Source organism: Kitasatospora sp. NPDC056138 (assembly GCF_042264695.1).
Classification (GTDB): domain Bacteria; phylum Actinomycetota; class Actinomycetes; order Streptomycetales; family Streptomycetaceae; genus Kitasatospora.
Window position 1 is genome coordinate 1 of record NZ_JBHJVK010000013.1, and the last position, 57,336, is coordinate 57,336.

Sequence of the window (57,336 nt, forward strand, 5' to 3'; positions counted from 1 at the left end):
GCCACCCGGGAAGGGGTGGCGGCCACCGGCCGTTCGAGGCGATCAGGCCTTGCGGAGCTGGAAGGCGAGGCCGAGGCTCTCGTCGGAGAAGGTCTCGGACTCCCAGTCGGCGGCGCCGGCGGCGAAGTCGGTCGCGAGGACCTCCTCGGCGACCAGGTGGCCGTGTTCGGCGATGGCCTCGGCGGTCTCCTCGTTGGCGGCGTGCCAGCGCAGGACGATGCGGTCGGCGACGTCCAGTCCGGAGTTCTTCCGGGCCTCCTGGATCTGGCGGATGGCGTCGCGGGCGACGCCGAGCCGCTTGAGCTCCGGGGTGATGGCCAGGTCGAGGGCGACGGTGGCGCCGGACTCGTTGGCGACCGCCCAGCCCTCGCGCGGGGTCTCGGTGATGACGACCTCGTCGGGGGAGAGGGCGATCTGCTCGCCGTTCAGTTCGACGCTCGCACTGCCGGTGGCGCGCAGCGAGGCGGCGAGCTCCGCCGCGTCGGCGGCCGCCACGACCTTGGCCACGTCCTGGACGCCCTTGCCGAAGCGCTTGCCCAGGGCCCGGAAGTTGGCCTTGGCGGTGGTGTCCACCAGCGAGCCCCCGACCGTTGCGAGCGACTCCAGGGTGGAGACGTTGAGCTCCTCGGCGATCTGCGCGCGCAGGTCCTCGGGCAGCTCCTCCCAGCCCTGGGCGGCGATCAGGGCCCGGGAGAGCGGCTGACGGGTCTTCACACCGGACTCGGCGCGGGTGGCGCGGCCCAGCTCGACCAGGCGGCGGACCAGTGCCATGTGCCGGGAGAGGTCGGTGTCGATCAGCGACTCGTCCGCGACCGGCCACTCGGCCAGGTGCACCGAGGCCGGGGCCTCGGAGTCGACCGGGACGACCAGGTCCTGCCAGACCCGCTCGGTGATGAACGGGGTGAGCGGGGCCATCAGGCGGGTGACGGTCTCCAGGGCCTCGTGCAGGGTGGCGAGCGCCGCGGCGTCGCCCTGCCAGAAGCGGCGACGCCCGCGCCGGACGTACCAGTTGGAGAGGTCGTCGACGAAGCCGGAGAGCAGCTTGCCGGCCCGCTGGGTGTCGTACGACTCCAGTGCGGCGTCCACCTCGCGGACCAGGGTGTTCAGCTCGGAGAGCACCCAGCGGTCCAGCTGCGGCCGGTCGGCGGGCGCCGGGTCGGCGGCGGAGGGGGCCCAGCCGGCGGTGCGGGCGTACAGGGCCTGGAAGGCGACGGTGTTCCAGTAGGTGAGCAGCGTCTTGCGCACCACCTCCTGGATCGTGCCGTGGCCGACCCGGCGGGCCGACCAGGGCGAGCCGCCGGCCGCCATGAACCAGCGGACCGCGTCGGCGCCGTGCTGGTCCATCAGCGGGATCGGCTGGAGGATGTTGCCCAGGTGCTTGGACATCTTGCGGCCGTCCTCGGCGAGGATGTGGCCCAGGCAGACCACGTTCTCGTAGGACGACTTGTCGAAGACCAGGGTGCCGACGGCCATCAGCGTGTAGAACCAGCCGCGGGTCTGGTCGATCGCCTCGGAGATGAACTGGGCCGGGTAGCGGCTCTCGAACAGCTCCTTGTTCTGGTACGGGTAGCCGTACTGGGCGAACGGCATCGAACCCGAGTCGTACCAGGCGTCGATCACCTCGGGCACCCGGACCGCGGTGCCGGGGCACTGCGGGCAGCCGAAGGTCACGTCGTCGATGTACGGGCGGTGCGGGTCGAGGTCGCTCTGGTCGGTGCCGGTCAGCTCGGAGAGTTCGGCCAGCGAGCCGACGCAGGTGAGGTGGTTCTCCTCGCAGCGCCAGATCGGCAGCGGGGTGCCCCAGTAGCGGTTGCGGCTCAGCGCCCAGTCGATGTTGTTGTTCAGCCAGTCGCCGAAGCGGCCGTGCTTGACGTTCTCGGGGAACCAGTTGGTCTTCTCGTTCTCCCGGATCAGCGCGTCCTTGACCGCGGTGGTGCGGATGTACCAGGACGGCTGCGCGTAGTACAGCAGCGCGGTGTGGCAGCGCCAGCAGTGCGGGTAGCTGTGCTCGTACGGGAGGTGGCGGAAGAGCAGGCCGCGCGCGGCGAGGTCGGCGACCAGGGTTTCGTCGGCCTTCTTGAAGAAGACGCCGCCGACCAGCGGGACGTCGGCCGCGAAGGTGCCGTCCGCCTCGACCGGGTTGACCACCGGCAGGCCGTACTTGCGGCAGGTCGCGAGGTCGTCCGCGCCGAAGGCCGGGGCCTGGTGGACGATACCGGTGCCGTCCTCGGTGGTGACGTAGTCGGCGTTGAGGACGAAGTGCGCGCCCTCCAGCTCGACCAGCTCGAACGGGCGCTGGTAGGCCCAGTGCTCCATCTCGGCGCCGGTGAACGACTGGCCGGTGGTCTCCCAGCCCTCGCCGAGCGCCTTGCCGACCAGCTGCTCGGCGACGACCAGCTGCTCGTTGCCGTCGGTGGCCACCACGTAGGTGACCTCGGGGTGCACGGCGGCGGCGGTGTTGGAGACCAGGGTCCACGGGGTGGTCGTCCAGACCAGCAGTGCGGCCCGGCCGGCCAGCGGGCCGCTGGTCAGCGGGAAGCGGACGAAGACCGAGGGGTCGACGACGGTCTCGTAGCCCTGGGCCAGCTCGTGGTCGGAGAGGCCGGTGCCGCAGCGCGGGCACCAGGGGGCGACCCGGTGGTCCTGGACCAGCAGGCCCTTGTCGAAGATCTGCTTGAGCGACCACCAGACCGACTGGACGTAGGACGGGTCCATGGTGCGGTAGGCCTGGTCGAGGTCGACCCAGTAGCCCATCCGCTCGGTGAGCTTGGTGAACTCGTCGGTGTGCCGGGTGACCGACTCGCGGCACTTGGCGTTGAACTCGGCGATGCCGTAGCGCTCGATGTCCTGCTTGCCGGAGAAGCCGAGTTCCTTCTCGACGGCCAGCTCGACCGGGAGGCCGTGGCAGTCCCAGCCGGCCTTGCGGGCGACGTGGTAGCCCTTCATCGTCCGGAAGCGGGGGAACACGTCCTTGAAGACGCGGGCCTCGATGTGGTGCGCACCGGGCATGCCGTTGGCGGTCGGCGGGCCCTCGTAGAAGACCCACTCGGGGCGGCCCTCGGACTGCTCCAGGCTGCGCTGGAAGACCTTGTTGTCGCGCCAGAAGCTCAGGATCTGGTGCTCGAGGGCGGGCAGGTCCACCTGCGCGGGGACGGCGTTGTAGGTGGTCATCGCGGGTGTCTACCTCCGGCGGATGCTTGGACTGGATCCTCCGGAGGGACGAGACGGCCAGCCGTCCCGCGGTACCACCCTCCTTGACCGCGGTACTGCTGCTCGCGGCCCTCTTGTTTGGGTTGTGCTGCCGGGTCTACTGGGCCGTCGGGCCGTTCTTCCGGCGGCTCAGGGGTGATCTTCCCGTCGTGCACGCCTCCGGGCTCGCACCGTCCCCGGATCGCTCGTGGCTGCGTACGTCGGTACTCGTCCCATCAGCGCCTTGCAGGCCCAGTGTATCCGGCCGCACAAGCCGGTTAAGCCGTAACTCGCCCGTCGTCCGGGGTGCGGCGCGCGGTGAGGTTAGCGGATGACGATCTGGGCACAACTTGGTCAGCAACTCGGGTGGGGCGGCAGCGGCGGCTGCTCGGGTGGGTTGAAATCGGGGCATCGGTATGTCCCGTTGTGACCGGATTCGATGGGGATTATCGTTCCGGCACTGGAAGCCGCCGGGAACCGGCGGTTCGTTTCGTTCGTAGATGAGGTCGAAGCCATGGCTGACAAGGCAATCGGCGGTACCGCCACCGAGCGGGCACGCAAGGCCGTGGCGGGCGACTCAGGGGAGGGCACCGTGACCAACGCACGGCACAAGACCAGCACCACGACCGGCCGCGCTGCCGCTACCAGCCGCAACCACACCCCGGTGGGCACGGGGGCCCGCGGCGGCGCCGAGTCGGTGGACCCGGCCGAGCTGCCGATCCGTCCCGGCGAGGAGCCCTGGACCTCGGCCGAGGTCGCCGAGCTGCACGCCGAGCTGAACGACGAGCTGGGGCGGCTGCGGGCCGAGATCGAGTCGGCCGAGGCCGCGATCACCGGCCTGATGCGTGACTCCAACGACGGCGCGGGGGACGACCAGGTCGACGCCGGCACCAAGAACATCAACCGGGAGAGTGAGCTCGCGCTGGCCAACAACGCCCGCGACAGCCTCGCCCAGGCCGAGCGCGCGCTGGCCCGGCTCGAAGGGGTCGGCTTCGGCGTCTGCGAGTCCTGCGGCCAGGCGGTGGGCAAGGCCAGACTGCAGGCCTTCCCGCGGGCGACCCTCTGCGTGAGCTGCAAGGCGAAGCAGGAACGCCGGTAGCACCGGGCCGAGCTCTTTCGGCGGATCGAAGTGTCGCTCGGGTCGGAATGGACCTGGGGGTCGGGCGTTGCCGTACGCTCGACCCCGTAACGTCGGCCCTCATGTCACGGCAGCGGAGCGGATCATCAGTACGCCAGGTTCCCCCCAAACCCAGGACGACTCCGTCCCGACCGCGCCCGTGGAGGCTGCCGTGGACGAGCCCGTCGGCGCCACTGCCGCCGGTGCGGCGCCGGGCGTCGTCCGCCGCCGCCGGATCGGTGTGCTGCTGACCGTCGCGCTGCTCGCCTACCTGGTCGACCTGGGCAGCAAGCTGCTCGTGGTGGCCCGGCTCGAGAGCCACCAGCCGATCCAGGTGCTCGGTGACGTGGTCACCCTCCAGGTGATCCGCAACGGGGGGGCCGCCTTCGGCATGGGCCAGGCGATGACGATCGTCTTCACCATGATCGCCTCCGCCGTGATCGTGGTGATCTGGCGGATCGCCCGGAAGCTCTACAGCCTGCCCTGGGCGATCGCGCTCGGCCTGCTGCTCGGCGGCGCTTTCGGCAACCTCACCGACCGGCTGTTCCGCACCCCCGAGGCGTTCCGGGGCCATGTGGTGGACTTCATCTCCGTCCAGCACTTCGCGGTCTTCAACCTGGCCGACTCGGCCATCGTCTGCGGCGGCGTCCTGGTGGTCCTGCTCTCTTTCCGGGGCAGCAACCCGGACGGGACCGTCCACCAGACGGCCAAGGAGGAGTAGCGGCCGACGGGCACGGGGGCCGGACTGCAGAGGCGGGCTCCGCGTTCCGGCATACTCGTACGGGTGAGTACCGCAGCGCAGACCCGCAGCCTCCCCGTACCCGACGGCCTTGAGGGTGAGCGACTCGACGCCGCCCTCGCCCGGATGTTCGGCTTCTCCCGGACGAAGGCCGCCGAGCTGGCCGCCGACGGCAAGGTCACGATCGACGGGACGACGGCAGGCAAGTCGGACCGGGTCGTGGCCGGCAGCTGGCTGGAGGTCGAGATCCCGGCGCCCGCCGCCCCCGTGCAGATCGTCGCCGAGCCCGTCGAGGGCATGCCGATCGTGCACGACGACGACGACATCGTGCTGATCGACAAGCCGGTCGGCGTGGCCGCCCACCCCAGCCCCGGCTGGACCGGTCCGACCGTGATCGGCGGCCTGGCCGCCGCCGGGTACCGGATCTCCACCTCCGGCGCGGCCGAGCGGCAGGGCATCGTGCACCGGCTGGACGTCGGCACCTCCGGCCTGATGGTGGTCGCCAAGTCGGAGCGCGCGTACACCGACCTCAAGCGGCAGTTCCACGACCGGGTCACCGAGAAGAAGTACAACGCGCTGGTCCAGGGCCACCCCGATCCGCTGAGCGGCACCGTGGACGCGCCGATCGGACGCCACCCCAGCTCGGACTGGAAGTGGGCGGTGACCCGGGACGGCAAGCCCTCGGTCACCCACTACGACCTGATCGAGGCGTACCGGGCGGCCTCGCTGCTGGACATCAAGCTGGAGACCGGCCGGACCCACCAGATCCGGGTGCACATGTCCGCGCTGCGCCACCCCTGCGTCGGCGACCTCACCTACGGCGCCGACCCGACCCTGGCCAAGCGCCTGGGTCTGACCCGGCAGTGGCTGCATGCCGTCGCGCTCGGCTTCGAGCACCCGGCGGACGGGCAGTGGGTCGAGTTCAGCAGCCCCTACCCGGCCGATCTGCAGAAGGCCCTCGACATCATCGCCTCGGAGAGCTGAGATGGCGCGGATCGGGGTGGCGGGGACGGAAGCCGAGCTGGCACTGGCGTACGGCATCCGGCGCGAGGTCTTCGTCGAGGAGCAGAACGTGCCCGCCGAGCTGGAGTACGACGAGCTCGACGCCACCTCGGTCCACCTGCTCGCACGCGCCGAGGACGGCTCGCCGCTCGGCACCGGCCGGCTGATCCACGGTGAGCAGGCGCTCGCGCTCACCGGCCGCCCGGGGCGGGTGCTGCTCGGGCGGCTCGCCGTGGCCAAGGCCGCCCGGGGCACCGGACTGGGGGCCGAGCTGGTCCGCGCGATCGAGCAGGCGGGCCGCGAGCGCGGCGGCCTGGAGCTCGAACTGCACGCCCAGGTACAGGCGTTGGGCTTCTACGAGCGGCTCGGCTATGTCGCCGAGGGGCCGGTCTACGACGATGCCGGGATACCGCACCGGACGATGACCCGCGTGCTCTGAGGGGTTCTCCTCGGGGCCCTGTTCACGGGGCCTCGCCGGTGCGGATCCGGGGGAGGGCGTACGGGTGCTCGTCGCGGAGGTAGGCGAAGAGCTGCTCGCGCACCTCGAAGCGGAGGACGGCCGCGTCGTCCGGGGTCCGGGCGGTCATGGCGGCCCGGACCACCAGGGTGCTCGGAGTGCTGTCGGTGATCTGGAGGGACCACTCCATGCCGTCCCAGAGCGGTGAGTCCACCAGGAGCCGGTGCAGGGCGGCGCGCAGCTGGTCGACTGGTGTGCGGTGGTCGAGGTGGAGCAGGACCCAGGCGAGCAGACCGGGATCCCGACGGGTCCAGTTCTCGAACGGGCGGCTGACGAAGTACGAGACCGGGACGATCAGCCGGCGGTAGTCCCAGAGCCGTACCACCAGGTAGGAGAGGGTGATCTCCTCCACCGTGCCCTGCTGGCCGTCCACCACGACGGTGTCGCCGATCCGTACGGTGTCGCCGAAGGCGATCTGCAGGCCGGCGAAGAAGTTGCCCAGGGTGCTCTGGGCGGCGATACCGGCCACGATGCCCAGGATTCCGGCCGAGGCCAGCAGGCTGGCGCCGACGGTGCGCATCGCGTGGAAGGTCAGCAGCATCGCGGCGGCCGTGACCACGGCGATCACCGCGCTGACCACCCGGCGCAGCATGCCGATCTGGGTCCTGACCCGCTGCACCCGGGCCGCGTCGTCGGTGACGCTCTCGTACCGGCCGAGCACCGCCTCCAGCGCCGCCGCCACGATCCTGACGGTCAGCCAGCCGAGGCAGGCGAGCAGGAGCAGCAGGACGACGTGGTGCAGCTCGCCGTCGCGTACGTCGAACAGCCGCTCCAGTGGCTGCCCGGCCAGCAGCAACCCGGTGGCGACCACCAGTTGGAGGGGGATCCGGCAGCGTCGCAGCAGGGGCCAGACCGGCGCCTGCGGGTGGCGGGCGGCGACCCGTTGCAACGCCTGGTCGGCGAGCCAGCCGACGGCCAGGGTGACGGCGACGACGGCGAGCAGGGTGGCGAGCGGCCAGAGCACGGGATACCTCGACGAGGTCGGCACCGGGTGTTCCTAGGGTGGTCTTCCGGGGGTGGTACTCCGGGGTGTTTTGCACCATACCGCGGCTGTTTGACGGCCCGGGTGATTGGCGTGACGGCCCGTGAGCGGCCTGCCTATCATCAGAGCGAGCGATGGTTCGAACGAGCGGAGGATGGGGCCCATGAGCGCCGAACGGGAGATCGCCGACGAGGAGCTGATGGAGGTCGGCTACGACGCGGAGCAGGCGCACCGGCTGCACAAGGCACTGCGGACCATCGCGGACAACCCGTCGGTGGGCGACGGGTTGCAGCGGATGGCCAAGGACGTGCTCAGCGGCCGGGTCTCGATGAACGAGGTGGTGCGCTCCGACGGGTACCTCGGTCTGATCGGCGATCGGCTCTCCCAGATGCACAAGGCCGCCGAGGAGTTGACGCCCGAGGAGCAGGCGGAGTCCGAGCGGCGGGCGGAGAAGATGCGCCAGGAGTACGAGCAGGAGGAGCGCGAGGAGCGCGAGCGGCGGGAAGCGGTGGAACGCGGCAGCCGGTAGCAGGGCCGCCCGCGGCGCGGGGTACTCGCACGCTGTGGCGGCGGGTGCCCCGGCCCCGGGGCTGGAGGTCCAGGTGGACCGGGTTCTTGACGGTCTTCCGGTCCGGGACGGCGATGAGGAGCGGGGAGGCGCCCGGACCCTCCGGCAGGGCCGTCGGACTGCCGGGTCGGTCGCCTTGGCGCAGTGCGGAGTCCGGCACCCGGATCGGAAGGTGCCGAGCCGGTGGGCGTCGGCGCAGTCGATCGTGACGTGTCGTACCAGGGAGGCCGTGCGCGCGAGCAGGGCGGCTCCGGGATGGTGGGCCCTGCCCTTTCGGGTGGGTGGGCTTACGACGTCCCTACCGCGGAAACGGATAGGATCGGTACCCATGAGCTTCGGTGGGGCATGGCGTCGCTGGCGCAGAGGTCTGACGACCCGCAGGGTGCTGGCCGGCTCGGTGGCGCTGGTGCTGTTGGCCGGGGCCGGTACGGCCGCGGTGGCGGTCGGGTCCGACCAGGCAGCGGTGCACGAGGAGGATCGTTTCCTCGATATGCCCGAGACGCCGGGCAGCAAGCAGACCGTCCGGCTGGACACCTCCTTCTTCACCACCGGCGACAGCCCCCGCCCGGCCGTCCTGCTGGCACACGGCTTCGGCGGCAGCAAGAACGGGGAGCGCGACCGCGCCCGGCAGCTGGCCCGCTCCGGGTACGCCGTGCTGACCTGGTCGGCGCGCGGTTTCGGCGCCTCCGGCGGGAAGATCGGCCTGGATGCGCCCGATCGGGAGATCGAGGACGTCAAGCACCTGGTCGACTGGCTGGCCAAGCGCCCCGAGGTGCAGCTGGACGCCCCCGGTGACCCCCGGGTCGGCATCACCGGTGCCTCGTACGGCGGCGGCGCCGCGCTGCTGGCAGCCGCGTACGACCCCCGGATCGATGCGGTGGCCAGCCAGATCACCTGGTGGAACCTGGCCGATGCGCTCTTCCCGCAGGGCGTCCGGGGGAGCGGCGCGGCCGACGGGGTCTTCAAGAAGCTCTGGGCCGGGATCTTCTTCACCACCGGTTCGGCCGGGGACCCGACCTCCGCCTCGGCCCGGCGGCCGGGGGGCGCTGCCGGGCCGGTCGGCTGCGGGCGCTTCCTGGACTCGCTCTGCGCGATGTACGACCGGGTCGCGACCAGCGGCCGGGCGGATGCCGACGCGATCGCCACCCTGGAGCGGTCCAGCCCGTCCTCGGTGGCCTCCCGGATCAAGGTGCCGACGCTGGTGGTGCAGGGCCAGCAGGACTCGCTGTTCCCGCTGGACCAGGGCGACGCCATCGCCAGGGCGGTCGCCGCGAACGGCGCGCCGGTCGGCGTGGACTGGTTCGCCGGCGGCCACGACGGCGGTACCGAGGGCAGCACCCGGGTGGACTCACGGGTCACCGGGTGGTTCGACCACTACCTGAGGGGCGCGAAGAACGACACCGGCCCGGCCTTCCGGGTGACCCGTACCGGCGGGGTCGACTCCACCGGCTTCCAGACCGTGCTGCGCGGCGCCGACGCCGACAGCTACCCCGGGCTGTCGGGCACGGGCTCGCACAGCTTCGAGCTCGACGGCCGCACCCAGGAGGTCGCCAACCCGCCGGGTGGCGCGCCGCCGAACATCTCCACGCTGCCGGGGATCGGTGCGCTCTCCCAGCTCGCGTCGGTCGGCACGGGGCTCTCGCTGGACTTCCCCGGCCAGTCCGCAGCCTTCGAGTCCGCGCCGCTGGACCAGAGCCTGCACCTGACCGGCGCACCCGGGGTCTCTGTCCACGTCCGGGCCGACCGGCCGGACGCGGTGCTCTTCGCGAAGCTGTACGACGTCGGACCGGACGGCAGCAGGACGCTGCCGCAGCAACTGGTCGCCCCGCTGCGGGTGACCGGTGCGGACGCGCCCGGCGGACGCACCGTCGAGGTCGCCCTGCCCGCCGTGGACCACACCTTCGAGTCGGGGCACCGGCTCAGCCTGGTGCTGGCCACCACCGACCTCGCGTACGCCTCGCCCGCCGAACCCGCCACCTACCAGGTCTCGGTGGCCGGACCGCTGACCGTGCCCACCGTGGCCGGGCTGCGCACCGAGGCGGCTCCGCTGCCCGTCCGGACCTGGCTGCTGCCGCTGGGTGCCGTCGTGCTGGCCGCGCTGCTGCTGTTCGGCCGCCGGCTGCGTCCGGGCCGGGCCCGCAGGCCGGCCGCCGACCCGACGCTGGCCGAAGTCCCGCTGCAGATCAGCGGGTTGAGCAAGCGCTACCACGGTGCGGCGGACCGGTACGCGGTCAAGGACCTGACCTTCCGGGTGGAGCAGGGCCAGGTGCTCGGCCTGCTCGGCCCGAACGGCGCCGGGAAGACCACCACCCTGCGGATGCTGATGGGCCTGATCCGACCGGACGCGGGGGAGATCCGGCTCTTCGGGCACGCGGTGCGCCCCGGCGCAGCCGTCCTCTCCCGGGTGGGCTCCTTCGTGGAGGGCTCGGGCTTCCTGCCGCACCTCACCGGCCGGGCCAACCTGCGGCTGTACTGGCGGGCCACCGGCCGCCCGGCCGGGGACGCCCACTTCGAGGAGGCCCTGGCCATCGCCGACCTGGGCGAGGCGCTGGACCGCGCGGTGCGCACGTACTCGCAGGGCATGCGCCAGCGGCTGGCCATCGCCCAGGCCATGCTCGGCCTGCCGGACCTGCTGATCCTGGACGAGCCCACCAACGGGCTCGACCCGCCGCAGATCCGCGAGATGCGCGAGGTGATGATCCGGTACGCCGCTGCCGGACGCACCGTCATCGTCTCCAGCCACCTGCTCTCCGAGGTGGAGCAGAGCTGCACCCACCTGGTGGTGATGGACCGCGGACGGCTGGTCAGCGCGGGCGCCGTCGGCGAGATCGTCGGCGAGGGCGAGCTGCTGCTGGTCGGCACCCCGGCCGACTACCCGGCCCAGGAGCTGGCGGCGGCCGCCGGGAAGACGGCCGGCCTGGCGGGCGTCGGTACGGTCTCGGTGGTCGAGAACGGCCTGCTGGTGCAGCTCGACGGCATGACGGCCGGCCGGCTGGTCGCCGAACTGGTCGGACTCGGAGTCCCGGTGGAGCGGGTCGGACCGCACCGGCGACTGGAGGACGCGTTCCTGTCCCTGATCGGAGGCTCGGCGTGAGCACGTTGACGGCTGACCACGCGGCGGGCTACCGGGCCGGCCGGACCCTGCCGCTGCGGGTGGAGATCATCCGCCAGCTGCGGCGGCGGCGGACCCTGGTGATGACGGCGGTGCTGGCGGCGATGCCGCTGGTCATCCTGGCGGCGTTCCAGATCGGCGGCACCCCCGACCGGCCCGGCCGCACCACCTTCATCGAGCTGGCCACCGCCTCCGGGCCCAACTTCGCCGCCACCATGCTCTTCATGGGCACCGGGTTCATGCTGGTCATCCCCGTCGCGCTGTACTGCGGGGACACCGTGGCCTCCGAGGCCAGCTGGTCCTCGCTGCGGTACCTGCTGGCGGCGCCGGTGCCCAGGGCCAGGCTGCTGGCGCGCAAGTTCACGGTCGGGCTGCTCTTCTCGGCGGCCACGATCGTGCTGCTGCCGCTGGTCGGCCTGGTGGTGGGCACCGCGGCGTACGGCTGGGGCGACCTCAGACTGCCGACCGGCGTCAGTCTGCCCGCCTCGGTCGCGCTGCCCCGGCTCGCCCTCGCGGTGGCCTTCGTTCTCCTCAGCGAACTGGTCATCGCGGCGCTCGCGTTCTGGCTGTCGACCGTGACGGACGCCCCGCTGGGGGCGGTCGGCGGGGCGGTGTTCGTCACGATCATCACCGGTGTGCTGGACGCGGTCACCGCGCTCGGCTCGCTGCGCGAGTGGCTCCCGGCGCACTGGCAGTACTCCTGGGCCGACGCGCTGCAGCCCCGGCTGGAGTGGGGCGGCATGCTCCAGGGCGTCTCGCTCTCGGTCAGTTACGCGATCGTGCTGCTCGCGCTCGCCTTCCGGGGCTTCGCCCGCAAGGACGTGGTGTCCTGATCCACGGGTGGCCCGGAGGGGAGCGAGCAGACCCCGGAGGGGAGTGACAGCACCGTGCGCCCGCGCCGCCGGGCCCGGCACGCCAGGCCGGACACGTCCGGGGGCGGACGGTCGGCGGGTGCCGAGGGGGCGGGCGGGATGGGCGATGATGGACGCGACCGTGGTGTCCCCCAGCGAAGGATCGAATTCGTGGCCCAGATCGTGCTCTTCCACTCCGTCTACGGACTGCGCCCGGCGGTGTCGGCCGCGGCCGAGCGACTGCGTGCGGCCGGGCACGTGGTGCACACGCCGGACCTGTACGAGGGGCGGGTCTTCGACGACGTCGAGGCGGGGACGGCGTACCAGGAGGAGATCGGCAACGACGAGCTGCTGCGGCGGGCCGTCGGTGCGGTCGCGCCGCTGCTGAGCTCGGGCGGGGCGGCCGGGGAGGGGCTGGTGTACGCCGGGTTCTCGCTCGGCGGGGCGCTGGCGCAGAACCTGGCGCTGGCGGACGAGCGGGCCCGGGGCCTGCTGCTCCTGCACGGCACCTCGGACATCCGGGAGGACGCGCGGACCGGGATCCCGGTCCAGCTGCACGTCGCCGAGCCGGACCCGTTCGAGTCGGAGGACTGGCTGAACGCCTGGTACCTGCTGATGTCCCGGGCCGGTGCCGACGTCGAGGTGCACCGCTACCGGGGCGCCGGCCACCTCTACACCGACCCGGAGCTGCCGGACCACGACGCCGAGGCCGCCGAGCGGACCTGGTCCGCCGCACTGGCCTTCCTCGCGGAGCTGGACGGCTGACGCGAGCGCGGCCGTCCGGGTCGAAGGAGGCGGTCACCCGGCCGGCTCCGGACCCGGGCCGGGAGGTGCGTCCGGTGGGCGAGGTGATGCGCCCGGTGGGCGAGGGGAAGGATTAGACTCGGTCGCGCGAACGCGGAAGCCGTGGTCCGGGCCCTGAGGGTGGCCCGGGCCTTACGTGTTTCACCGCCCCGCGATCCCGTACCGAGACCCCGGAGGCCCCGCCTTGAGCGACCAGCCGTACGCGCACCTGCACGTCCACACCGAGTACTCGATGCTCGATGGTGCTGCCCGGCTGAAGCAGCTGTTCAAGGAGGTCGAGCGGCTCGGGCAGACCCACGTCGCGATGACCGACCACGGCAACATGTACGGCGCGGCGGAGTTCCACAAGCAGGCCACCGCGGCGGGTATCACCCCGGTGATCGGCATCGAGGCGTACGTCGCACCGGAGGCCCGCCACAACACCAAGCGCATCCTGTGGGGCCAGCCGCACCAGAAGAAGGACGACGTCTCGGCGTCCGGTGCCTACACCCACAAGACCATCTGGGCCCGGAACAGGGAGGGCCTGCACAACCTCTTCAAGCTGACCTCGCGCTCCTACGCCGAGGGCTGGCTGGTGAAGTGGCCCCGGATGGACAAGGAGATCATCGCCGAGCACGCGGCCGGGCTGATGGCCACCACCGGATGCCCGTCCGGCGAGGTGCAGACCAGGCTGCGGCTCGGCCAGTTCGACGAGGCGGTCAAGTCCGCCGCCGACTACCAGGACATCTTCGGCCGGGAGAACTACTTCCTGGAGCTGATGGACCACGGCCTGGACATCGAGAAGCGGGTCCGTGACGGGCTGCTGGAGATCAGCAGGAAGCTGGACATCCCCCCGGTGGTCACCAACGACTCGCACTACACCACCGAGGCCGACGCGGGCGCGCACGACCTGCTGCTCTGCGTGCAGACCGGCAAGAACCTCTCCGACCCGGACCGGTTCCGCTTCGACGGCACCGGCTACTACATCAAGTCGGCCGCCGAGATGTACGGCCTGGACTCCTCGGACGCCTGGCAGGAGGGCTGCCGCAACAGCCAGCTCCTGGTCGCCGAGCGGGTCGACACCAGCGGCATGTTCGAGTTCAAGAACCTGATGCCGCGCTTCCCCATCCCGGAGGGCTTCCAGAGCGAGGCGGACTTCTTCAGGTCCAAGGTCTGGGAGGGCATGGACTGGCGCTTCCCGGGCGGCTACGACGAGGAGCACCGGAAGCTCGCCGAGTACGAGATGGACACCATCGTCCAGATGGGGTTCCCGGCGTACTTCCTCGTGGTCGCCGACTTCATCATGTGGGCGAAGAGCCAGGGCATCGCGGTGGGCCCCGGCCGTGGCTCGGCGGCCGGTTCGCTGGTCGCGTACGCGATGGGCATCACCGACCTCGACCCGATCCCGCACGGCCTGATCTTCGAGCGCTTCCTCAACCCCGAGCGCATCTCGATGCCCGACGTCGACATCGACTTCGACGAGCGCCGGCGCGGTGACGTGATCCGCTACGTGACGGAGAAGTGGGGCTCCGACAAGGTCGCCATGATCGTCACGTACGGCACCATCAAGGCGAAGGCCGCCATCAAGGACTCCTCCCGGGTCCTCGGCTACCCCTACGCGATGGGTGACCGGATCACCAAGGCGATGCCGCCGGACGTGATGGGCAAGGGCATCCCGCTCTCCGGGATCACCGACAGCTCGCACCCGCGCTACGGCGAGGCGGGCGAGATCCGCGGCCTGTACGAGAACGACCCGGACGTCAGGAAGGTCATCGACACCGCGCGCGGCATCGAGGGCCTGATCCGTCAGCCCGGTGTGCACGCGGCCGGCGTCATCATGTCCGCCGAGCCGCTGACCGACCACATCCCGGTCTGGACCCGGCACACCGACGGTGTGACCATCACGCAGTTCGACTACCCCACCTGCGAGGGCCTCGGCCTTCTGAAGATGGACTTCCTCGGCCTGCGCAACCTCACGATCATGGACGACGCCGTCAAGGCGATCGAGAAGAACAAGGGCATCAAGATCAACCTGCTTGATCTGCCCCTGGACGACAAGCCCACCTACGAGCTGCTCGCCCGCGGCGACACGCTCGGCGTCTTCCAGCTCGACGGCGGCCCGATGCGCTCGCTGCTGCGCCTGATGAAGCCCGACAACTTCGAGGACATCTCCGCCGTCCTCGCGCTGTACCGACCGGGCCCGATGGGCGTCAACTCGCACACCAACTACGCCCTGCGCAAGAACGGCCAGCAGGACATCACCCCGATCCACCCGGAGCTGGAGAAGCCCCTGGAGGAGATCCTCAAGCCGACCTACGGCCTGATCGTCTACCAGGAGCAGGTGCAGAAGGCCGCGCAGATCCTGGCCGGCTACTCACTCGGCCAGGCCGACCTGCTGCGCCGGGCGATGGGCAAGAAGAAGAAGGAGATCCTGGAGGCGGAGTTCGTCCCGTTCCAGAAGGGCTGCCGGGAGCACGGCTACTCGGACGCGGCCGTCCAGGCGGTCTGGGACGTCCTGGTCCCCTTCTCCGGCTACGCGTTCAACAAGGCCCACACCGCCGGGTACGGGCTGGTCTCGTACTGGACCGCGTACCTCAAGGCCAACTACCCGGCCGAGTACATGTCCGGGCTGCTCACCTCGGTCAAGGACGACAAGGACAAGTCCGCGGTCTACCTCAACGAGTGCCGCAAGATGGGCATCCAGGTGCTCCCGCCGGACGTGAACGAGTCGGACTCGGACTTCACCCCGCACGGTGACACCCTCGTCCGCTTCGGCCTCACCGCGATCCGCAACGTCGGCGGGCCGGTGGTGGATTCGATGATCCGCACCCGGAAGGCCAAGGGGAAGTACACCTCCTTCCCCGACTTCCTGGACAAGGTGGAGTCGGTGGTCTGCAACAAGCGGACCGTCGAATCCCTCATCAAGGCGGGTGCGTTCGACTCGCTCGGGCACACCCGCAAGGGCCTGACCGCCGAGTTCGAGCCGATGATCGACAACGTGGTCGGGGTCAAGCGCAAGGAGGCCGAGGGCCAGTTCGACCTGTTCGGCGGGGACACCGCCTCCGACGAGCCGAGCTTCGGCCTCGACGTGGTGTTCGCCGAGGACGAGTGGGAGAAGGCCTTCCTGCTCACCCAGGAGCGCGAGATGCTCGGGCTCTACGTCTCCTCGCACCCGCTGCACGGCATCGAGCACGTCCTCGCCGACAAGGCGGACTGCGCCATCGCCGACCTCGCCGAGCGCCCCGACGGCGCCATCGTCACCATCGGCGGCATCATCTCGGGCCTCCAGCGGAAGATGACCAAGCAGGGCAACGCCTGGGCCATCGCCACCGTCGAGGACCTGGCCGGCTCGATCGACTGCATGTTCTTCCCGGCCAGCTACCAGCTGGTCTCCTCCCAACTGGTCGAGGACGCCGTGGTGTTCGTGCGCGGCAAGCTCGACAAGCGGGAGGACGTGCCGCGGCTGATGGGCATGGAGCTGTCCGCACCGGACCTCTCCAACGCGCACGCCGAGGCGCCGATCGTCATCTCCATCCCGAGCGTGAAGATCACCCCGCCGCTGGTCGCCCGGCTCGGCGAGGTGCTCACCCACCACCGGGGCACCACCGAGGTGCGGCTGCGGCTGGAGGGCGCCCGGCAGACCACGGTGCTGCGGCTCGACCGGCACCGGGTGAAGTCCGACCCGGCGCTGTTCGGGGACCTCAAGCAGCTGCTCGGTCCGAGCTGCCTGGTGAGTTAGCGGCGGTGCGGGGCGCGGGACTTCGGGAACGGACGTTCCCGGCGTCCCCCGCCCGGTGCGGGACCCCGGGCGGGAGCGGCGGTGCCGGTGCGCCTGGCGGACAGTCGACCCGGCTGTGGATCAGGCGGATCGGGTGCCGAGTCCGGCCGGGACGGCGGTGTGCAGGGCGGCGATGAAGGCGGCCACGGCCGGGTGGGCACCTGCCCCGGCACGGAACGCGGTACGGGTGCGCCGGTACATCGGCAGCCGGGTGAGGGTCACCCCCGGGTGCGCTCCCGCCGTCACCCCGAGGTGCGGGACCAGGGCCACCCCCTGGCCGGCCGCCACCAGGGCCAGCACGGTGGTGAAGTCGTCGATCCAGTGCCTGACCTGCGGGGTGAACCCGGCTGCCGCGCAGGCGCGTTGGGCCATGGTGTGGCAGAGCGTGCCGAGCGGGGCCATGATCCAGGGGGCGTCCCGGTGCTCGGCGAGCCCGCCAGGGGCGAGCGCGGCGAGGTACATCGGCTCGGTGAACAGCGGCGCGGTGACCGCCAGGCCCGGCTCCGGCTCGGCCGGGACGAGGTCGTACTCGTGGACCAGCGCGACGTCCAGCTCGCCCGCGCGCAGCGCGGCGGCCACGCCGGCCGGGTCCACCTCGGTCACCATCGGCACCAGCCCCGGATGCCGCCCGGCCAGCTCGGCCAGCGCGGCCGGGATGATCGCGCGGGCGGCCGACGGATAGGTCCCGATCCGCAGCGGACCGGCCAGCCCCCGGCGGGCGTGCGCCAGCTCCGCCCCCGCCTGTTCCAGCCGCTCCAGCACCGCCTCCGCGTGCCGGACCAGGTTCTTCCCGGCCGGGGTGAGCGCCACCCGCCGCCCGCTGCGCTCCAGCAGGGCCACCCCGGCCTCCCGCTCCAGCGCCGACAGCTGCTGGGAGACCGCCGACGGGCTGAAGGAGAGCGAGTCGGCGACCGCGGCAATGGTCCCCAGGTGGGCGAGTTCGCGCAGCAGGCGCAGACGGCGGACATCGAGCATCAGCTCAGCTTACGAGAAGCCTCGGAAATGTGAACTGGACCTGCACGGTGCCCGGACGGCAGGCTCGGGGGCATGGAACTGCAGGGGATCTACGTACCGCTGGTCACGCCGTTCGACGAGGACGGCTCCGTCGCCGCCGACGCCCTGGACGGGCTGGCCCGCACGGTGCTGGACCAGGGGGCCGCCGGGCTGGTCGCGCTCGGCACCACCGGGGAGCCCGCCACCCTGGACGAGGACGAGCGCCGGACCGTCACCGAGGTCTGCGCCCGGGTCTGCCGCGAGCGCGGCGTCCCGCTGATCGTCGGAGCGGGGAGCAGCGACACCCGGCGCAGCGCCCGGCAGCTCGCCGGGCTGACCGGCGTGGACGCGGCGCTGGTGACCGTCCCGGCCTTCACCCGGCCGGGCGAGGCCGGGGTCCTGGCGCACTTCGAGCACCTGGCCGCGCACAGCGCCGTACCGCTGGTGATCTACCACATCCCCTACCGGACGGGGCAGGCGCTGAGCACCGCCACCCTGCGCAGCCTGCTGGCGCTGCCCGGGGTGGCCGGGATCAAGTACGCGGCGGGCGGGATCGACGAGGACACCGTCGAGCTGCTCGCGGACGGGCCCGCCGGGGTCATGGGCGGGGACGACGCGGTGTTCTCGCCGCTGCTCGCGCTGGGCGCCGCCGGGGGCGTCCTGGCCTCGGCCCACCTGGCCACCGACCGGTTCGTGGAACTGGTGGACGCCTGGCACAAGGGCGACGCCGTGCGGGCCCGGGAACTCGGCCACCGGCTGGCGGCACTCTCCGGCTCGGCCTTCGCCGAGCCCAACCCGAGCGTGATCAAGGGAGTGCTGCACGCGCAGGGGCGGATTCCCACGGCGGCGGTGCGGCTGCCGCTGCTCCCGGCGGGCGAGGCGTCGGTGGGGCGGGCGCTGGAGCTGCTCGCCGCCGTCGGCTAGTGCCCCGAGGGGTCCTTCGGGACGTCCGCCGGGGTGACCACAGCGTGGGACGAAATCTCGGGTTGGGTCGCCGACCAGGCATGATGGGCCAGGTGCGGGGCCAGAACGAGCACAGCAGAGCAACAGGAGGAGTCCGATGAGGATCGGCATCGTAGGAGCCACCGGCCAGGTCGGCAGCGTGATGCGCCGTGTACTGGCCGAGCGCAACTTCCCGGTGGAGCAGCTGAGGCTCTTCGCCTCGGCCCGTTCGGCCGGCCGGACCCTGGAGTGGCAGGGCACCACGATCACCATCGAGGACGCCGCCACGGCCGACTACAGCGGCCTGGACATCGTGCTCTTCTCGGCCGGCGGCGCCACCTCCAAGGCCCTGGCGCCCAAGGTCGCCGAGGCCGGCGCGGTCGTGATCGACAACTCCTCGGCCTGGCGCCGCGACCCCGAGGTCCCGCTGGTGGTCGCCGAGGTCAACCCGCACGCGATCGCGGACCGGCCCAAGGGCATCATCGCCAACCCGAACTGCACCACCATGGCCGCCATGCCGGTGCTGCGCCCGCTGCACCAGGAGGCCGGGCTGGTCAGCCTGGTGGTCTCCACCTACCAGGCGGTCTCCGGCAGCGGCCTGGCCGGTGTCGCCGAACTGCACGAGCAGGCGACCAAGGTGGTGGACGCCGCCCAGGCGCTGACCCACGACGGTTCGGCGGTCGAGTACCCCGAGCCGCAGGTCTACAAGCGCCCGATCGCCTTCAACGTGCTCCCGCTGGCCGGCTCGATCGTGGACGACGGCTCGTTCGAGACCGACGAGGAGCAGAAGCTCCGCCACGAGAGCCGCAAGATCCTGGAGATCCCCGAGCTGAAGGTCTCCGGCACCTGCGTCCGCGTCCCGGTCTTCACCGGTCACTCGCTCCAGGTCAACGCCCGGTTCGCGGCCGGGATCACCCCGCAGCGCGCCCTGGAGCTGCTGGCCGACGCGCCGGGCGTCGAGCTGTCGGAGATCCCGACCCCGCTCCAGGCGGCCGGTCAGGACCCGACCTACGTCGGCCGGATCCGCGCGGACGAGACGGTCGAGCACGGTCTGTCGCTCTTCCTCTCCAGCGACAACCTGCGCAAGGGAGCGGCCCTCAACGCCGTCCAGGTGGCCGAGCTGGTCGCCGCCGAGCTCAAGGGACGCTGACCCCTTCGACGGGCTCGTGACCGGGTGCCGGGCCTCCGCGGGAGGCCCGGCACCGCCGTCACCGCCCGGGCTTCGCCGCGACGGTGACGGTGAGCGGGGGCGAGATCGCGCTGCCCGTCCACTTGTCACCCGGCGAGTACCACTGGAACTCGCCCGTGCCGCTCGCCCGGACACGGGCGGTGACGGTGCCGGTGGGATCCGAGAGGGCGGTCGCGACCGTCGTCCAGTGGCTGCTGCCGTGCGGGCGGAACTGGAGGTAGGCCGTCCCGCCCTCGTAGCCGTGGTACTTGTTGTCGCTCCAGAACGAACGGTTCAGCCAGCCCTTGACCGTCAGTTCCCGCCCCTCGTCGGCGTGCGGGGGAACCCCGTACCCGGAGATCCGGGCCGCCCGCTTGAGCGAGAAACCGCCCGCGGTCTGGCCGACGAAGTGGTCGCCGTCGTTGGCGTTCACCTTGAGGTCCACGAACCAGGTGCCGGCCTCGTCGTTGTAGACGTCCTTCCTGGCCGGGTCGACGGTCACCGTGCCCCGGCACACCGAGACGGTGTGCGAGGTCGGGGTGCACTTCATCGGACTCGCCTTCAGCACCCCGTACGAGGGACCCCAGACACCGATCGGACTCACCGAGCGGATGCCGGAGCCGTCCTCGGCCGTCACCTCCAACGGGAAGGTGACCGGCTCGGTCGGGCCGACCAGGATTGTCCGGCCCCCGTTGACGGTGATCCCGAGCACCCGGGTGTCACCCTGCGACGTGTCCGTGGTGACGGTGGGTACCAGCAGCACCGCGCCCGCCGCCAGGACGGTCGCCACGCACAGGACCGCAATTCTCTTCCGCATCGATCCCTCAGTATTGCCAGTGGCCGGGCCCGCTCCTGCCACACATGATCCGATCGGACGGTTCGCCGCCCGATCGGAGGGTAAAGAAGTGCGCAACGGTAGTGCGGTCCGGGGTCCAGCGCCCCCGCAGGGCGTACCGGCGCACCTCCGGTCACCGGTGGCCGACCCGGAGAAGAGGTGCGGATTTTGGACCGCTGCGTCGTCCTTGTGGACGCCGGATACCTGTTGGGAGCAGCCGCCAGCCTACTGGCCGGAGAACCCTCCCGATCCCGGGTCACCGTGGACCACACCGCGCTGATCGCCGCCCTGCGGGCCCGGGCCGAGGCCGAGACCGGGCTGCCGCTGCTCCGGATCTACTGGTTCGACGCCGCCCCCGACCGCCGTCCGCTGCCCGAGCACCGGCGCCTGCGGGTGCTTCCCCGGGTCACCGTGCGGCTGGGTGCGCTCACCCGGGCCGAGGGCCGCTGGGTGCAGAAGGGCGTCGACGCCGTGATGCACGCCGAGCTCGCCGAACTGGCCCGCAACCGCGCCTGCGCCGACGTGGTGCTGGTCACCGGTGACGGCGACCTGCTGCCCGGCATGATGTCCGCCAAGGAGCACGGCGTGGTCGTCCACCTGTGGGCCCTGCAGGCCGCCGACGGCGACTTCAACCAGTCCGAGGACCTGGTCGGCGAGGCCGACGAGCGCCGGGTCCTGGACCGCGAGTGGATCGAGCCCTGGGTACGGCTGCGGGAGGCGCTGCCCGCCCACCCGCTCGGCGAGCCCCGGCCCGAGATCGCCCAGCTGCTCGCCGCCCCGCCCACCGCGGGCCACCCCGGGCACCCGGTCGCCCCGCCCCGCCCGGAACAGCCCGCCGCGCTGGCCGAGGAGATCCAGCAGGGCGCCGCGCTCAAGGTGGTGCCGACCCCCAGGGACCTCGCCCACCGGGCGCCGCCCGCACCCTCCGCCGGGCCCGCCTCGATCGTGCTGCGCTGGTCCTCCGAGCGGGGCTGGGTGGACCGGCCCGGCTCCGAGAACCACACCGCCGGCGACGGCCTGCCGATGCTGGCCCAGCTCACCACCGCGGAACAGCGCTGGGCCGACCGCGAGGAGGACATCACCAGCATCGGCGGCGACGCCCACGAGGTCGGGCAGGTCTTCGCCCGGCGCTGGACGGACCGCCTCGGCTCCGCCTCCCGGCTCACCCCGCTCTGGGCCGACTACCCGCGCATCCCGCACCGGCTGGACGGCGAGCTGCTCCGCTACGCCGCCCGGTTCGGCCTGCTCGCCCACAAGGACGACCAGATCGACGAGCACGACCGCTATGCGATCCGGGCCGGATTCTGGAAGGAGCTGGCCGCCCGGGTGCCCGGCGGTGAGCTGCTGACCGCCGAGGGCCGCGCCGACGGGTGAACGCCGCGGGCGGCGCACATCCACGGGGGTGAACGCCCGGGGCCGCACGTCCACGGGGCCGACCGGCCTGGTCCCGGTGATTGCAACCCCCTTGTCCTGATCTGCTCTGCCAGCGCGTAGAGTCTTCGACCGTGAGCGACACCGACCGGCCGGCACCGCAGGCCAGGCCGCAAGGCGACCTCGGCGGGACCGGGCAACACACCGGGCAGTGCTGCACCGTACGAGACCTTGCCAAGACGTACCGCAGCCCGAGCCGGGGCCTCGGCCGAGGCCGTGGCCGCGGTGCGGCCGGAGACAGCGGTGCGGCCGGGAACGGCAGTGCGGCCGGGAACGGCGGCGTCGGCGGGACGGGCGAGATCCGGGCCAACGACGGCATCGACCTGGACATCCGGTGCGGTGAGGTCTTCGGCCTGCTCGGCCCGAACGGCGCGGGGAAGTCCACCCTGGTCCGTCAGCTCACCGGGTTGCTCCGCCCGGACCGGGGCAGTGTGCAGATCCTCGGCCACGACATCGTCCGGCACCCCGAGCGGGCCGCCAGACTGCTCGCCTACCTCGGCCAGGAGTCCACCGCGCTGGACGAGCTGACCGTCGCCCTCGCCGCCGAGACCACCGGACGCCTGCGCGGGCTCACGCTGGCGCAGGCCCGCAGCGAGTCCGCCGACGTGCTGGCCGAACTCGGACTCGAACCGCTCGCGCACCGCCCGCTCGCCAAGCTCTCCGGCGGCCAGCGCCGCCTGGCCTGCTTCGCCGCCGCGCTGGTGGGGGAGCGGCCGCTGCTCGTCCTGGACGAGCCCACCACCGGCATGGACCCGGTCGCCCGCCGCGCCGTCTGGTCGGCGGTGGACCGCCGCCGCGCCGAGCGCGGCACCACCGTGCTGCTGGTCACCCACAACGTCATCGAGGCGGAGACCGTCCTGGACCGGGTCGCCGTGATCGACCACGGCCGGGTCATCGCCTGCGACACCCCCGGCGGACTGAAGGCCCTGGTCGACGGCGACGTCCGGCTCGACCTGGTCTGGCGGACCGAGGCCCCGACCGAGGTCCCCGCCGTCGCCCGGCTCGCCGAGCAGGCCGAGTGCACCGGCCGCCGCTGGACCGTCCGCACCAGTCCCGAGCAGGCCCGGGAACTGGTCGCCGCCGTCACCACGGGCCCCGCCTTCGCGGCACTCGACGACTTCACCCTGGCCACCCCCAGCCTGGAGGACGCCTACCTCAAGCTGGGCGGTCGAGGCGGGGGGCTGGCGAAGTGAGGCCGCGGTGCGGGGAGGCCGCCGGTGGCGGTTCCGGATGGCTCGCGGGGGCGTTCGACCGGCTGCTGCGGGGTGGCGACGGTCCGGGGACGGGCGTCGGCCGGGTGGGGGTGGCCGCCGGTGGCGGCCGAGTGACGACCTTCTCTTCTTCCGAGGTGGACCGGTGACCCTGCTCGATCGTCCGGTGCTGGTGACCGGGACCGCCGCGCCGCTCGCACCCGCCGCGCGGCTCCTGCCCGCGCTCGCGGCCGTCTACCGTGCCCAGCTGGCCCGTGCCAGGGTCGCCCGGATCCCCCTGCTGTTCGTGGCCACCTTCCAGTCGCTCGGCATCCTGATCATGATGCGCGGCGTGGTGGACCCCGGCGACAACTCGGCCGCACACGCCGTGGTCGCCGGGTCGAGCGTGCTGGTGGTCGCCTTCGTGGCCCTCAACCTGCTCGCCCAGTACTTCGGCAAGCTCCGGGCGACCGGTGGGCTCGACCACTACGCGACCCTGCCCGTCCCGCCCGCCGCCGTCGTGCTCGGCGCGGCTGCCGCGTACGCCTCGTTCACCGTGCCGGGCGCGCTGGTGACGGCTGCCGTGGGGGCGGTGATGTTCTCGCTGCCACTGGCGAACCTGTGGGTCCTGCTGGCCGTGGTCCCGCTGGCGGGTGCCGCGCTGGCCGGCCTCGGCGCCGCCTGCGGGCTGCTCGCGCCGCGTCAGGAGATCGCCACTCTGCTGGGCCAGCTCGGCATGTCCGCCGCGCTGCTGCTGGGCGTCCTGCCGGTGGACCACCTGCCGCAGGTCGTCCGCTGGCTGCGCGACCTGCTGCCCTCGACGTACGGGGTCGAGGCGTTCGCCCGGACCTTCACCCCCGCTCCCGACTGGGCCGCCGTCGCCGGGGACCTGACGGTCTGTGCGGTGGTCGGTCTGGCCTCGCTGACACTGGCGACCCGGGCCTACCGGTGGGCGACCACCCGCTGAGCCGGGTTTCCCGGTGGCGCTCCGTCGAGGGTGGACCCGTCCGGAAGCGGCGAGTCGTGAAACGATGGACCCGTGACCGTACCGAACACACCTGCGGGTCCGGGCGCCGAGCAGATGCCCGCCGCGAACCCGTACGCAGTCGATCCGTACCTCCAGCCGCCGCCGCGTGAACGGCGGCCGCTGCTGCCGGAGCTGCGGATCGGCGTGCTGCTGACGGTGGCCGGTGCGCTGCTGGGCATCGTCGTCGGGCTGCTCTGGCTCTGGCTGGCACCCCGGGTGATGCTCGTCGCGGCCACTGAGGGCGGCCAGTACGTCGTCCGGTACGTCGATCCCGAGGGGGAGCAGCGGGCCGGGGCGGACAGCGTCCTCGCGCTGCTCGGACTGGGTGCCGGGGCGGTCAGTGCGCTGGCGGCCTTCCTGTTCACCCGGGCACGTGGCGGCGGCATCGCCGTGGCGGCGGGGCTGACGGCGGGCGGGCTGGCCGGGTCGCTGATCGCCTGGAAGCTGGGCGAACGGCTGGGGCCGAGCAAGGACGTGTTCGCCCACGCCAAGGCGGCGGGGCTGGGGGTGCCGTTCAGCGCGGCGATCCAGCTCGGGGCGAAGGGCGCGGTGCTGGTGTGGCCGATGGCTGCCCTGGTGCTGCTGCTGATCCTCACGGCCGCTTTCGGCAAGCGGGAGGAGGACCCGCCGCCGTACTGGGCCGGACCGGAGTGGGCCGGCCCCGGCCAGACGTTCGGCGGGATCGTTCCCGCCGAGGCCGGGCACATCGACGCGGCGCCGGTGCCGCCGGGGGCGGAGTCGGGACCGGGAGCGCAGCCGGGACCGGGAGCAGGGCCTGAGCCGGAGACGGGACCGGGCCCGGGGCCGGCGGAGAAGCCCGAGACCGGGCAGGGGACCGTCCCGTCTGCCTGAGGGCCGGCCGGGCCGGTCACGTGGTTCCCCGTGGCCCCGGGGAGCTCAGCGGGCGATGGGTGCGGTGCGGGCCCCGGTGAGGGCGGCCAGGTCGGTGGGGGAGAGCTCGACCTCCAGGCCGCGGCGCCCGGCGGAGACGTAGACGGTCGGGTGGTCGAGGGCGCTGGTGTCCAGGACGGTGCGCAGGGGGCGGCGCTGGCCGAGCGGGGAGATGCCGCCACGGACGTAGCCGCTGCTGCGCTCGGCGGCGGCGGGGTCGGCCATCGCGGCCCGTTTGCCGCCGACGGCCGCGGCCAGCGCCTTGAGGTCGAGTTGCCCGGAGACCGGGACGACGCCGACCGTCAGGGTGCCGTCCACCTCGGCGACCAGTGTCTTGAAGACCCGGGCGCTGTCCACACCCAGGGCCTCGGCGGCCTCGCCACCGTAGGAGGCGGCAGCCGGGTCGTGCTCGTACGCGTGCACGGTGAACGTGACCCTGGCGGCTTCCAGGGCCACCGTCGCGGGTGTGCCCTGCCCGCCCTTCGTCCGCTTCGCCACAGTGTGGGCCCTCTCGTTTCGGTCAGTTCGGGCTGAACGCCTGCCGGGTCAGGTCCGCCGCGGGCAGCGACGGCAGCCAGGCGAGCAGTGCGGTCTCCCGGCGCAGCAGTTCGAGTTCGGTGGTGAGCCGCTGTGCGGTGTCGGGGCAGGCGAGCAGTTCCTGCTTGACCGGGGCGGGCAGTACGGAGGCCGCCGCGACCAGGTAGGAGAGCACCTGGGGGTCGGACGGCAGCTCCTGCTCGCCGGCCAGGCTGGCCTCGCGCGCGCCCGCCAGCCGCTTCCGGTAGGCGAAGAAGGCCCGCTCGACGCCGGCTGCGAGGGCTCCCGCGCCCTCGCCGGCCAGTTCCTCGATCGGTTCGGTCTCGCCGACCAGGTAGGGCCCGGTCGTGTCCACGTCGTGCAGCCGGAAGCGGGTGGTGCCGGTGACGAGCAGTTCGTACTGGCCGTCGGGGAGTTCCTTCACGGAGGCGATCGAGGCGACGCAGCCGACCTCGTACAGGGCCTCCTTCGGGTCGCCGGTCACCGTGCCGAGGCCGTCCAGCGGGCCGGCCCGGCCGTCCGGTTCGCGGACCGGTGCGACCTCCCGGCCGTCCTTGATCGCCACCACCCCGAACCGGCGGGGCGGGTCCTCGGGCTGGGCCATGAGGTCGCCGACCAGCCGCCGGTAGCGGTCCTCGAAGACGCGCAGGGGCAGCACGAGCCCCGGGTAGAGGACCGTGTTGAGCGGGAAGAGCGGGAGCCGTTCAGTCACGGCGGACAGACTAGACGGCCGACGGCCCGGCGCGCTCCGGCCTTTCGGGCCCCGGGGCGCGGCGGGGCCGTGCCGCGGCAGGCCGTGGTGCCCCGGAACGGCGGCTCAGCCGCGCTGGAGCATCCTGGTCGCGCTGGTCACCACCGTGGTCGCCAGCAGCCAGCCGGAGACCACCAGGGCGGCCACCACCCACTGCCCGGCCCGGTCCGGGTTCCAGCCGTCCTGGCTCAGGTCGACCACCGGGAGGACCTTGCTGAGCGCGAACAGGGCGGGGTTCCAGGTGGGCCGCTCGTCCGCCTTCAGCGGGGCCGGGTGGTGGGTGAGGAAGTACAGGGTGCCGAGCGCCCAGGTGGCGAGCAGCCAGAGCGCCGCCCGGCCCGGACGGTAGCCGTAGCCGACGGTGGCGTCCTGCAGCAGGCCCCAGAGGCGGCCGGGCAGCGGCAGGGTGGAGCGGCGGCGGCGCTGCTTGGCGTACTGGACCTCGCGGGCGTCCTCGTCCCGGCCGTCCCGGCGCAGGGCGGCGGCCAGCTGTTCGTACGGCTCGGGCTGGTACTCGCCGAGCGAGTTCTCCAGCCAGTCGATCCGCTGCCGGACGGTGAAGGGCTCGGCGGGGCGCAGCGACTCGTAGGTGAAGCCGGTGAGGCCGACCGCGCCGTTCTCGGGCCAGGCGCCGGGGGTGTCGACCAGGTTGCCGATCCGGGCGCGGGTGAGGGTGATCCGGCCGGTGGGCGGGGTGCGGCAGGTGAGGCGCAGCTCGGGGGTCTGGATCCGGTTGAGCGAGAACTCCTCCTCGGGGCCGAGGTGGAACTCGGCGTCGGTGATCAGGCAGGCGTTGTCGAAGCGGCCGTCGGAGATCCGTACCCGCCCGTGCGAGCGGAACGGGGTGGTCGGGGCGTCCGGGGGCGTGGTCTCGCCGTAGCCGGAGCCGTAGACGCTGCCGGAGTTCACCCAGCCGCTGTCGACGGAGCCGCTCAGGTAGAGGGTGTGGCCGACGGTGATCCGGGGTGCGTTGATGGCGTAGCCGCCGGGGGCGCCGCGCAGCTGGGCGCCGCGCAGCGAGAGGCGGCCGCCGATCTGGGCGGAGCGCAGGCTGAGCTCGCCGGTGGCCTCCAGCCGGTCGGCTTCGAGGTCCCGGCTGACCTCGAGGCCGTCGGCGGCGACGGCGCGGCCGTAGCTGTCCTGGCCGAGACGGGTCTGGTTGAGCAGCAGGTCGGTGCCTATCCGCGCGTCGGTCAGCCGGATGCCGTACCTGATCCGGCAGCGGGCGAGGTGCAGGTCCCCGGTGGTGGTCAGCCGGGACGCCTCCAGGCGGCGGAGCCGGCAGCCGACCAGGCGGATGGTGCCGGCCCTGGCCTCGGAGATCAGGATCTTCTTGTCGAAGCGGCACCGGTGCAGTTCGAGGTAGTGCGAGACCTCGGCGCCGGCCAGCATGAGCGGTCCGCTGATCCGGGCGCCGACCAGTTTGAGCGCCGCGACACGCCCGGGACTCGCGACGGGGCCGTCCAGCAGCAGCCGGGCTATCACCTCGGCCCGGACGGTCCTCTCCGGCCCCCAGAAATGGCCCGAAAAGGGGTCGTCCACATCGGCGTGTTCCGCCTCTGCTCCGTCCGGTTCGACCGTGGTGCGGAAGGCGTTGTCGTTTCGGTCGGGGAATCTCCGCAGGTCATGGGTTTCCCCGCGGCGAAAGGCCGTCCAGAGGCCCTGTTCCGCCGGTGTCCAGTCGCTCGGTGGCTGCTCCGACATGCGTCCCCCCGTGATCTTCGGCCGTCTCGGCTTTCGTATCACGGACTGAAATGCGCGGCCGCCACTTCTGGCCACTCCTTACACTTGCTTCTGTGATCTCCCGAATTGACCTGCGCGGCTCCGCTCACCAGGACCTGCGCGACGTGCTGCCCCGTGCCGAGTTCGACGTGGAGGCCGCCCTGGAGAGGGTGCGGCCGATCTGCGAGGACGTACGCCATCGCGGTGTCGCGGCGCTGATCGAGATCACCGAGCGCTTCGACGGCGTCCGGCTGGCGACCACCAGGGTCCCGCAGGCGCAGATCGACGAGGCGCTGGCGACCCTGGACCCGAAGGTGCGGGCCGCGCTGGAGGAGTCCATCCGCCGTGCCCGCCTGGTCCACCGCGCGCAGCGCCGTACCGACCACACCACCCAGGTGGTGCCGGGCGGCACGGTGTCCGAGCGCTGGGTGCCGGTCGACCGGGTCGGCCTGTACGTGCCGGGCGGCCTGGCCGTCTACCCGTCCTCCGTGGTGATGAACGTGGTCCCGGCGCAGGAGGCCGGGGTGGCGGGCATCGCGGTGACCTCGCCGCCGCAGAAGGAGTTCGGCGGGTCCGTCCACCCCACGATCCTGGCGGCCTGTGCGCTGCTCGGCGTCACCGAGGTGTACGCGGCCGGTGGTGCCCAGGCCATCGCGATGTTCGCCTACGGCACCGAGGAGTGCCGTCCGGTGAACCTGGTGACCGGCCCCGGCAACATCTACGTCGCCGCTGCCAAGCGCCTGCTCAAGGGCCGGATCGGGATCGACGCCGAGGCGGGCCCGACCGAGATCGCCGTCCTCGCCGACGACAGCGCCTCGGCGCGTGACGTCGCCGCCGACCTGATCAGCCAGGCCGAGCACGACCCGATGGCCGCCTCGGTGCTGGTCACCGCCTCGGTCGAGCTGGCCGAGGCGGTCGAGGTGGAGCTCAAGGAGCAGGTCGCCCGGACCAGGCACCGTGAGCGGGTCACCACGGCGCTGGGCGGCCGGCAGTCGGGCATCGTGCTGGTGGACGACGTCGAGCAGGGCCTGGCCGTGGTCAACGCCTACGGTGCCGAGCACCTGGAGATCCAGACCCGGGACGCCCGCGCCGTCGCGGCCCGGGTGCGCAACGCGGGTGCGATCTTCATCGGCCCGTTCGCGCCGGTCTCGCTCGGCGACTACGCGGCCGGCTCCAACCACGTGCTCCCGACCGGGGGGTGCGCCTGCCACTCCTCCGGCCTGTCGGTGCAGTCGTTCCTGCGTGGCATCCACGTCGTGGACTACTCGCGCGAGGCACTCGCCGACGTGGCCGCGCACGTGGTCAACCTGGCCGACGCGGAGGACCTGCCCGGACACGGTGACGCCATCCGTGCCCGGTTCGACTGGACGGTGCCGGGCTCGGCCGCCGCGGAGGGGACCTGCTGATGCGTATCGACGATCTCCCCATCCGTGACGAGCTGCGCGGCCAGTCCCCTTACGGCGCACCGCAGTTGGACGTTCCGGTCCAGCTGAACACCAACGAGAACCCGTACTCGCTGCCCGAGCCGCTCGTCGCCCGGATCGCCGAGCGGGTCGCCGAGGCCGCCCGCGGGCTCAACCGCTACCCCGACCGGGACGCGGTCGAGCTGCGCACGGAGCTGGCCGCCTACCTGACCAGGACTACGGGCTTCGAGCGCGGCCGCGAGCAGGTCTGGGCCGCCAACGGGTCCAACGAGATCCTCCAGCAGCTGCTGCAGACCTTCGGCGGCCCCGGTCGCAGCGCGCTCGGCTTCGAACCCTCGTACTCGATGCACGCGCTCATCTCCCGTGGTACCGGGACGAGTTGGATCTCCGGTCCGCGCAACGACGACTTCACCGTCGACCTCGGGGCGGCGCTGGCGGCGATCGCCGAGCACCGGCCGAACGTGGTCTTCATCTGCTCGCCGAACAACCCGACCGGCACCGCCGTCGCGGCCGACACCGTCCTCGCCCTGTACGAGGCCGCGCAGGCCGCCCGGCCCAGCCTGGTGGTCGTGGACGAGGCGTACGTCGAGTTCTCGCACCGGGCCTCGCTGCTGCCGCTGCTGGAAGGCCGCCCCAACCTGGTGGTCACCCGCACCATGTCGAAGGCGTTCGGTGCGGCCGGGCTGCGCCTGGGCTACCTGGCCGCCGACGCGGCCGTGGTGGACGCGGTGCAACTGGTCCGGCTGCCGTACCACCTGTCGGCCGTCACCCAGGCCACCGCGCTGGCCTGCCTGGAGTTCACCGACACCCTGCTCGGCTACGTCCAGCAGCTGAAGGCCGAGCGGGACCGCGTGGTCGACGCGCTGCGCGGGCTCGGGTTCGAGGTCACCGACTCCGACGCCAACTTCATCCAGTTCGGCCGCTTCGCCGACACCCACGCGGCCTGGCGGGCGATCCTCGACCAGGGCGTCCTGGTCCGCGACAACGGCGTCCCCGGGTGGCTGCGCGTCACCGCCGGCACCCCCGCCGAGAACGACGCCTTCCTGGACGCGGTCCGCACCGTCCTTCCGGCGTCCAGGCCCACCCCCACACGTGCAGGAGCGCGCTCCGCGCGCGCAGCCAGTCAGGAGCTGTAACCCCGTATGTCCCGTATCGGACGCGTTGAACGCACCACCAAGGAGACCTCGGTCCTGGTCGAGATCGATCTCGACGGCACCGGAAGGACCGACATCTCCACGGGCGTCGGGTTCTACGACCACATGCTCGACCAGCTGGGCCGCCACGGTCTGTTCGACCTGACCGTCAAGACCGACGGCGACCTGCACATCGACACCCACCACACGATCGAGGACACCGCCCTCGCGCTGGGCGCCGCCTTCAGGCAGGCGCTCGGCGACAAGGTCGGCATCTACCGCTTCGGCAACTGCACCGTGCCGCTGGACGAGTCGCTCGCCCAGGTCACCGTGGACCTCTCGGGCCGCCCGTACCTGGTGCACACCGAGCCCGCCGACATGGCCCCGATGATCGGCTCGTACGACACCACGATGACCCGGCACATACTGGAGTCGTTCGTGGCGCAGGCGCAGGTCGCGCTGCACGTCCACGTCCCGTACGGGCGCAACGCGCACCACATCGTGGAGTGCCAGTTCAAGGCCCTCGCCCGGGCGCTGCGGTACGCCTGTGAGCGTGACGCGCGCGCGGCGGGCATCCTCCCCTCGACCAAGGGTGCGCTGTGAGCAAGTCCGCCACGCTGCTGATCATCGCCGGGCTGTTCCTGTCCGGCGGCGTGTACTCGTTCTGGAAGCAGAAGCACTCCAAGAGCGTGATCGCGGTCCTCGCGATCGGCGCCGTGCTGTGCCTCGCCTCCGGCGTCATGCGCCTCTAGAGACCCGGAAGACAGACATGTCCAAGAATGTAGTGGTGCTGGACTACGGCTCCGGCAACCTCCGCTCCGCCCAGCGCGCGGTCGAGCGCACCGGTGCCACGGTCACCGTGACGTCCGACTTCCAGCAGGCGCTGGACGCGGACGGCCTGCTGGTACCCGGCGTCGGGGCCTTCGAGGCGTGCATGCGCGGGCTGAAGGCGGTGCGCGGCGAACAGGTCATCGGACGCCGACTGGCCGGTGGCCGCCCGGTGCTCGGCATCTGCGTCGGGATGCAGATCCTCTTCGAGCGCGGCGTCGAGCACGGTGTGGAGACGGCCGGCTGCGACGAGTGGCCCGGCACGGTCGAGCCGCTGGACGCGCCGGTCGTCCCGCACATGGGCTGGAACACCGTGGACGCCCCCCAGGGCAGCCGCCTGTTCGCCGGGCTGGACCGGGACACCCGGTTCTACTTCGTGCACTCCTACGGGGTCCGCCGCTGGGAGCTGGAGTCCAACAACGAGCGGCTGAACGCCCCGCTGGTCACCTGGGCCACCCACGGGCAGCCCTTCGTCGCCGCGGTCGAGAACGGCCCGCTCTGGGCCACCCAGTTCCATCCCGAGAAGTCCGGTGACGCCGGCGCCGCTCTGCTGACCAACTGGGTCAACACCCTCTAACGTCCTTCGAAGCCAGGAAAGTTGTACACGATGAGCCGCCTGGAACTGCTCCCCGCCGTCGACGTCCGCAACGGTCAGGCCGTCCGCCTGGTCAAGGGCGCCTCCGGCACCGAGACCTCCTTCGGAGAGCCGCTCGCGGCCGCTCTGGCCTGGCAGAACGCCGGCGCCGAGTGGCTGCACCTGGTCGACCTGGACGCCGCCTTCGGCACCGGCAGCAACCGTGAGCTGCTGCGCGAGGTCACCGGCGCGCTCGACATCAAGGTCGAGCTCTCCGGCGGCATCCGCGACGACGAGTCGCTGGCCGCCGCCCTCGCCACCGGCTGCACCCGGGTCAACCTCGGCACCGCCGCCCTGGAGAGCCCCGAGTGGGTCGCCAAGGTCATCGCCGAGCACGGCGACAAGATCGCCGTCGGTCTGGACGTGGTCGGCACCACCCTGCGCGGCCGCGGCTGGACCCGCGACGGCGGCGACCTGTACGAGGTGCTGGCCCGGCTCGACTCCGAGGGCTGCGCCCGCTACGTGGTCACCGACGTCAACCGCGACGGCACCCTGACCGGACCCAACCTGGAGCTGCTGCAGGGCGTCTGCGCCGCCACCGACAAGCCCGTGGTCGCCTCCGGCGGGGTCTCCTCGCTGGACGACCTGCGCGCCATCGCCACCCTGGTGCCCGAAGGTGTCGAGGGCTCGATTGTGGGCAAGGCCCTCTACGAGCAGAAGTTCACCCTCGAAGAGGCCCTGGAGGCTGTGTCCCGATGACTGAAACCCCGGCTGTGCAGAGCTCGTTGAGGGTCTCCGGCGCCTCCCCGTGGGAGGAGGAGTTCGGGTACTCCCGTGCTGCGCAGGCCGGGGACTTCGTTCTGGTGGCGGGCAGCACCGCGTACGACAACGGGGTCGTCCTGAACGAGGGCGACCCCTACCAGCAGACCCTCGCCGCGTTCGCCGTGGCGTTCAAAGCCCTTGCCCGGTACGGCCTCGGCGCGGCGGACGTGATCCGCACCCGGATGTACATCACCCACGTCCGGGACTCCGAGGAGGTCGGCCGGGCGCACAAGAAGCTCTTCGACGCGATCCGCCCGGTGGCGACCATGGTCGTGGTGGAGGGCCTGATCGACTCCCGGATGATGGTCGAGGTCGAACTAGACGCCTACCGTCCCGGGCTCGCAACCTCCCTGGAAGGCAAGCCGTGACCCTCGCAGTACGTGTCATCCCCTGTCTGGACGTCGACGCCGGACGGGTGGTCAAGGGCGTCAACTTCCAGAACCTGCGCGACGCCGGTGACCCGGTCGAGATGGCCAAGCTCTACGACGCCGAGGGCGCCGACGAGTTGACCTTCCTCGACATCACCGCCTCCTCCGGCGACCGGGAGACCACCTACGACGTGGTCCGCCGCACCGCCGAGCAGGTGTTCATCCCGCTGACGGTCGGCGGTGGCATCCGCACCGTCGAGGACGTCGACAGGCTGCTGCGCGCGGGGGCCGACAAGATCGGCGTCAACACCGCGGCGATCGCCCGTCCGGAGCTGATCCGGGAGATCGCCCAGCGCTTCGGCCGGCAGGTGCTGGTGCTGTCGGTGGACGCCCGCCGCTGCCCGGAGGGCACCGAGACGACCTCGGGGTACGAGGTCACCACGCACGGCGGCCGCCAGGGCACCGGTCTGGACGCGGTCGAGTGGGCCGGCCGGGCGGCCGAGCTGGGGGCCGGGGAGATCCTGCTCAACTCGATGGACGCCGACGGGACGAAGGACGGCTACGACCTGGAGATGATCCGGGCCGTCCGCAAGGCGGTCGGCGTCCCGGTGATCGCCTCGGGCGGGGCGGGGGAGCTGGGGGACTTCGCCCCCGCGGTGGAGGCGGGCGCCGACGCGGTGCTGGCCGCCAGCGTCTTCCACTTCGGCGACCTGCGGATCGGCGAGGTCAAGAACGCCCTCCGGGAAGCCGGGCACCCGGTCCGCTGAGACGGGCCCCGGGCAGCCGTGGGCCGGCGTCCTCCGCAGGGGGACGCCGGCTCAGCCGCGCGGGACGGGGAGCGCGGCGGCCAGGGTCGCGACCGCGGCGGGTGAGCCGTCCACCCGGAGGGTGGTGCGGGCACCGCGGCCGAACGCGAAGAGGACCAACTCGCCCGGTTCGCCGGTGAGTTCGACCATGTCGGTGCCGCGGGGTCCGAACTCGACGCTGCCCGCCCCGGGCCAGCGCAGGGCCAGCCGGACCGGGGTCCTGCGCCCGGCCTCCAGCCGGGTCAGCATCGGCAGCCGCTGCCACAGGGACTGCGCCAACTCCGGCGCCACGTCCTGCGGTTGCCACTCGACGGCGCGTCGGACGTCCTCGGCGTGCACGAAGTACTCGACCGTGTTGGCCGCTTCGTCCACGCCCGGCAGGGCGAACGGCGACAGCCGCGGCGGCCCCGAGCGGAACAGCCGCACCAACTCCTCGTACGGGCGCTGCGCGTACCCCGCCTGCACCCGGGCCGTCCACCCGGCCAGTGCCTGCACCCGGATCCCGGGCGCCGCGTCCGCGCGCCGCTCGCGCAGGACCAGATGGGCGGCCAGGTCGCGGGTGGTCCACCCCTCGCACAGCGTCGGGGCGTCGGGACCGGCCGCGCTCAGCAGTCCGGCAAGCCGCTGACGCTCCGTACGGGCAGAGTTCGACATGGCCCCCACCCTACGCCGGGGCCGGCGGCTCACCCGTCGGCGGGAACGCCCGAGCGGAAGTGTCCGGTCGTCTTCGCGCCGCCCTGGTGCTCGCTCACCGTCATGGTGCACGTCGCGTCCCGCATGCCCTGCTGGTAGAACTTCAGATAGGGCCCGATCGGGAAGCCGTAGTAGGGCCCGCCGCCGCCCTGCTGCTGCTCCCAGTCGGTCAGCGGCGCCTGGCACAGCTCGCGCAGGGTGCGGCCGATCAGCAGGTCGCTGGCCAGGCCCTCCGGCAGGACCACGTCGGCGATCGCCTCGCCGTCGTGCGCCTCGGTGCACGGGCGGGCCTCGGCCTTGGTGATCCCCGTGCTCAGCTGCGGATGGTCGAGGCACGTCCCCGGCAGGAAGTACGGGTACGGCAGCACCTTCGACGGACTCGGGCTCGCCGACGGGCTGTGCGACGTCGGGGCCGCAGGCGGCGGCAGGGCCATCTTCTGCCGCTCCGGCCACAGGAACAGCCCGCCCAGTGCCGCCACCACGACCACGACCAGCAGCGCCATCCACCACCGCCGTGCTCCACCCGCCCGGCCGCCCTGCGGCGACGCGTCCCCCATCGGCCCCTGCTCCACCTCAACCCCCTCGGTTCGCAGCCATTCTGGCCGTGCGGACGGCGAGTTGGCAGGGGATTGACAACAACGGTCCGCAGCCGGGGCCCCGCACGCCCCCGGGTATACGCTGGCGGCGGCACGGCCCGGATCACGAGGTGTTTGATGCGAGTCGGAATCATCGGGCACGAGGGGCTCTCGGACCTCTCGGAGATGCTCGTCCGCGGTGAGATGTGGCGGTTGGTGACCGAGTACGGCGCCTACGAGCTGGTCGGGGTGACCTGTCTGGCCGAGGGCCCGGAGACCTGGTTCGCGCAGTCGGTCCTCGACCACGGCGGGAAGGTCGAGGTGATCGTTCCGGCCGGTGCGGGACGGGCCGGCGCCTTCCGCGCTCCCGGCGCCAGCCGTGCCGGACGGCGGCTGCTGAACGAGGCCACCGCGGTCCACCGGCTGGCCCCCGTCGAGGTCGGCGGACTCGGGGACGACACCTGCCGGGCACTGGTCGGCATGGTCGACGAGCTGATCGCGGTCTGGGACGGGCGGCCGGACAGCGGGCCCGCGCGGGTGGTCGAAGCGGCCCGGCGCGCCGGCCTGTTCGTCCAGGTGATCTGGCCGGACGGCTGTCAGAGCCCGGCGTAGCGGCAACCGTCCGGGAGGCGCGGGGGCGTGCGGGAGCGAGGGGCCGCTGCCGGTCCGCGGAGCGGCCCACGCCCCCTCCCGGCGGTGCACGCGGTGCACCGGAGCAGCCCGGCCCGGCTCCCGCACGCTTCGGGACGCTCTCGCCGAGCTGCCGCCGGCGCACCCGGGCCGCCTGCGAGAATGGCCGCATGTCCACCACACCCGCCGCCCCCGGCAGCACCGCCCTGGCCGCCGACATCGCCGACCGCCTCAAGCGCGCGCCCGACGGCCTGATCCCCGCGATCGCCCAGCAGTACGACACCGGCGAGGTGCTGATGCTCGGCTGGATGGACGACGAGGCGCTGCACCGCACCCTCACCACCGGCCGCTGCACCTACTGGAGCCGCAGCCGCCGGGAGTACTGGGTCAAGGGCGACACCTCCGGGCACTTCCAGCACGTCAAGTCCGTTGCGCTGGACTGCGACGCGGACACCCTGCTGGTCCGGGTCGACCAGGTCGGCGCGGCCTGCCACACCGGGACCCGCACCTGCTTCGACACCGACGTCCTGCCGCTCGCTCGCTAGCCTTTCCCCCGTCAGCCCCTGCTCACGAACGGTGAAGTACCCCATGGACCTCGAGGCCTTCCGCAAGCTCGCCGTAGACACCCGGGTCATCCCGGTCACCCGCCGGCTCCTCGCGGACGGGCTCACGCCCATCGGCCTGTACCGCAGCCTGGCCGCCGAGCGCCCCGGCACCTTCCTGCTGGAGTCGGCCGAGCAGGGCCGGAGTTGGTCCCGGTACTCCTTCGTGGGCGTGCGCAGCGCGGCCGCGCTCACCACGGACCAAGGCGGCAACGCCCACTGGCACGGCACCCCGCCGGTGGGCATCCCCACCGACGGCGACCCGCTGGAGGTGCTGCGGGCCGCGCTCGCCGCACTGCACACCCCGCGCGGCGCCGACGACGGCCTGCCGCCGCTCACCGGCGGTCTGGTCGGCTACCTCGGCTACGACGTCGTCCGCCGCCTGGAGAGGCTGCCCGACCGCACCCCGGACGACCTCGGGCTGCCCGAGCTCACCATGCTGCTCGCCACCGACCTCGCCGTGCTCGACCACTGGGACGGCTCGGTGGTGCTGATCGCCAACGCGGTCAACCACAACGACCTGGCCAGCGGCGTGGACGAGGCGTACGCGGACGCGGTGGCCCGGCTGGACGCGATGGAGGCCGACCTACTGGAGCCGGTCGCCTCCGGGCTCGCCACCTTCACCCCGACCGCCGTCGACGCCCACTCGCCGTTCGGCGGGGAGCCGTACGGGCGGGCCGTGGAGGAGATCAAGGAGCGGATCCGGGCCGGCGAGGCGTTCCAGGTGGTGGTCTCCCAGCGGTTCCAGGCCCCCTGCCCGGCCAGCGCGCTGGACGTGTACCGGGTGCTGCGCACCACCAACCCCAGCCCGTACATGTACCTCTTCCGCTTCCCCGGCCCGGACGGCACCGAGCAGGGCGGCTTCGACGTGGTCGGCTCCAGCCCCGAGGCGCTGGTCAAGGTGACCGACGGCGAGGCGATGCTGCACCCCATCGCGGGCACCAGGCACCGGGGCGCCACCCCGCACGAGGACGCCGAGCTGGCCGCCGAGCTGCTCGCGGACCCCAAGGAGCGGGCCGAGCACCTGATGCTGGTCGACCTCGGCCGCAACGACCTGGGACGGGTCTGCACGCCCGGCACCGTCGAGGTGGTCGACTTCATGGCGATCGAGCGGTACAGCCACGTCATGCACATCGTGTCCACCGTCACCGGCGAGGTGGCCGAGGGGCGGACGGCCTTCGACGTGCTCACCGCCTGCTTCCCGGCCGGGACGCTCTCGGGCGCGCCCAAGCCGCGGGCCATGCAGATCATCGAGGAGCTGGAACCCACCCGCCGCGGCCTGTACGGCGGCTGTGTCGGCTACCTCGACTTCGCGGGCGACGCCGACACCGCGATCGCGATCCGGACCGCCGTGCTGCGGGACGGCACCGCGTACGTCCAGGCGGGCGCGGGTGTGGTCGCGGACTCGACGCCGGAGGGCGAGGACACCGAGTGCCGCAACAAGGCCGCCGCCGTCCTGCGGGCCGTCGCCACCGCGAACACGTTGCGTACGCCGCGGTAGCCGGCCGGCGGGCGAGGGGCCGGGACGGGTGCGCGGCCCCTCCGTGCACCCCGGCCGACCCGGTCCGGTGTGCGGTCAGGGATAGTGGACGGGTGAGTGCTACTACATCGCCCGAGCCTGCCGTGTCCGCCGCCGCCGAGCGCAAGGGCGGGCGGCGCAGTCTGGGGACGATGCTGCTGCTGACCGCCGCGGGGGCGGTCCTGGTGCTGACCGCCGTGGGGCGGACCTGGGCCGAGGGGCACCTTCCGGCGAAGATGGAGGTCTCGGTCACCGGAAGCGCGATCTCCGGCCTGCCGGGCGGGCTGACCCTGGCGGTGATGGCCGCGGCCGTGGCGGTGTTCGCCGTCCGGGGCGTCGGACGGATCGTCGTCGGCGTGCTGGCGGCGCTCGCCGGGGCCGGGGTGGCCCTCGCCGCCGCCCTCGGTGCCTCGGACACCTCGGCCCTGGACGCGGAGGCTGCCCGCAAGCTGGCGCTGGTGAGCGCGCAGGCCGAGCTGCCCAGCCACACCGCCTGGCCCTGGGTGGCCGTGGCCGGTGGCGTGCTGCTGGCGCTGGCCGGACTGCTGACCGTACGGTCCGGCCGGGACTGGCCCGCGATGGGTGCCCGCTACGAGGCACCGGCCGGCCGGGCGCAGGCCGGGCGTAAGCAGGCGAAGCCCGCCGGGACCCCGGCCGAGCTGTGGCAGGCGCTGGACCGTGGCGAGGATCCCACTGATTGATTGCCGCCCCCGCTTGGGTTCGTCTGTGAGGGCCCGGCACAATGGATGACGTCAACCCACCGGGCGCCCCTCGGACACCCGGCCGGGCCCCGGAGACTCAAGGAGCACCATCAATGTCGGCATCAGCGCGCGCTGCGCACGGCCACACTCCCGCCGCCTGGACCGGCGTGATCATCGCCTTCATCGGTTTCATGATCAGCGGCGTGGCCATGATCCTCCCGAACGTCCTGCTCGTCTGGGCCGGGTTCGTGGTCGTCGTGGTCGGCGGCGTGGTCGGCAAGGCCATGCAGATGGCGGGCATGGGCAAGCAGCCGAGCCGGCACCAGGCTCAGGTCGCCACCGAGAAGCCGGCCGCGGTCTCCGTCTCCTGACGGCACCCGATCATCGAACGGCGGGCGCAACACGCCCGCCGTTTCCGTGTCCCGCCACGCCCGTGGCCCCCTCGGTACGGGTTGGCGACGGCGTTCGCACGGCAGAATCGTGCGGGTGAGAGCGATTCCCGCGCAGCCCGAGCCGTCCGCGCCCCAGCCCGTGCCGCAGCCGTCCGTACTGCGGCGGCTGAGCCGGCCGCTGGCCGCGCTGGCGGCCGTCGCCATCCCGACCGCGTACGTGGCGGCGGTGGACCCGAACGCGGCCGGCCACTACCCGACCTGCCCGGTGCTCCGGGCGACCGGCTGGTGGTGTCCGGGGTGCGGGGGGCTGCGCTGTGTGCACGCGCTGACCCGGGGGGACCTGACCACGGCGGGCCACGACAACCTGCTGGTGCTGCTGCTGGCGGGGGTGCTGGGTCTGCTCTGGCTGCGCTGGCTCTGGGCCGCGCTGACGGGCGGGCGGGCGCCGGGGATCAGCATCGGCTCCGGCGGAGCGGTGGGGCTGACCGTGCTCCTGGTGGTCTTCACGGTGGTCCGCAATCTGCCGATCGGTGCCGGGCTGGCCCCACCGCTTCTCTGACCGCATCGAGCCGGCCGCAGCCGGTGCAGCGCGCCGGGATCAGGCCGCTGAACAGGGCGAACGGCGCGTGCGCCGGTCCGCTCCGCGAGACGCACGCCGGACTGATGCAGTTCGCGCCCCCTGCGCCCGATACCATCGAAGAGCCGACGGAGTCGGATGCGCACAGGATCCTCACCGTTTTGTGCCAGTCCCATCCACGGCCTTGACTGGATCGGCCAGGCCGGAGGGCCGTTCGTCCTCCGGCGCTAGCCGGCCGAATTCCTAGCAGAGAATGATGGGGGCGCTCTCGTGAGTGTGCTCGACGAGATCATCGACGGGGTCCGGCAGGACCTCGCCGAGCGACAGGCCAGGGTCTCCCTGGACGAGCTCAAGGAGCTGGCCGCCAAGGCGCCCGACGCCAAGAACGGTGTGGCCGCACTGCGCGGCGACGGCGTGCGGGTGATCTGCGAGGTCAAGCGCTCCAGCCCGTCCAAGGGCGCACTGGCGGCGATCGCCGACCCGGCCGCCCTGGCGCTCGACTACGCGGCGGGCGGTGCGGCGGCGATCAGCGTGCTGACCGAGCAGCGCCGCTTCGGCGGCTCCCTCGCCGACCTGGACGCCGTCCGGGCCGCGGTGGACACCCCGGTGCTCCGGAAGGACTTCATCGTCACCGCCTACCAGCTCTGGGAGGCCCGCGCCCACGGCGCCGACCTCGCGCTGCTGATCGTGGCGGCCCTGGACCAGCCGGCCCTGGTCTCGCTCATCGAGCGGGCCGAGTCGATCGGGCTGACCCCGCTGGTCGAGGTGCACGACGAGGAGGAGATCGCCCGCGCGGTGGACGCCGGAGCGAAGATCATCGGCGTCAACGCCCGCAACCTCAAGACCCTCGAGGTCGACCGCAACACCTTCGGCAACGTGGTGGACGCCATCCCGGACCACGTCGTCAAGGTGGCCGAGTCCGGTGTCCGGGGTCCGCACGACCTGATCGCCTACGCCAACCTCGGCGCGGACGCGGTCCTGGTGGGCGAGTCGCTGGTGACCGGCAGGGACCCGAAGGCGGCCGTCGCCGACCTGGTCGCGGCCGGTGCCCACCCGGCGCTGCGCAACAACGGACGGGGCTGACCCGCAGTCATGTCACTCGCCACCCGACTCGCCCCAGGCTGCCGCCCCCGCGGCTGCCGGGCGCCCGCACGCCGGGTGCTGGGGCGGCGGGTGCGGTACGTGATCGGCTGCGAGCCCGGGCAGGTGCAGGGCCGTCGATGGCGCAGGACGTCCGGCTGAACAGGCCGTCCACGACGTCATCGCAAGCCATCTCTTCACAAGGACGCAACCCATGTCCGAGAACGACTACCTGCCAGGCGCCCAAGTCCCCGACGCGCGAGGCTACTTCGGCGCCTACGGCGGCCGCTTCATCCCGGAGGCGCTGGTCGCCGCAGTCGAGCAGGTCGCCGAGGAGTACGAGAAGGCGAAGGCCGACCCCGCCTTCGCCGCCGAGCTGGACGCCCTGCTCAAGGACTACACCGGCCGCCCCAGCCCGCTCACCGACGTCCACCGGTTCTCCGCCGAGGCGGGCGGCGCGCGGATCCTGCTCAAGCGCGAGGACCTGAACCACACCGGCTCGCACAAGATCAACAACGTGCTGGGCCAGGCGCTGCTCACCCGGCGGATGGGCAAGACCCGGATCATCGCCGAGACCGGCGCCGGCCAGCACGGCGTGGCCACCGCCACCGCCTGTGCGCTCTTCGGCTTCGACTGCACCATCTACATGGGTGAGGTCGACACCGAGCGCCAGGCGCTGAACGTGGCCCGGATGCGGATGCTGGGCGCCGAGGTCGTCGCGGTGAAGTCCGGCAGCCGCACCCTGAAGGACGCCATCAACGAGGCGTTCCGCGACTGGGTCGCCAACGTGGACTCCACCCACTACCTGTTCGGCACGGTCGCCGGCCCGCACCCGTTCCCGATGATGGTCCGCGACTTCCACCGGGTGATCGGCGTCGAGGCCAGGCAGCAGGTCCTGGACCGCACCGGCAGGCTGCCGGACGCGGTCGTCGCCTGCGTCGGCGGCGGCTCCAACGCGATGGGCATCTTCCACGAGTTCATCCCGGACGCCGGGGTGCGCCTGGTCGGCTGCGAGGCGGCCGGCGAGGGGGCCGAGACCCCCAGGCACGCCGCCACCCTCACCAAGGGCGACCCGGGCGTGCTGCACGGCTCGCGCACCTACGTCCTGCAGGACGAGGACGGCCAGACCATCGAGAGCCACTCCATCTCGGCCGGTCTGGACTACCCCGGCGTCGGACCCGAGCACGCCTGGCTGAAGGACACCGGCCGCGCCGAGTACCGTCCGGTCACCGACGACCAGGCCATGCAGGCGCTGCGCCTGTTGTCCCGGACCGAGGGCATCATCCCGGCCATCGAGAGCGCCCACGCGCTGGCCGGCGCGCTGGAGCTGGGCCGCGAGCTCGGCCCGCAGGCCACCATCCTGGTCTCGCTCTCCGGGCGCGGTGACAAGGACATGCACACCGCCGCCGAGTACTTCGGTCTCTACGACAGCGAGGGCAAGTGACCATGGCTTCGAAGCTCAGTGCGGCCCTGGCCGCGGCCAAGGCCGAGAACCGCGCCGCGCTGATCGGCTACCTCCCGGCCGGGTTCCCGACCGTCCAGGGCGGGATCGAGGCGGTCAACGCCCTGGTCGAGGGCGGCTGCGACATCGTCGAGATCGGCCTGCCGCACTCCGACCCGGTGCTGGACGGTCCGACCATCCAGACCGCCGACGACATCGCGCTGCGCGGTGGCGTCCGGATCAAGGACGTGCTGCACACGGTCGCCGAGGTGGCCGCCGCCCACCCCGGGGCCGCGGTGCTGGTGATGACGTACTGGAACCCGGTCGACCGCTACGGTGCGGCGCGCTTCGCCGCCGACCTGGCCGCCGCCGGCGGTGCGGGCTGCATCCTGCCGGACCTGCCGGTCGAGGAGTCCGAGGAGTGGCGCAAGGCGGCGGGCGAGCACGGTCTGGACACCGTCTTCGTGGTCGCCCCCAGCAGCAAGGACGCGCGGCTGGCCGAGGTCACGGCGGCGGGCTCCGGCTTCGTCTACGCGGCCGCGGTGATGGGCGTGACCGGCACCCGGACCCAGGTCGGCAACCTGGCCGAGGACCTGGTCGCCCGCACCCGGGCCACCACCGACCTGCCGGTCTGCGTCGGCCTCGGGGTCTCCACCCCGACCCAGGCCGCGGAGGTGGCCGCCTTCGCGGACGGGGTGATCGTCGGCTCCGCCTTCGTGCAGCGGATCCTGGACGCCGACGGCGACCAGGCCGCGGCGCTGGCAGCGGTCCGCACTCTCGCGGGTGAGCTGGCCCAGGGCGTCCGCCGCCGCTGACGGCCCGGCTCCCGACGGCCCGTCACCTCTTCGGAGGTGGCGGGCCGTCGTGCGTACGGATGCCGGTGAACCCGTACGGGTGAAGAGTCGGCCGCTCACGCATCAGTGGCGGTTGACCGGCGTTGAGTGGAGGGACCACTGTGCGGTGCCGTCCGCCCCGCGCGGTTCGTGCACCGTTCACGTGTGACTGCTGTGAGGGAGCAAGCCTGTGCCGTGCCTCCAACGCGCCGTACTCCTGCGGGCCGCTGCCGCCGCACTGACGCTCTGCGCGGCCCTCGGCGTGGAGGCCGCCGTCGGGCACGCACTGGCCGCGCGGGGCGCGGAGCGGGCCGAGCGGGACGCGTACGTCTGCGGTGCGGCGGCCCGGTCGGCGACCGCGCTGCACACCGGTCCCGTGCAGGCCGCCGGGCGCCCGGCGGCGACCAGGGCCGGGCACTGCGAGCGGTAGTCCCCGGCGGCCCCGGCGCGACCGAGCTCCCGCACCCGCCCCGGGGCCTCGAACAGATCGGACATCAGCTCCCCAGACGTCACTCAATCGGCGTAACGTGCGAATGTGGAGGAACCCCCATTCATCCCCTACGGTTCATCAGGAAGCGTGAGCGGGAGCGAGAACGAGGGGGAGCCCTGATGGCCAGTCAGACTGCCGAGTCGCCGGCCGGCATCGGCCCGGCGCTGCGCCGGGCGGCGGACGGCCCGCTGGCTGAGTGGGCCGGCCTCGCCGTCCGGCTCGCCCTGGCGGCGGTCTGGGGGTGGGCCGGGCTGGCGAAGATCTCCGATCCGGCCGAGGCGGCCCAGGCCGTCCGGGCGTACGAGATCCTGCCGGAGTCCCTGGTCAAGCCGGTCGGTTACGGGCTGCCGTTCCTCGAGGTGGCCCTCGCGCTGCTGCTGGTGATCGGCCTCGGCGTGCGTGCGGTCGCCGTCGTCTCCGCCGTGCTGCTGCTCACCTTCATCGCCGGGATCAGTTCCACGTGGGCGCGCGGCATCTCGATCGACTGCGGCTGCTTCGGCGGCGGCGGCGCGGTCGACGCCTCGAAGACCGAGTACCTGCAGGAGATCCTGCGGGACTGCGGCTTCCTGCTGCTCGCCGCCTGGCTGGTGTTCCGGCCGCGCACCAAGCTCTCGGCCGACGTCTGGCTGGCCGCCGCGTAGCACCGGCCCGGTGCCAGTCGGCCCAGTTCCCCTCGACCGACACCCGACCCCCACTTTGGACACAGCAGGTATGAGCGAGAAGAACCGCGAAGGCAAGCGCAACGCCCGCGAGAAGATGCAGGAGACGCGTGCGGCCGAGGAGGCGCGCACCAGGCGCAACAAGAAGCTGGGCGTCGTCGGAGTGGTGGCCGCGGTCATCGCCGTCGCCGCGGTGGTCGGTGTGGTGGTGCAGAACCAGCGCTCCAAGCCGGAGACGCCGACCGCGGCCCCGGTCGGCACGATCGGCGACAAGAACCTGATGATCCCCTCGGGGCCGGCCAACGCACCCTCCGTGCTGACCGTCTACGAGGACCCGCGCTGCCCCGCCTGCGGCGCCTTCGAGCGGACGTTCGCGCCCACCATCGACCAGCTGGAGGACCAGGGCAAGCTGTACGTCAACTACCACATCGTCTCGTTCATCGACCGCGCGCTCAGCGGCAAGGGCTCCAAGACCGGTGCCAACGCGCTGGGCTGCGCCCAGGACGCGGGCCACTTCCGCGACTTCCACGACGTGCTCTACCGCAACCAGCCGGAGGAGACCTCCGACGCCTTCAGCAACAACGCCACCCTGATCGGCCTGGCCAAGCGGGTCAACGGTCTGGACACGCCGGCCTTCGAGGCCTGCGTCAACGACAACAAGTACGGCGGCTGGGTCTCCGCGGTGCAGCAGGACTTCGACAAGTCCAGCTACAAGTCCACGCCCACCGTGCTGCTGAACGGCAAGCCGGTCTACCCGAAGAACGGCGAGGAGCAGATCTCGCCAGAGGCCCTGGTCAAGTGGGTCGACGCGGCCAACCAGGGCAAGCCGCTGGGCACCACGGGGCCCGGCAACGAGAGCCCCGCGCCGACCAGCACCGCGTCCGAGACCAACACGCCGCCCTCGCCGTAGCGGCGTTTGGAGGGAGCTCCCCGGCGGGAGCGTCCCGGGAGAACGCCCGGCGAAAACGTCCGGAGAGAAAAAGAGGGGACTGTTCGAAAGCTGTGACCCCGTCCGGTGCCGATGTGCCGGGCGGGACACGGTAGCGTCGACCTTGTCATGGATATCGCTTACATCCCGAGCCCGTCGCGGGGGGTCCTCTACCTCGGCCCCGTCCCGCTGCGCGCCTACGCCTTCTGCATCATCATCGGTGTCGTCGTGGCCGTGTGGCTCGGCAGCAAGCGCTGGGTCGCCCGTGGCGGCGCCAAGCACACCGTCGGTGACATCGCCGTCTGGGCCGTCCCGTTCGGGCTGGTCGGCGGCCGCCTCTACCACGTGATCACCGACCACCAGCTGTACTTCGGTGATGGCAAGGACCCCTGGAACGCCTTCAAGATCTGGGAGGGCGGCCTCGGCATCTGGGGTGCCATCGCGCTGGGCGCGGTCGGTGCCTGGATCGGGGCCCGCCGCCGGGGCGTCCCGCTGCCCGCGTACGCCGACGCCATCGCTCCCGGTATCGCGCTGGCCCAGGCCTGCGGCCGCTGGGGAAACTGGTTCAACCAGGAGCTCTACGGCAAGGCGACCACCCTGCCCTGGGGTCTGAAGATCCACAAGGTGCTGCCGGACGGCACGGTGGCGGACGGCGTCTACCACCCGACCTTCCTGTACGAGTCGCTCTGGTGTGTCGGCGTCGCGCTGCTGGTGATCTGGGCCGACCGGCGCTTCACCCTCGGCCACGGCCGGGCCTTCGCGCTGTACGTCGCCGCCTACACGGTGGGCCGCGCCTGGATCGAGTACCTGCGGATCGACGAGGCGCACCACATCCTGGGCCTGCGGCTCAACGACTGGACCGCGATCGTGGTCTTCGTCGGCGCCGTCGCCTACCTGGTGATCGTCGGCAGGAAGCGCCCGGGCCGGGAGGCGCCCGACTCGATCGACCCGGCAGCCCGTGACGAGGAGCTGACGCAGTCCACCGGGGACAGTGTCCCGTCGCCGAGCCCGGCGCCGGCCGAGCCGCAGCCGGCCGGCGACAAGAAGCCGACCGACCCTTCCTGACCTGCGTTTTCACCGGAATCCGGCCGCTCCCACCGATAGCGTGGCGAGCGGCCGGAGCGCTGTTCGGACAGCCTTACTTTCCTGGAATCCGTCTAAATTTCGGACTAGTTTAGGGGAGGTGAGACCCCGGGCCGAGCCCGGGGAGAAGTGCTCGAACGGAGGCCGACAGACCATGACCGCGACCATCGCCCAGCCCGCCCTGGACGACCAGCCCAAGCCGCGCATCCCGGCGGAGGGTCACCACCGCGATGTCAACGGCGGCTGGCTCCGTCCGGCCGTGTTCGGCGCGATGGACGGACTGGTCTCCAACTTCGCCCTGATGACCGGTGTGGTCGGTGGCGCCGTCTCCAGCGGCACCGTCGTCCTCACCGGCCTCGCGGGTCTCGCCGCCGGCGCCTGCTCGATGGCGGCGGGCGAGTACACCTCGGTGGCCTCCCAGCGCGAGCTGGTCGAGGCCGAGATCGAGGCCGAGCGGCTGGAGCTCAGCCGCAACCCGCACGGTGAGCTGGCCGAGCTGGCCCAGCTGTACATCTCGCGCGGTGTCGAGCCGGAGCTCGCCCACGAGGTCGCCCGGCAGCTGTCCGCCGACCCGGACCAGACGCTGGAGATCCACGCCCGCGAGGAGCTGGGCATAGACCCCAACGACCTGCCCTCGCCGCTGGTGGCGGCGGCCTCCTCCTTCCTCTGCTTCGCGGTCGGTGCGCTGCTGCCGCTGCTGCCGTACCTGCTGGGTGCCACCTCGCTGCTGCCGGCGCTGGCGCTGTCGCTGGTGGGGCTGTTCCTGTGCGGCGCGGTGGTGGCCCGGGTGACCGCGCGCAGCTGGTGGTTCAGCGGGCTGCGCCAGCTGGTGCTGGGCAGTGCGGCCGCCGGGGTGACGTACCTGCTCGGCATGCTGATCGGTGGGCACGTCGGCTGACGCCCGGGTCCCGCACGCGGTCCGCGCGAGGTCTTCCAGGGGCGCGGGGAGCCGCGCGGGTGTTCCGCACACGGTGCGGAATCGCTCGCGCGGCCCCCGCGCCCCGGCCGTTGGCTGCGCCGTCCGGGTGGGCGGCCGGTTGTGTCTTTGTACCGGAAGTCGTATGGATATGCCGTCGGTTGCGTGACGTTCCACACATGGGCCCGCGGTCCTGGCCTGGCCTAACCTCGTCGGCGAGCGCACTTGACCGCAGATTCGTGCCTGCCGGTCGGCCGCTGGAGATGGATTCGCAGGCGGTGCCGTTCTCGCTATGTGGACGGCGGATTTCACCCCTGTTTCGGGGCGGGTGTCCGGGGGCACACTGGTGGCAGCGTGCGGACGGGCGTTCGTCTCTCCCCGCTCCGGTCCCCCGGCGGAAAACCCCGCTGAACTGGGCCCTCTGTCCGCGATGTGGACGCGATATTCCACTTCTCGGGATCCTCGGCATTATGTAACCTGCACGAAATCGCATCAGGGCCAACGTCGTCCCTATTGCACTGAGCACCTTGCCAATGACGACGACGGGAGAGCCGATGCTGTCTGCATCCATGCACTCCGCCAACGAGCCTGCGCAGGCCAGCCGCCCGTATGCGCTCGTTCCGGATGCGCGCCCCACAGCCCAGGGTCTGTACGACCCGCGCAACGAGCACGACGCCTGCGGCGTCGGTTTCGTGGCCACGCTGACCGGCATCGCCGACCACACGATCGTCGAGCAGGCGCTGACCGTCCTGCGCAACCTGGAGCACCGGGGTGCCACCGGCGCCGAGCCGGACTCCGGTGACGGCGCGGGCATCCTGACCCAGGTCCCGGACGCCTTCCTGCGCTCCAAGGTCTCCTTCGAGCTTCCCGCCGCCGGTTCGTACGCCGTGGGCATCGCCTTCCTGCCGGACGAGGACACGGCGGACGCCGCCGCCGTCGCCCGCATCGAGGCGATCGCCGCCGAGGAGGGCCTGGCCGTCCTGGGCTGGCGCGAGGTCCCGACCGCCCCCGGGCTGCTCGGCGCCACCGCCCGCTCGGTGATGCCCCGCTTCCGCCAGCTCTTCCTCGCTCCGGCGCCGGGTGAGCAGGCCGGGAAGGCCGGCATCGAGCTGGACCGGGTCGCCTTCGTGGTCCGCAAGCGCGCCGAGCGCGAGGCCGGGGTCTACCTCCCGTCGCTGTCGGCGCGGACGATCGTCTACAAGGGCATGCTGACCACCGGCCAGCTGGAGCCCTTCTTCCCCGACCTCTCGGACCGGCTGTACGCCTCCGCGGTCGGCCTGGTGCACTCGCGCTTCTCCACCAACACCTTCCCGAGCTGGCCGCTCGCCCACCCGTACCGCTTCGTCGCGCACAACGGCGAGATCAACACGGTCAAGGGCAACCGGAACTGGATGACCGCCCGCGAGTCCCAGCTCGCCACCGGGCTCATCCCCGGAGACCTGCGGCGGATCTTCCCGATCTGCACCCCGGACCACTCCGACTCGGCCTCCTTCGACGAGGTCCTGGAGCTGCTGCACCTCGGCGGCCGTTCGCTGCCGCACTCGGTGCTGATGATGATCCCGGAGGCGTGGGAGAACCACGCCACCATGGACCCGGCCCGGCGCGCCTTCTACCAGTACCACTCCAACCTGATGGAGCCCTGGGACGGCCCGGCCTGCGTCACCTTCACCGACGGCACCCAGATCGGCGCCGTGCTGGACCGCAACGGCCTGCGTCCCGCCCGCTACTGGGTCACCGAGGACGGCCTGGTCGTGCTCTCCTCCGAGGTCGGCGTGCTGGAGATCGCCCCGGAGAAGGTGGTCAGGAAGGGCCGCCTGCAGCCCGGCCGGATGTTCCTCATCGACACGGCCCAGGGCCGCATCGTCGAGGACGAGGAGATCAAGTCCGCGCTGGCCGCCGAGCACCCCTACGAGGACTGGGTCGCCGCCGGGCAGATCCAGCTCGCCAAGCTGCCCGAGCGCGAGCACATCCACCACACCCACGCCTCGGTCACGCGCCGCCAGCAGACCTTCGGGTACACCGAGGAGGAGCTGCGGGTCATCCTCGCGCCGATGGCCAGGACCGGCGCCGAGGCACTCGGCTCGATGGGCACCGACTCGCCGATCGCCGCGCTCTCCGAGAAGCCGCGCCTGCTGTTCGACTACTTCGTGCAGCTCTTCGCGCAGGTCACCAACCCGCCGCTGGACGCCATCCGCGAGGAGTTGGTCACCTCACTGCTGAGCAACCTCGGCCCCGAGGGCAACCTGCTCACGGCCGAGGCCGCCTCCTGCCGCTCGGTGGGCATCACCTTCCCGGTGATCGACAACGACGAGCTGGCCAAGCTCATCCACATCAACGCGGACGGCGACCAGCCGGGCCTGAAGGCCGTCACGCTGTCGGGCCTGTACAAGGTCGGCGGCGGCGGCGCGAGCCTGGCCGCCCGGCTCACCGAGATCGCCGCCGAGGCGGACGCCGCGATCGCCGACGGGGCCCGGATCGTCGTCCTCTCCGACCGGCACTCCGACGCCGAGCACGCGCCGATCCCCTCGCTGCTGCTCACCTCGGCCATCCACCACCACCTGATCCGCACCAAGCAGCGCACCCAGGTCTCGCTGATCGTCGAGGCCGGTGACGTCCGCGAGGTGCACCACGTCGCGCTGCTGGTCGGCTACGGCGCCGGCGCGGTCAACCCGTACCTGGCCATGGAGTCCGTCGAGGACCTGGTCACGCAGGGCGTCTTCATCGAGGGCCTGGAGCCCGAGAAGGCCATCAAGAACCTGATCAAGGCGCTCGGCAAGGGCGTGCTCAAGGTGATGTCCAAGATGGGCATCTCCACCGTGGCCTCGTACCGCGGCGCCCAGGTCTTCGAGGCGATCGGCCTCTCGCACGAGCTGGTGGACGGCTACTTCGCGGGCACCACCAGCAAGCTCGGCGGCATCGGCCTGGACGAGGTCGCCAGGGAGGTGGCCGCCCGCCACGCCAAGGCGTACCCGGCCTCGGGGATCTCGGCCGCGCACCGCGCGCTGGAGATCGGCGGCGAGTACCAGTGGCGCCGCGAGGGCGAGCCGCACCTGTTCGACCCGGACACCGTCTTCCGGCTCCAGCACTCCACCCGCTCGCGCCGGTACGACATCTTCAAGCAGTACACCGACCGGGTGAACGAGCAGTCGGCCCGGCTGATGACCCTGCGCGGCCTGTTCGAGCTGGACGCGCGCGGCCGGGAGCCGATCCCGGTCGACGAGGTCGAGCCGGTCTCCGAGATCGTCAAGCGCTTCTCCACCGGCGCCATGTCGTACGGCTCCATCTCGCGCGAGGCGCACGAGACGCTGGCGATCGCGATGAACCGCCTCGGCGGCAAGTCCAACACCGGTGAGGGCGGCGAGGACCCGGACCGCCTGTACGACCCGGAGCGCCGCTCGGCGATCAAGCAGGTCGCCTCCGGCCGGTTCGGCGTCACCAGCGAGTACCTGGTCAACGCGGACGACATCCAGATCAAGATGGCCCAGGGCGCCAAGCCCGGCGAGGGCGGCCAGCTGCCCGGCCACAAGGTCTACCCGTGGATCGCCGGCACCCGGCACTCCACCCCGGGCGTCGGCCTGATCTCCCCGCCGCCGCACCACGACATCTACTCCATCGAGGACCTGGCCCAGCTGATCCACGACCTCAAGAACGCCAACCCGGCGGCCCGCATCCACGTGAAGCTGGTCTCCGAGGTCGGTGTCGGCACGGTCGCGGCGGGTGTCAGCAAGGCGCACGCGGACGTGGTGCTGATCTCCGGCCACGACGGCGGTACCGGCGCCTCGCCGCTGACCTCGCTGAAGCACGCGGGCGGCCCCTGGGAGCTCGGCCTCGCCGAGACCCAGCAGACCCTGCTGCTCAACGGCCTGCGCGACCGGATCGTGGTGCAGACCGACGGCCAGCTGAAGACCGGCCGCGACGTGGTGATCGCCGCGCTGCTCGGTGCCGAGGAGTTCGGCTTCGCGACCGCACCGCTGGTGGTCTCCGGCTGCATCATGATGCGGGTCTGCCACCTGGACACCTGCCCGGTCGGGGTGGCCACCCAGAACCCGGTGCTGCGCGAGCGCTTCTCCGGCAAGCCCGAGTTCGTGGTCAACTTCTTCGAGTTCATCGCCGAGGAGGTCCGCGAGCTCCTCGCCGAGCTGGGCTTCCGCTCGATCGAGGAGGCCATCGGCCACGCCGAGCACATCGACGCGGCCGCCGCGGTCGACCACTGGAAGGCCGCCGGGCTCGACCTGGCCCCGCTCTTCCACGTCCCCGAGCTGCCCGAGGGCTCCGCGCTGCACCGCACCACCGAGCAGGACCACGGGCTCGACAAGGCCCTGGACAACCAGCTGATCGAGCTGGCCGAGGACGCCCTGGAGCGCGGCGACGCGGTCCGGATCCAGCTGCCGATCCGCAACGTCAACCGGACGGTCGGCACCATGCTCGGCCACCAGGTGACCAAGCGGTACCGGGGCGAGGGCCTGCCGGAGGGGACGATCGACGTCACCTTCACCGGCTCGGCCGGCCAGTCCTTCGGCGCGTTCGTCCCGCGCGGTGTCACGCTGCGGCTGGAGGGCGACGCCAACGACTACGTCGGCAAGGGCCTCTCCGGCGGTGTGGTGGTCGTCCGCCCGGCGCGCGAGGCCGCCGCCATCGGCAACGACGCCCAGAACCACGTGATCGCCGGCAACACCATCGGGTACGGCGCCACCGGCGGCCGGATCCACCTGCGCGGCAAGGCCGGCGAGCGTTTCGCGGTCCGCAACTCGGGTGCGACCCTGGTGGTCGAGGGCGTGGGCGACCACGGCCTGGAGTACATGACCGGTGGCCGGGTGCTCATCCTCGGTGAGACCGGCCGCAACCTGGCTGCGGGGATGTCCGGCGGTATCGCCTACGTCCTGGACCTCCGCCCGGCCAACGTCAACGGCGGTATGGTCGGCATCGAGGCCCCGGACGCCAAGGACCGGGACTGGCTGCGCGAGACCGTGCAGCAGCACTACGAGGAGACCGGCTCCACCGTCGCCGCCGAGCTCCTGGCCGACTGGGGCAGCGGGGTCTCCCGCTTCTCCAAGATCATGCCGACCGACTACAAGGCTGTGCTCGCCGCCAAGGACGCCGCTGAGCGCGATGGACTCCCCGAGTCCGAGACCACTCGCAAGATGATGGAGGCGGCGAATGGCTGACCCCAAGGGCTTCCTGACCACCGGCAAGCAGCTGGCCGAACGCCGGCCCGTGGACGTGCGACTGCGGGACTGGAACGAGGTCTACGTCGAGCGCAGCCTGCTACCGATCATCACCAAGCAGGCCGGCCGCTGCATGGACTGCGGCATCCCGTTCTGCCACAACGGGTGCCCGCTCGGGAACCTCGTCCCCGAGTGGAACGACCTCGCCTACCGGGACGACTGGACGGGCGCGATCGAGCGGCTGCACGCCACCAACAACTTCCCGGAGTTCACCGGCAGGCTGTGCCCGGCTCCGTGCGAGTCGGCGTGCGTGCTGGGGATCAACCAGGACGCGGTGACCATCAAGAACGTCGAGGTCACCATCATCGACAAGGCCTGGGACCGGGGCGGCGTCACCGCGCAGATCCCCGAGCGGCTGTCCGGCAAGACGGTCGCGGTGGTGGGCTCCGGCCCCGCCGGGCTGGCCGCCGCCCAGCAGCTGACCCGGGCCGGGCACACCGTGGTGGTCTACGAGCGCGCCGACCGGATCGGCGGCCTGCTGCGCTACGGCATCCCCGAGTTCAAGATGGAGAAGCGCCACATCAACCGCCGGATCGAGCAGATGCGCGCGGAGGGCACCCGGTTCCGGACCGGCGTGCACGTCGGCGAGGACATCACCGGCCAGCAACTGCGTGAGCGCTTCGACGCGGTGGTGGTCGCCGCCGGTGCCACCACTGCCCGTGATCTGCCCGTCCCCGGACGGGAGTTGAAGGGCATCCACCAGGCGATGGAGTACCTGCCGCTGGCCAACAAGGTCCAGGAGGGCGACTTCGTCGACTCCCCGGTCAGCGCCAAGGGCAAGCACGTCATCGTCATCGGCGGCGGCGACACCGGGGCCGACTGCCTCGGCACCGCGCTGCGCCAGGGCGCGGCCTCGGTCACCCAGCTGGAGATCATGCCGCGGCCGGGCGACGAGCGCCCCGGCCACCAGCCGTGGCCGACCATGCCGATGACCTACAAGGTCACCTCCGCCCACGAGGAGGGCGGCGAGCGCGTGTACGCGGTCAACACCACCCACTTCACCGGCGACGAGGACGGCAACGTCGCCGAACTCCACCTGGTCGAGGTCGAGTTCAAGGACGGCCGGTTCGAGCCCGTCCCCGGCACCGAGCGCTCCCTGCCGGCGCAGCTGGTCACCCTGGCCATGGGCTTCACCGGGACGGACGTGCAGAACGGTCTGGTCGGGCAGCTGGGCGTCGAGCTGGACGCACGAGGTAATATCGCCCGTGATGGGAAGTTCGGCACCAATGTGGACGGTGTGTACGTCTGCGGTGACGCCGGTCGCGGCCAGTCACTGATCGTCTGGGCCATCGCCGAGGGTCGCTCTGCGGCCGCCGCGGTGGACAAGTACCTGGGTGGCAAGACTCCGCTGCCCGCTCCGATCCGTCCGACCGACCGCCCCCTGGTGGTCTGACAACCCTCGCAAGAACCGCCGGGCAACTGCCCGCCCGGCTGCACCACCCGCCCGCCCGCCAGAGCCGCCGGGCATTGCGGTCAAGACGGCGCCTGCCCTCTCCCCGACCAGTTGGGGGCAGGCGCCGTTGCCGTGCCCGGCTCCGTCGCGCTTTCCCCGCCAAGGAAGTTGACCCGACAGTAGTATGACGATCGGTCAGATTTGGTGTTGAAAGGGGATCGGATGTCCTACTTCTCTGAACTGTCGCGGCAGTACATCGACGGTCGGTGGCAGGCCGGTAGCGGTGCGTGGGACATCGTCGATCTGAACCCCTACAACGGCGAGAAGCTGGCCACCTTCACCGTGGCGACGGTGGCGGAGGTCGACCAGGCGTACCGGGCCGCGGAGCGGGCGCAGAAGGAGTGGGGCCGGCGCAACCCGTACAGCAGGCGGCTGGTCTTCGAGCGGGTGCTGCGGATCATCGAGGAGCGCGAGCAGGAGATCACCGACGCGATCATCGCCGAGCTCGGCGGCACCCGGCTCAAGGCGGCCTTCGAGCTGTCGCTCTCCAAGGACATGCTCCGCGAGTGCATGCAGCTGTCGCTGCGGGCGGAGGGCCGGATCCTGCCGTCGCCGGTGGACGGCAAGGAGAACCGGCTCTACCGGCTGCCGGTCGGCGTGGTCGGGGTGATCAGCCCGTTCAACTTCCCGCTGTTCCTCTCGCTCAAGGCGGTCGCGCCCGCGCTGGCGCTCGGCAACGCCGTGGTCCTCAAGCCGCACCAGGAGGCCCCGGTCACCGGCGGCACCCTGCTGGCGAGGATCTTCGAGGAGGCCGGTCTGCCGGCCGGTCTGCTGAACGTGCTGCTGACCGACATCGCGGAGATCGGCGACGCCTTCCTGGAGCACCCCGTGCCCAAGGTCATCGCCTTCACCGGCTCGGACCAGGTCGGCCGGCACGTCGCCCGGGTGGCCGCGGGCCACTTCAAGCGGACGGTCCTGGAACTCGGCGGCAACAGCGCCCTGATCGTGCTGGACGACGCCGACCTCGACTACGCCGTGGACGCCGCGGTGTTCAGCCGGTTCGCCCACCAGGGGCAGGTCTGCATGGCGGCCAACCGGGTGCTGGTCGACCGCAGCGTGGCGGCCGAGTTCACCGAGCGGTTCGTCGCCAAGGTCCGCACCCTGAAGGTCGGCGACCCCCAGGACCCGGCCACCCAGCTCGGCCCGCTGATCAACAGCGCCCAGGCGGAGGCCGTCTGCGCACAGGTGGACCAGGCCGTGGCGGAGGGCGCGACCGTGCTGTTGCGGGGTGCCACCGTGGGCACGCTGATGGAGCCGGTGGTGCTCACCGACGTCCCGGCCGAGTCGGAGATCCTGCGCCGGGAGCTGTTCGGCCCGGTCGTCGTGCTGGTGCCCTTCGACGGCGAGGACGAGGCGGTACGGATCGCCAACGACACGCCCTTCGGTCTGAGCGGGGCGGTGCACACCGGAGACGTCGAGCGCGGGGTCCGGCTGGCCAAGCGGATCGAGACCGGCATGATCCACATCAATGACGGGACCATCCACGACGAGGCCATCGTCCCGTTCGGAGGCGAGAAGAGCTCGGGTGTGGGACGGCTGAACGGCGAGGCCACGGTCGAGGCCTTCACCACGCTGAAGTGGATCTCCATCCAGCACGAGCGGAGCCGCTTCCCGTTCTGACCGGATCCGCCGGCCGGCCGGGCGAGTGTGCCGGAGCTGTTCACGTTGCCGCTCCGGCACCGTTCACCTCCGGGCGGCAGGCTGACGGTCCATGAGCCCTGTGAACAGTGTCAGCCGGCGTGGTCTTCTGGCAGGAGCGACCGGGATCGGCCTCGGCGGCGCGGTCGCGCCGGGCGGCGGGACGGCCGTGGCGGCACCCGCCGCACCGGGCCCGCTGCTGTGGTCGCGCCCGGGACGGCTGGGTGCCCCCCGGGTCGGCGGACTGCATCTGCAGTTCGGTGCGGACGCCTCCCGCGAGGTGGTCGTCTCCTGGCACACCACCACCGCGGTCGCACGCCCCCGGGTGACGTACGGGACGGCCCACGGCGGCTTCGGCCGCACCCAGCAGGCGCAGACCACCACCTACCGGGACGCCAAGTCGGGCACCGAGGTGCAGGTCCACCACGTCAGGATCGGCGGCCTGCAGCCGGACACCGACTACGTCTACGCCGCCCTGCACGACGGCGCGGCACCGGAGTTGGGCACCGTACGGACCGCGCCGCGCGGCCGGGGCGCCTTCACCTTCACCAGCTTCGGCGACCAGGGCACACCCACGCTGGGCCGGCAGACCGCGAACGGATGGGTGAACGACAACCTCGGCAGCCCGGCGGCCGGCGACACCACGGCCGGGGTCGAACGCATCGCACCGCTGTTCCACCTGGTCAACGGCGACCTCTGCTACGCCAACCTCGCCACCGACCGGGTCCGCACCTGGTCGGACTGGTTCGAGAACAACTCCCGTTCCGCCCGGCACCGTCCGTGGATGCCCGCCGCCGGCAACCACGAGAACGAGCTCGGCAACGGGCCCGTGGGCTACGGCGCGTACCAGGCCTACTTCAGCCTCCCCGAGACCGGGGCGGACGAGCAACTGCGCGGCCTGTGGTACGCGTTCACAGCCGGCTCGGTGCGGGTGATCAGCCTCAACAACGACGACGTGGCCTACCAGGACGCCGGGAACTCCTACGTGCACGGCTACTCCGGCGGAGCCCAGCAGCGCTGGCTGGAAGCCCAGCTGGCGGCGGCCGACGCCGACCCGGAGATCGACTGGATCGTGGTCTGCATGCACCAGGTGGTGATCTCCACGGCCGACAAGTTCAACGGCGCGGACCTCGGGATCCGCGAGACCTGGGTGCCGCTGTTCGACAGGTACGGGGTGGACCTGGTGGTCTGCGGCCACGAGCACCACTACGAGCGCTCCCACCCGATCCGGGGCCAGCAGCCCACCGACACCCGCACTCCCGTCCCGGTCGCCACCGACACCGAGGTGATCGACACCACCAAGGGCACCGTCCACATGGTGATCGGCGGCGGCGGCACCTCGGCGCCCTCCAACCAGCTGCTCTACAGCCCCGCCCGCTGCCGGGTGATCACCGGGGTCGGCCCGGTGGACCCCGCCACCGGGAAGCGTCCGCCGAACTACGTGATCGAGGACGCCCCCTGGTCCGCCTTCCGCGATGCCGACCACTCCTACGGCTTCGCCGCCTTCGAGGTCGACCCGGGAACCCGCGGCGGCCACACCTCGATCGCCGTCACCTACTACGCGGTCACCGGCCCCTACGGCGACCTGCTCCCCGTCGACCGCTTCAGGCTCACCCGCCCGCGCGGGTCGCGGACCGGCCGGCGGCCGTAGCCGGACCCTCGGACCGACCGGCACACGGGTCGGGGCCCCGACCGCCGGCCGGTCTCAGTTGCGGTTGAAGGTCCGGGTGACCGCCGCGGCGATCGCGATGCCCAGGGTCCAGCCCAGGACGGTCAGGACGACGGTGATCGCGGCGGGCAGGCCGTGGTACTGCCAGTTGT

General features: G+C 72.2%; 52 protein-coding genes (1 of these 52 only partly in view). 42 read left to right on the forward strand and 10 right to left on the reverse strand.

Translation table 11 applies throughout. The features are described from left to right. Positions 1-42 precede the first annotated feature (42 nt). Positions 43-3,171: an isoleucine--tRNA ligase gene (gene ileS / locus ACFC1R_RS11490; protein ID WP_375936420.1), complete on the reverse strand. Its 3,129-nt coding sequence runs from the start codon at positions 3,169-3,171 to the stop codon at positions 43-45. A gap of 532 nt (positions 3,172-3,703) precedes the next feature. Here ileS and ACFC1R_RS11495 point away from each other — a divergent pair. The 4 genes from ACFC1R_RS11495 (at position 3,704) to ACFC1R_RS11510 (ending at position 6,486) form a co-directional block, all read left to right on the forward strand. Then, complete coding sequence (locus ACFC1R_RS11495; RefSeq protein ID WP_375936423.1) at positions 3,704-4,288, forward strand: TraR/DksA family transcriptional regulator; 585 nt, start codon at positions 3,704-3,706, stop codon at positions 4,286-4,288. 124 nt (positions 4,289-4,412) lie between these two features. After that, on the forward strand, positions 4,413-5,027 hold the full coding sequence (lspA, locus tag ACFC1R_RS11500; protein WP_375936716.1) for a signal peptidase II: 615 nt from the start codon (positions 4,413-4,415) through the stop codon (positions 5,025-5,027). Positions 5,028-5,090: 63 nt separating this feature from the next. Then, positions 5,091-6,029 carry an RluA family pseudouridine synthase gene (locus tag ACFC1R_RS11505; RefSeq protein ID WP_375936426.1) on the forward strand — a complete coding sequence of 313 codons (939 nt, stop codon included), beginning with the start codon at positions 5,091-5,093 and terminating at the stop codon, positions 6,027-6,029. Between the two features lies 1 nt (position 6,030). After that, positions 6,031-6,486, forward strand: a complete 456-nt coding sequence (locus ACFC1R_RS11510) for a GNAT family N-acetyltransferase (RefSeq protein WP_375936429.1) — start codon at positions 6,031-6,033, stop codon at positions 6,484-6,486. A gap of 22 nt (positions 6,487-6,508) precedes the next feature. On the opposite strand, the gene ACFC1R_RS11515 is transcribed toward ACFC1R_RS11510, so the two are convergent. Then, positions 6,509-7,552, reverse strand: coding sequence for a mechanosensitive ion channel family protein (locus tag ACFC1R_RS11515; RefSeq protein ID WP_375936432.1), 1,044 nt, complete (start codon positions 7,550-7,552; stop codon positions 6,509-6,511). Positions 7,553-7,709: 157 nt separating this feature from the next. Between ACFC1R_RS11515 and ACFC1R_RS11520 the strand changes: the two genes are divergently transcribed. The 5 genes from ACFC1R_RS11520 to dnaE all read left to right on the forward strand — a co-directional run bounded on the left by ACFC1R_RS11520 (position 7,710) and on the right by dnaE (position 16,599). Continuing rightward, on the forward strand, positions 7,710-8,075 hold the full coding sequence (locus ACFC1R_RS11520; protein WP_375936435.1) for a hypothetical protein: 366 nt from the start codon (positions 7,710-7,712) through the stop codon (positions 8,073-8,075). A gap of 367 nt (positions 8,076-8,442) precedes the next feature. Next, complete coding sequence (locus ACFC1R_RS11525) at positions 8,443-11,208, forward strand: alpha/beta fold hydrolase (protein WP_375936437.1); 2,766 nt, start codon at positions 8,443-8,445, stop codon at positions 11,206-11,208. Beyond that, a complete protein-coding gene (locus ACFC1R_RS11530) occupies positions 11,205-12,059 on the forward strand; it encodes an ABC transporter permease (protein ID WP_375936440.1) in 855 nt (284 codons plus the stop codon). Before ACFC1R_RS11525 ends, ACFC1R_RS11530 begins: the two co-directional genes overlap by 4 nt. A 138-nt stretch (positions 12,060-12,197) precedes the next feature. Then, complete coding sequence (locus ACFC1R_RS11535) at positions 12,198-12,842, forward strand: dienelactone hydrolase family protein (RefSeq protein ID WP_375936443.1); 645 nt, start codon at positions 12,198-12,200, stop codon at positions 12,840-12,842. 223 nt (positions 12,843-13,065) lie between these two features. After that, positions 13,066-16,599: a DNA polymerase III subunit alpha gene (dnaE, locus tag ACFC1R_RS11540; protein WP_375936446.1), complete on the forward strand. Its 3,534-nt coding sequence runs from the start codon at positions 13,066-13,068 to the stop codon at positions 16,597-16,599. 120 nt (positions 16,600-16,719) lie between these two features. On the opposite strand, the gene ACFC1R_RS11545 is transcribed toward dnaE, so the two are convergent. Next, a complete protein-coding gene (locus ACFC1R_RS11545; protein WP_375936449.1) occupies positions 16,720-17,613 on the reverse strand; it encodes a LysR substrate-binding domain-containing protein in 894 nt (297 codons plus the stop codon). Positions 17,614-17,685: 72 nt separating this feature from the next. Here ACFC1R_RS11545 and ACFC1R_RS11550 point away from each other — a divergent pair, with 72 nt between their 5' ends. Further along, complete coding sequence (locus ACFC1R_RS11550; protein ID WP_375936452.1) at positions 17,686-18,555, forward strand: 4-hydroxy-tetrahydrodipicolinate synthase family protein; 870 nt, start codon at positions 17,686-17,688, stop codon at positions 18,553-18,555. 136 nt (positions 18,556-18,691) lie between these two features. Then, complete coding sequence (locus ACFC1R_RS11555) at positions 18,692-19,723, forward strand: aspartate-semialdehyde dehydrogenase (RefSeq protein WP_375936456.1); 1,032 nt, start codon at positions 18,692-18,694, stop codon at positions 19,721-19,723. Between the two features lie 58 nt (positions 19,724-19,781). Here ACFC1R_RS11555 and ACFC1R_RS11560 read toward each other — a convergent pair whose 3' ends face one another. Beyond that, positions 19,782-20,558 carry a hypothetical protein gene (locus ACFC1R_RS11560; RefSeq protein WP_375936459.1) on the reverse strand — a complete coding sequence of 259 codons (777 nt, stop codon included), beginning with the start codon at positions 20,556-20,558 and terminating at the stop codon, positions 19,782-19,784. A 186-nt stretch (positions 20,559-20,744) separates the two neighbouring features. Between ACFC1R_RS11560 and ACFC1R_RS11565 the strand changes: the two genes are divergently transcribed. The 4 genes from ACFC1R_RS11565 to ACFC1R_RS11580 all read left to right on the forward strand — a co-directional run bounded on the left by ACFC1R_RS11565 (position 20,745) and on the right by ACFC1R_RS11580 (position 25,076). Further along, complete coding sequence (locus ACFC1R_RS11565) at positions 20,745-21,950, forward strand: NYN domain-containing protein (protein WP_375936718.1); 1,206 nt, start codon at positions 20,745-20,747, stop codon at positions 21,948-21,950. Positions 21,951-22,081: 131 nt separating this feature from the next. Then, positions 22,082-23,200, forward strand: a complete 1,119-nt coding sequence (locus ACFC1R_RS11570) for an ABC transporter ATP-binding protein (protein WP_375936462.1) — start codon at positions 22,082-22,084, stop codon at positions 23,198-23,200. 163 nt (positions 23,201-23,363) lie between these two features. Beyond that, the gene (locus ACFC1R_RS11575; protein ID WP_375936465.1) at positions 23,364-24,164 is read left to right on the forward strand and encodes an ABC transporter permease; all 801 of its coding nucleotides are present in this window, start codon (positions 23,364-23,366) and stop codon (positions 24,162-24,164) included. Positions 24,165-24,236: 72 nt separating this feature from the next. Further along, positions 24,237-25,076 (forward strand): hypothetical protein, encoded by an 840-nt coding sequence (locus ACFC1R_RS11580; protein ID WP_375936468.1) that lies wholly within the window; start codon positions 24,237-24,239, stop codon positions 25,074-25,076. 45 nt (positions 25,077-25,121) lie between these two features. Here the strand turns inward: ACFC1R_RS11580 and ybaK are convergent, their stop codons facing one another. The 3 genes from ybaK to ACFC1R_RS11595 form a co-directional block, all read right to left on the reverse strand. Next, positions 25,122-25,613: a Cys-tRNA(Pro) deacylase gene (ybaK, locus tag ACFC1R_RS11585; RefSeq protein WP_375936471.1), complete on the reverse strand. Its 492-nt coding sequence runs from the start codon at positions 25,611-25,613 to the stop codon at positions 25,122-25,124. Positions 25,614-25,635: 22 nt separating this feature from the next. Next, entirely contained in the window at positions 25,636-26,364 is a 729-nt protein-coding gene (locus ACFC1R_RS11590; protein ID WP_375936474.1) for an LON peptidase substrate-binding domain-containing protein, read from the reverse strand. A gap of 105 nt (positions 26,365-26,469) precedes the next feature. After that, positions 26,470-28,107 carry an oxidoreductase gene (locus tag ACFC1R_RS11595; RefSeq protein ID WP_375936477.1) on the reverse strand — a complete coding sequence of 546 codons (1,638 nt, stop codon included), beginning with the start codon at positions 28,105-28,107 and terminating at the stop codon, positions 26,470-26,472. Positions 28,108-28,199: 92 nt separating this feature from the next. Between ACFC1R_RS11595 and hisD the strand changes: the two genes are divergently transcribed. From hisD to hisF, 8 genes are read left to right on the forward strand one after another with little or no spacing between them, the layout of a single operon-like run. Next, positions 28,200-29,531, forward strand: a complete 1,332-nt coding sequence (gene hisD, locus ACFC1R_RS11600; protein WP_375936480.1) for a histidinol dehydrogenase — start codon at positions 28,200-28,202, stop codon at positions 29,529-29,531. Next, positions 29,528-30,685, forward strand: coding sequence for a histidinol-phosphate transaminase (locus ACFC1R_RS11605; protein ID WP_375936721.1), 1,158 nt, complete (start codon positions 29,528-29,530; stop codon positions 30,683-30,685). Before hisD ends, ACFC1R_RS11605 begins: the two co-directional genes overlap by 4 nt. A 6-nt stretch (positions 30,686-30,691) precedes the next feature. Next, complete coding sequence (gene hisB / locus ACFC1R_RS11610; RefSeq protein ID WP_375936483.1) at positions 30,692-31,285, forward strand: imidazoleglycerol-phosphate dehydratase HisB; 594 nt, start codon at positions 30,692-30,694, stop codon at positions 31,283-31,285. After that, entirely contained in the window at positions 31,282-31,434 is a 153-nt protein-coding gene (locus tag ACFC1R_RS11615) for a hypothetical protein (RefSeq protein WP_045299101.1), read from the forward strand. The genes hisB and ACFC1R_RS11615 overlap by 4 nt, the downstream gene beginning before the upstream one ends. A gap of 17 nt (positions 31,435-31,451) precedes the next feature. Next, positions 31,452-32,087 carry an imidazole glycerol phosphate synthase subunit HisH gene (gene hisH, locus ACFC1R_RS11620; protein WP_375936487.1) on the forward strand — a complete coding sequence of 212 codons (636 nt, stop codon included), beginning with the start codon at positions 31,452-31,454 and terminating at the stop codon, positions 32,085-32,087. A 30-nt stretch (positions 32,088-32,117) separates the two neighbouring features. After that, entirely contained in the window at positions 32,118-32,843 is a 726-nt protein-coding gene (priA, locus tag ACFC1R_RS11625) for a bifunctional 1-(5-phosphoribosyl)-5-((5-phosphoribosylamino)methylideneamino)imidazole-4-carboxamide isomerase/phosphoribosylanthranilate isomerase PriA (protein WP_375936490.1), read from the forward strand. Further along, positions 32,840-33,274: a RidA family protein gene (locus ACFC1R_RS11630; RefSeq protein WP_375936493.1), complete on the forward strand. Its 435-nt coding sequence runs from the start codon at positions 32,840-32,842 to the stop codon at positions 33,272-33,274. Before priA ends, ACFC1R_RS11630 begins: the two co-directional genes overlap by 4 nt. Further along, complete coding sequence (gene hisF, locus ACFC1R_RS11635) at positions 33,271-34,041, forward strand: imidazole glycerol phosphate synthase subunit HisF (RefSeq protein WP_375936496.1); 771 nt, start codon at positions 33,271-33,273, stop codon at positions 34,039-34,041. Before ACFC1R_RS11630 ends, hisF begins: the two co-directional genes overlap by 4 nt. A 51-nt stretch (positions 34,042-34,092) precedes the next feature. Here the strand turns inward: hisF and ACFC1R_RS11640 are convergent, their stop codons facing one another. Together ACFC1R_RS11640 and ACFC1R_RS11645 are read right to left on the reverse strand one after the other, a co-directional pair. Then, a complete protein-coding gene (locus tag ACFC1R_RS11640; protein ID WP_375936500.1) occupies positions 34,093-34,734 on the reverse strand; it encodes a TIGR03085 family metal-binding protein in 642 nt (213 codons plus the stop codon). A 29-nt stretch (positions 34,735-34,763) separates the two neighbouring features. After that, on the reverse strand, positions 34,764-35,330 hold the full coding sequence (locus ACFC1R_RS11645) for a hypothetical protein (protein ID WP_375936503.1): 567 nt from the start codon (positions 35,328-35,330) through the stop codon (positions 34,764-34,766). Between the two features lie 156 nt (positions 35,331-35,486). Here ACFC1R_RS11645 and ACFC1R_RS11650 point away from each other — a divergent pair, with 156 nt between their 5' ends. The 19 genes from ACFC1R_RS11650 (at position 35,487) to ACFC1R_RS11740 (ending at position 57,166) form a co-directional block, all read left to right on the forward strand. Next, positions 35,487-35,960: a hypothetical protein gene (locus tag ACFC1R_RS11650; RefSeq protein ID WP_375936506.1), complete on the forward strand. Its 474-nt coding sequence runs from the start codon at positions 35,487-35,489 to the stop codon at positions 35,958-35,960. Positions 35,961-36,148: 188 nt separating this feature from the next. Beyond that, positions 36,149-36,523 (forward strand): phosphoribosyl-AMP cyclohydrolase, encoded by a 375-nt coding sequence (gene hisI / locus ACFC1R_RS11655; protein ID WP_375936509.1) that lies wholly within the window; start codon positions 36,149-36,151, stop codon positions 36,521-36,523. A 43-nt stretch (positions 36,524-36,566) separates the two neighbouring features. Beyond that, a complete protein-coding gene (locus tag ACFC1R_RS11660) occupies positions 36,567-38,081 on the forward strand; it encodes an anthranilate synthase component I (protein ID WP_375936512.1) in 1,515 nt (504 codons plus the stop codon). 92 nt (positions 38,082-38,173) lie between these two features. Beyond that, positions 38,174-38,800 (forward strand): TIGR02234 family membrane protein, encoded by a 627-nt coding sequence (locus tag ACFC1R_RS11665; protein WP_375936515.1) that lies wholly within the window; start codon positions 38,174-38,176, stop codon positions 38,798-38,800. 113 nt (positions 38,801-38,913) lie between these two features. Next, on the forward strand, positions 38,914-39,171 hold the full coding sequence (locus ACFC1R_RS11670) for an HGxxPAAW family protein (RefSeq protein ID WP_375936518.1): 258 nt from the start codon (positions 38,914-38,916) through the stop codon (positions 39,169-39,171). A gap of 115 nt (positions 39,172-39,286) precedes the next feature. After that, positions 39,287-39,751 carry a DUF2752 domain-containing protein gene (locus tag ACFC1R_RS11675; RefSeq protein ID WP_375936521.1) on the forward strand — a complete coding sequence of 155 codons (465 nt, stop codon included), beginning with the start codon at positions 39,287-39,289 and terminating at the stop codon, positions 39,749-39,751. 288 nt (positions 39,752-40,039) lie between these two features. After that, entirely contained in the window at positions 40,040-40,852 is an 813-nt protein-coding gene (gene trpC, locus ACFC1R_RS11680; RefSeq protein WP_375936524.1) for an indole-3-glycerol phosphate synthase TrpC, read from the forward strand. 9 nt (positions 40,853-40,861) lie between these two features. Next, the gene (gene trpM, locus ACFC1R_RS11685) at positions 40,862-41,011 is read left to right on the forward strand and encodes a tryptophan biosynthesis modulator TrpM (protein ID WP_375936527.1); all 150 of its coding nucleotides are present in this window, start codon (positions 40,862-40,864) and stop codon (positions 41,009-41,011) included. A 52-nt stretch (positions 41,012-41,063) separates the two neighbouring features. After that, complete coding sequence (gene trpB, locus ACFC1R_RS11690; protein WP_375936530.1) at positions 41,064-42,293, forward strand: tryptophan synthase subunit beta; 1,230 nt, start codon at positions 41,064-41,066, stop codon at positions 42,291-42,293. A 2-nt stretch (positions 42,294-42,295) separates the two neighbouring features. Then, entirely contained in the window at positions 42,296-43,105 is an 810-nt protein-coding gene (gene trpA, locus ACFC1R_RS11695; RefSeq protein WP_375936533.1) for a tryptophan synthase subunit alpha, read from the forward strand. Between the two features lie 208 nt (positions 43,106-43,313). Next, positions 43,314-43,553, forward strand: a complete 240-nt coding sequence (locus ACFC1R_RS11700) for a hypothetical protein (protein ID WP_375936536.1) — start codon at positions 43,314-43,316, stop codon at positions 43,551-43,553. 179 nt (positions 43,554-43,732) lie between these two features. After that, positions 43,733-44,254 (forward strand): MauE/DoxX family redox-associated membrane protein, encoded by a 522-nt coding sequence (locus ACFC1R_RS11705; RefSeq protein ID WP_375936539.1) that lies wholly within the window; start codon positions 43,733-43,735, stop codon positions 44,252-44,254. A gap of 70 nt (positions 44,255-44,324) precedes the next feature. After that, entirely contained in the window at positions 44,325-45,182 is an 858-nt protein-coding gene (locus tag ACFC1R_RS11710; RefSeq protein ID WP_375936542.1) for a DsbA family protein, read from the forward strand. A 147-nt stretch (positions 45,183-45,329) separates the two neighbouring features. Further along, positions 45,330-46,265, forward strand: a complete 936-nt coding sequence (gene lgt, locus ACFC1R_RS11715) for a prolipoprotein diacylglyceryl transferase (protein ID WP_375936545.1) — start codon at positions 45,330-45,332, stop codon at positions 46,263-46,265. Positions 46,266-46,437: 172 nt separating this feature from the next. Beyond that, positions 46,438-47,181: a VIT1/CCC1 transporter family protein gene (locus ACFC1R_RS11720; protein ID WP_375936548.1), complete on the forward strand. Its 744-nt coding sequence runs from the start codon at positions 46,438-46,440 to the stop codon at positions 47,179-47,181. Positions 47,182-47,768: 587 nt separating this feature from the next. Beyond that, the gene (gltB, locus tag ACFC1R_RS11725; protein WP_375936724.1) at positions 47,769-52,364 is read left to right on the forward strand and encodes a glutamate synthase large subunit; all 4,596 of its coding nucleotides are present in this window, start codon (positions 47,769-47,771) and stop codon (positions 52,362-52,364) included. Then, entirely contained in the window at positions 52,357-53,817 is a 1,461-nt protein-coding gene (locus ACFC1R_RS11730) for a glutamate synthase subunit beta (protein WP_375936551.1), read from the forward strand. The genes gltB and ACFC1R_RS11730 overlap by 8 nt, the downstream gene beginning before the upstream one ends. A gap of 222 nt (positions 53,818-54,039) precedes the next feature. Next, complete coding sequence (locus ACFC1R_RS11735) at positions 54,040-55,497, forward strand: aldehyde dehydrogenase family protein (protein ID WP_375936554.1); 1,458 nt, start codon at positions 54,040-54,042, stop codon at positions 55,495-55,497. A gap of 91 nt (positions 55,498-55,588) precedes the next feature. Beyond that, on the forward strand, positions 55,589-57,166 hold the full coding sequence (locus ACFC1R_RS11740) for a purple acid phosphatase family protein (RefSeq protein WP_375936557.1): 1,578 nt from the start codon (positions 55,589-55,591) through the stop codon (positions 57,164-57,166). A 54-nt stretch (positions 57,167-57,220) separates the two neighbouring features. On the opposite strand, the gene ACFC1R_RS11745 is transcribed toward ACFC1R_RS11740, so the two are convergent. Continuing rightward, positions 57,221-57,336: the end of a hypothetical protein gene (locus tag ACFC1R_RS11745; RefSeq protein ID WP_375936560.1), read on the reverse strand. The gene runs 1,666 nt beyond the window's last position; the window shows 116 of its 1,782 coding nt (coding positions 1,667-1,782); its start codon lies beyond the right edge, outside the window; the stop codon is at positions 57,221-57,223.

Coding starts and splice junctions, on each gene's coding strand:
- ACFC1R_RS11510 (WP_375936429.1), top strand. CDS start 6,031: ATGGCGCGGATCGGGGTGGCGGGGACGGAAGCCGAGCTGGCACTGGCG.
- ACFC1R_RS11555 (WP_375936456.1), top strand. CDS start 18,692: ATGAGGATCGGCATCGTAGGAGCCACCGGCCAGGTCGGCAGCGTGATG.
- ACFC1R_RS11660 (WP_375936512.1), top strand. CDS start 36,567: ATGGACCTCGAGGCCTTCCGCAAGCTCGCCGTAGACACCCGGGTCATC.
- trpM (WP_375936527.1), top strand. CDS start 40,862: ATGTCACTCGCCACCCGACTCGCCCCAGGCTGCCGCCCCCGCGGCTGC.
- ACFC1R_RS11535 (WP_375936443.1), top strand. CDS start 12,198: ATGGGCGATGATGGACGCGACCGTGGTGTCCCCCAGCGAAGGATCGAA.
- hisB (WP_375936483.1), top strand. CDS start 30,692: ATGTCCCGTATCGGACGCGTTGAACGCACCACCAAGGAGACCTCGGTC.
- ACFC1R_RS11560 (WP_375936459.1), bottom strand. CDS start 20,558: ATGCGGAAGAGAATTGCGGTCCTGTGCGTGGCGACCGTCCTGGCGGCG.
- lgt (WP_375936545.1), top strand. CDS start 45,330: ATGGATATCGCTTACATCCCGAGCCCGTCGCGGGGGGTCCTCTACCTC.
- gltB (WP_375936724.1), top strand. CDS start 47,769: ATGCACTCCGCCAACGAGCCTGCGCAGGCCAGCCGCCCGTATGCGCTC.
- ileS (WP_375936420.1), bottom strand. CDS start 3,171: ATGACCACCTACAACGCCGTCCCCGCGCAGGTGGACCTGCCCGCCCTC.
- ACFC1R_RS11595 (WP_375936477.1), bottom strand. CDS start 28,107: ATGTCGGAGCAGCCACCGAGCGACTGGACACCGGCGGAACAGGGCCTC.
- ACFC1R_RS11740 (WP_375936557.1), top strand. CDS start 55,589: ATGAGCCCTGTGAACAGTGTCAGCCGGCGTGGTCTTCTGGCAGGAGCG.
- ACFC1R_RS11720 (WP_375936548.1), top strand. CDS start 46,438: ATGACCGCGACCATCGCCCAGCCCGCCCTGGACGACCAGCCCAAGCCG.
- ACFC1R_RS11645 (WP_375936503.1), bottom strand. CDS start 35,330: ATGGGGGACGCGTCGCCGCAGGGCGGCCGGGCGGGTGGAGCACGGCGG.
- ACFC1R_RS11525 (WP_375936437.1), top strand. CDS start 8,443: ATGAGCTTCGGTGGGGCATGGCGTCGCTGGCGCAGAGGTCTGACGACC.
- ACFC1R_RS11670 (WP_375936518.1), top strand. CDS start 38,914: ATGTCGGCATCAGCGCGCGCTGCGCACGGCCACACTCCCGCCGCCTGG.
- ACFC1R_RS11735 (WP_375936554.1), top strand. CDS start 54,040: ATGTCCTACTTCTCTGAACTGTCGCGGCAGTACATCGACGGTCGGTGG.
- ACFC1R_RS11650 (WP_375936506.1), top strand. CDS start 35,487: ATGCGAGTCGGAATCATCGGGCACGAGGGGCTCTCGGACCTCTCGGAG.
- hisH (WP_375936487.1), top strand. CDS start 31,452: ATGTCCAAGAATGTAGTGGTGCTGGACTACGGCTCCGGCAACCTCCGC.
- ACFC1R_RS11495 (WP_375936423.1), top strand. CDS start 3,704: ATGGCTGACAAGGCAATCGGCGGTACCGCCACCGAGCGGGCACGCAAG.
- hisI (WP_375936509.1), top strand. CDS start 36,149: ATGTCCACCACACCCGCCGCCCCCGGCAGCACCGCCCTGGCCGCCGAC.
- ACFC1R_RS11520 (WP_375936435.1), top strand. CDS start 7,710: ATGAGCGCCGAACGGGAGATCGCCGACGAGGAGCTGATGGAGGTCGGC.
- ACFC1R_RS11730 (WP_375936551.1), top strand. CDS start 52,357: ATGGCTGACCCCAAGGGCTTCCTGACCACCGGCAAGCAGCTGGCCGAA.
- ACFC1R_RS11640 (WP_375936500.1), bottom strand. CDS start 34,734: ATGTCGAACTCTGCCCGTACGGAGCGTCAGCGGCTTGCCGGACTGCTG.
- ACFC1R_RS11710 (WP_375936542.1), top strand. CDS start 44,325: ATGAGCGAGAAGAACCGCGAAGGCAAGCGCAACGCCCGCGAGAAGATG.
- trpB (WP_375936530.1), top strand. CDS start 41,064: ATGTCCGAGAACGACTACCTGCCAGGCGCCCAAGTCCCCGACGCGCGA.
- ACFC1R_RS11545 (WP_375936449.1), bottom strand. CDS start 17,613: ATGCTCGATGTCCGCCGTCTGCGCCTGCTGCGCGAACTCGCCCACCTG.
- trpA (WP_375936533.1), top strand. CDS start 42,296: ATGGCTTCGAAGCTCAGTGCGGCCCTGGCCGCGGCCAAGGCCGAGAAC.
- priA (WP_375936490.1), top strand. CDS start 32,118: ATGAGCCGCCTGGAACTGCTCCCCGCCGTCGACGTCCGCAACGGTCAG.
- ACFC1R_RS11630 (WP_375936493.1), top strand. CDS start 32,840: ATGACTGAAACCCCGGCTGTGCAGAGCTCGTTGAGGGTCTCCGGCGCC.
- ACFC1R_RS11550 (WP_375936452.1), top strand. CDS start 17,686: ATGGAACTGCAGGGGATCTACGTACCGCTGGTCACGCCGTTCGACGAG.
- ACFC1R_RS11705 (WP_375936539.1), top strand. CDS start 43,733: ATGGCCAGTCAGACTGCCGAGTCGCCGGCCGGCATCGGCCCGGCGCTG.